Genomic DNA, 54,028 nt, shown 5'->3' on the forward strand with positions numbered 1-54,028 from the left:
AACCGGTCTCGCCTTCCTCGACAAGCTCGGAAAACGCGCCGACATCCGCGGCCACGACCGGCACCCCGCTTGCCATCGCCTCGAGCGGCGTCAGCCCGAATCCCTCCCAGCGCTGCGGCGCGACGAACAACGACAGCGCTCGATACCAGCGTTCGATGTCGCGATGCTCGCCGACGAACAGAATGCGGTCCGACAGGCCGGCGGCGGCAACGCGTGCACGTAACTCGTCCTCGAAGGCCTTGTGCTGCGCCGTCGCACGTCCGGCGACCACGGCTGCCCATTCGGGATGTTTCGGCAGCAGCGCAACCATCGCATCGACGAACAGGTCTGTGCCTTTCTGCCGCCGCACGCGCCCGAAGCAGCCAATATAGTGAAACGCGGGGTCGAGCCCGAGCGCGCGAACGGCCTCGGCCTTGTCCTCGGTCGGGTGGAACCGGCCGGTATCGATGCCGTGCATGATGACGCTATGCGGCACTTCGAGATAGGCAGCCGTCTTGCGGCTGGTGGCGACAACCTCGTCCATCCGGCGAATGAGGAAACGCGTCCAGCCGGTATGCGCGCGCTGTGAGGCGGACGTGAAGACAAGCTTCAGCGGCGCGCGGAACACGTCCCTGAGGAGCACGCCGCCGAGCATCTCGACATTGCGGCGCGCATGCCAGACCCGGAAGCGCCCACCCACCGGGCGCTTGAGCAGCGCCGGCACCTGCCACCATCGCATCTTCGGCAAATGGTCGGGCAGACCCGGGCCGAGCGTGGCAATGCCGAAGGATACGGCCTGTAGCGGCACGAGCTGGATGATGGTGCTCGTGACGCCTGAAAGTCGGCGCTTGAAGTTCGGCGCTATCGCAAGGACGCGAGACATGGCGACGCGCGCCGGCGTCCCGGCCTGCTCCGCCTGGCTCACGCCCAGCGCAGCTCGACGATCTCGTAACCGCGCGCGCCGCCCGGCGCATTGACCTCGACCTCGTCGCCGACGCCCTTGCCGATCAGCGCCCGCGCGATCGGCGAGGAAATGGAGATGCGGCCGGCCTTCACGTCGGCTTCCTGGTCGCCGACGATCTGGTAGGTCTTTTCTTCCTCAGTGTCCTCGTCAACCAGCACGACGGTCGCGCCGAATTTGACCTTGTCGCCGGACAGCTTCGACACGTCGATCACGTCGGCGCGCGCGATCAGGTCCTCGAGTTCGTTGACGCGGCCTTCGTTGAGGCTCTGCGACTCCTTGGCGGCGTGATATTCCGCGTTCTCCGAAAGGTCACCATGAGAACGCGCTTCCGATATCGCCTCGATGATCCGCGGACGCTCTTCCTGCTGGCGCCAGCGCAGCTCCTCCTTCAGCGTCTCGAACCCACCGACCGTCATCGGGACCTTGTTCATGTCAGTCGACCCTTTCCTTTGTCTTTTTCCCGTCCGCGCATCCATGGCGCGAGACACAAAAAGAAAACGGTCCGGCAGCCGCGGCCAACGAACCGTTTATTGCTTGTTCGACCAAATATAACGGTTCTGCCGCGTTTTTCACGAAGAATTTTGACTGGTCCAGACCAGCGTCACTTCGCCGCCCGCCCCTCACCCCTTGAATATCAGGGCTGCGCCGCCCGCGATCAGGGCGAAGCCGGCTAGGTGATTCCAGGTGATCGCCTCCTTGAGGTAAAGCACCGAAAACACCGCGAAGACCACCAAAGTGATGACTTCCTGCATGGTCTTGAGCTCGGCCGCCGAATAGACCGAATGACCGATCCGGTTCGCAGGCACCGCAAGCCAGTACTCCACGAACGCGATCATCCAGCTCGCGAAAACCGCGACGTAAAGCGGCGCGGTCTTGAATTTGAGATGGCCGTACCACGCCAGCGTCATGAAGACGTTGGACGCGACAAGCAGCAGCACCGGCAACACCTTGGGCGACAGCAGGAACGACATGCGGGACCGTTTTGCGCGAGAGGAAAGCGAAGATCAGCCATTGCACAACTCCGACATGAAAATCACCAGAAATCCGCTATGATGAACCGTTCTTCAAGGAGCGAGACGTTGCAGAAACGGATCCAGAAGGAATGGGAGCTGACCATCGGCCCCGATACGGTGCGGCTCTTCGTGCTGAAGGCGAAGGCCATCAGTGCCGCGCTCAACCACGACTACGAGGCAGGCGGCGAACATGAGGTCGAGCTGGACGACAGCTCGCACGATTCGCACCACCATGACGGGTTGGCCGAGGAGGAGGCGGAAGACCTGACCGAGCGCGAGTTGCGCGCCCTCATGAACGACTTGAATGTCGACGAGGCCGCCGAACTGATCGCGATCGCCTGGATCGGCCGCGGCGATTTCGACGCCTCCGAATGGGAGGCCGCCGTCGCGGAAGCCCGCCAGCGCGGTGCCGGACGGCGCGCGACGAAATATCTGCTTGGCATGCCGATGCTGGGCGATTGGCTCGAAGAGGGCCTGGAAGCGATCGGAGCCTGATGCCTGCAACGAACCGTTACGGTAAGTGAAGCCGACAACGGTTGCCGTGGCCTCCCCTGCCGCCCACTTCAAAAAGATGAACTTGGCGCGGAAGTCCCGACCGATCCTGTTTCTGCTGGCGAGCCTGACATTGCTCGCGCCGTCGTATTCGGCCGAAGTTGGCGAATTGCCGGCGACGATGGAAGCGCCTCAGCCGAAACAGGAACCAGCCGAACCGAAGCAGTCGGGTCCCGCCGTCAAGCCGCCTGCCAGGATGCCATCTGCCGAAGTGCAATGCCGCGAACGGCTGACGGAGCTGGACGTCACATTCGAGGAACATGAGCCTCTCAAGGACGAGATGGGCTGCTCGGCTTCATATCCCGTGACCGTCTCGCGCCTTTCGGAAACGGTCGAGTTGCGCCCGCCGGCCGTGCTGACCTGTGCGATGGCGGAAGCATCTGCCAGGTTCGTGCACGACCATGCCGGCCCGCTGACGCGAGGCGCATTCGGATCGGATCTCGCCGCCATCGAACAGGTATCGGCCTATGTGTGCCGGCCACGCAACGGCTCCAAAAAGCTATCCGAACACGCTTTCGCCAACGCGCTCGACTGGGGTGCGCTGGTGCTTGAAGATGGAACGCGCATCGAGGTCCAGGCGCATGGATCGGCGGCCCCGCGCCGTTCCAGGCTGGTCAAGGCCATCCAGAAGGCAGCATGCGGTCCTTTCAAGACCGTGCTCGGCCCCGGCAGTGACGCGGACCACGCCAACCACTTCCATTTCGACCTCGCCCGAAGGCGGAACGGTGGAACGTGGTGCGAATAGCTGCCCCATTGCCGCCACAGCGGTGAATCCGCCCGCACAGGTTTCCTTTACCCTTCCCGCCTAGACTACAAGCGTACGGGACAGGGAAGACGGGATGCCCGAAGTATTGCGTAACGGGGCAGCGACACTCTTTGGATCGATCCGCAAACGCGCGCGCACGCTTGTTAGGGCGGCGGCGATCGGTGCGGGTGCGCTCGCTTTCACCTCATGCTCGGTCAGCAGCGTGCTGACGCCGACATTCGATGTCGGCGCGCAGACCTCCTCCATCTCGCGGCCGCGCGGACTTGCAAGGCTCGCGCCACTGAGCGCGATGACGGCTGCCTACCCTCGCCTGTCGACGCCTCGCGCCTCGCCCGGCGCGGCAATGCCCGCGAGCGAAGTTGAGTGCCGCCGCCAGTTGCGCAGGATGGGCGCCACGTATCAGGATCTGGCGCCGATCAACCAGGGAGGGTCCTGCCGCATCGACCACCCGGTGCAGGTGAGCCGCCTGTCCGGCAATATCCAGATGAAGCCGGCCGCAACGCTGAGCTGCGACATGGCGCTGGCCTTTGCGAGCTGGACCAAGAAAGAACTCGCGCCCGCTGCGCGCTGGCGCTATCTGAGCGGTGTGAAGACCATCCATCAGGGTTCGAGCTATTCCTGCCGCAACATCGCCGGTTCGGGTGGCGTCGCCTCGGAACACTCCAAGGGCAACGCGCTCGACGTTATGCGCATCGAACTTAAGAACGGCAGCGACATCGACGTGCGCAAGCCGGGCTGGTTCAGTTTCCGCCAGCGCAGCCTGCTCAACAATGTCCGCACAGGCGGCTGCGACTATTTCAGCACCGTTCTCGGACCGGGCTACAACGCAGCTCACGCTGACCATTTCCACTTCGACATCAAGAACCGCCGCAACGGTTACGTCGCCTGCAAGTAGGCCTGTCGGGCGCAGGCACAGCAAGTTTCCGGTCGCGCGAAGGCATTGTCGGTGCTAAGCGGAAATCATGCTTACAGTCGAAATCGCCATCGTCGTTGTTCTCATCTGCGTCAACGGCCTGCTGGCCATGTCGGAACTGGCGGTCGTCTCGGCGCGGCCGGCGCGTCTCGCCGCGATGGCCGAGCGCGGCAACACGGGAGCCGCAAAGGCCGCGAAACTTGCCGCCGATCCGGGCAGGTTCCTTTCCACGGTTCAGATCGGCATCACGCTGGTGGGCGTGCTGTCGGGCGCCTTCTCGGGCGCGACGCTTGGCCTGAGGATGTCTTCCTGGCTTACCGAACTCGGGCTGTCCCCAAGCCTGGCCGGCACGCTCGGCGTGGGCACGGTCGTTGCCCTCATCACCTATGGATCGCTGATCATCGGCGAACTCGTGCCCAAGCAGATTGCCCTGCGCAACCCGGAGGGCGTGGCCTCGCGTGTCGCGCCTGCCATGCACATCCTGTCGGTGCTCGGCGCTCCGCTGGTCTGGCTGCTGGACATCTCGGGCAAGACGGTGCTGAGCCTGCTCGGCCAGTCGGACGAAGGCGCCTCCAAGGTGACCGACGAGGAGATCGTAAGCCTCATCGCGGAAGCTGAGAGCCACGGCGTCGTGGAAAGCGACGAACGCAAGATGATCGCAGGCGTGATGCGGCTCGCCGACCGCAGCGTCCGCGCGATCATGACGCCGCGAACGGAGATCGACTGGCTGGACGCCAAGGACAGCAAGGCCAACCTGCGCACCAAGCTGCTGGAAGCGCGGCATGCGCTGCTGCCGGTGGCCGATGGCAGTGTCGACCAGATGATCGGTGTGGTGCGCACGAGGGAGGCGCTGGCCGCACTTGTCGGAAAGCGAACGTTCGACCTGCGTACGCTCATCCATCCTGCGCCGATCGTTCACGACAACGCCGACGCGCTCGATGTGCTGACGACTTTGAAAGAAGCCGATATGCCAATGGCGCTCGTTCATGACGAGTATGGCGATTTTGAAGGCGTGGTCACACCCGCCGACATCCTCGAGACGATCACCGGGGTCTTCAAGTCGGATCTTGATGATGAGGAAGAAGCTGTCGCCGTGCAGCGCGACGACGGCTCATGGCTGCTTGCCGGCTATATGCCAATTGACGAGATGGCCGACCTGCTGGGCGTTACGCTGCCAGCAAAGCGTGACTACCAGACGCTTGCCGGCTTCGTGCTGTCGCACATGCATCACCTGCCGGCAACCGGCGAGTCCGTGCACGCGCTCGGCTGGCGTTTCGAGGTCGTGGACCTCGACGGCCGTCGCATCGACAAGGTGCTGGCGACGCGCGCGATCAAAACCCATCGCGGACGTATGCCATGAGGTCTTGGAACGGCGCGAACCGGGTTCGCGCCGTTCCGGAGAGATAATCGTCAGGCAGCCTTGGCGGCGGCCTTGTCGGCATCGCGGGCGGTCTTGAGCGCCCTCGTCCACCAACCGAACTGCTTCAGCATGCCGTCGGCCGCGTCGTTCAGGTGTGCGAAATCGGAGAGTTTCTTGTCGCCCGAGGCGATCTGCGCATAGTCGGCCCAGACGATGTGGACGCCGTTGCGGATCGGGTTCATCTGAAGCTCGACCGCATGAAGCCGAAGCTGCTCGATCGCGCGGGCACCGCCGACGCCGCCATAGCCCACAAAGGCCACCGGCTTGTTGTTCCACTCATTATAGGCGTAGTCGAGCGCGTTCTTCAGAACGGCTGTCGGGCCGCGGTTGTATTCGGCAGCGGTGACGATGTAACCGTCGAGGCTGGCGATCTTGTCCTGCCACGCCTTGGCGCCATCTGCGTTCGAGGGGGCGTATGCGGGCGACGCCTGCTCGTCGAAGAACGGAAGCGGATAGTCGCGCAGGTCGACGATCTCGACCTCGAACTCGCCGGTGGCCTTTGCGCGCTCGGCGATCCATTCGGCCGGCTTGTCGCCGAAGCGGCCCGGACGCGTTGAACCGATGATTACCCCAATCCTTGGCTTTGCCATTTTTGTGTCCTTTCACGGAAAGCATGGTATCCTTTGGATACTGGGGCTATATAGGAGACTGGTTTTGCAGCGCACAAGGAGGCACTTTGTTGACACTCAGTCACCGTGACCATACCGCCTGTCAGGCTGTCAGTGACGTGCTGTCCCGTGTCGGCGACAAGTGGACGGTGCTCGTGGTGGAACTGCTCAGCGACGGCCCCATGCGCTTCAACGAGCTACGCCGGCTGATCGGCAACATCTCGCAGAAGATGCTGACGTCGACCCTGCGCGGCCTCGAACGCGACGGGCTGGTGACGCGAACCGTCTATCCGACGATCCCGCCGCGCGTCGATTACGAGCTGACCGATCTTGGCCGCGACCTGCGCGTGCCGGTCAAGGGGCTGGCGCTGTGGGCGCGCGCGAATATCGGTAAGATCAATAACGCGCGCACCCGTTTCGATGCGGATCAGGTCTAGGATCGAAACGTTGCGCTATTTACGCGAACGCGGTGCGTCCTCGGTCTGGTAGACCGATATCTGGTGACCGTCGGGGTCCGCGAACTCGCTCGACCAGCCGCCCGGCGCGTGGCTTACGGGCGTGACGATCGTCGCGCCCTTCTGCGCGAGCCCCTCGACGACATCGTCAATGCCGCCCTCAGCCAGATCGAAGACGACAATCGGGGAGTTGCCCGGCCGGGACTCCATTCTGAAGAAGAGCAGGTCGATATTGTTGGCGATGCTGGCGATCAGCCACGCATTGCCGTCGCCATCGTCATCCATGCGCTGCACGTCGAGACCCACCACATCGCGGTAGAACGCCTCCGTGCGGTCGATATCACTGACGTAATAGCAGATATTGCCGATGCGGGATTTGGAAAGCATGGATTTGCTCCTTGATCTGTCATGCGCCCGTCAGTTGCCGCCGGTGGTGGTTTTGTGAGGTCTCCGGGCGAGAAATTCTGAAGGCGATCGGATGACCGTCTGGATCGTGGCTGGCGAAATCGACATAGCCGGCGCGCACGACGGGCAACAGGCCGCGGCGTATGGAGCCGAACGCAAGCGCACCGTGCAGCGCCGGCAGGCCGGGCGGCACTTCCCGGCCGAACCGGGCCAACGCGCGCCGGAGTGCTGCAATACGCTGGCGCAGCGCCTCGTCGGAGATGCGCAGGAGAGAGCGTATCTCGGCCTTGTTGTGTCCCGATAGCGCGAGCACCGCGACGATCCGCAGAGATGGCGCCAGCCAGTCGAATTCAGCGGGTATCGGGCCTAGCGGCGGCTCGTCCGCCACCGGCGCTGCCAAAACTGCCTGACTTTCGCGATTGCTCCTGCGCACTGCGCTGCGCGCGCTCATCCGCGCAAGATTGCGCATCACACCGCCAAGCCATGCGCGGTTTTCGATAGAAGGCGCGCGCCCGGACGATAGCGCCACCGCCAGCGTATCCTGCAGAAGATCGTCCGCCTCGACACCCCTGCACGCATGCCGCCGCGCCAACGCCAGCAGGTCGAGATAGGCGGCGCGCGTGAGCGGGGCAGACATTGTCGATGTCGCTACTTTTCGTCGGGAATCGGCGTCGGCTTACCCTGGCTGTCGAGCGCCACCATCACGAAATCGGCGTGGGTCACACGCTCCATAAGATCGCTGAGGTAGCGTTGCGCCCAGGCCTCGACGCGCAGCGTCAAGGAGGTGCGGCCGACCCTGGTGATGTCGATATAGATGCAGAGCGTATCGCCCACCTTCATCGGCTTGGCGAACGACATCTCCTTGACCGCAGCCGTCACGACGCGGCCTTTGGCGCGTTCAGCCGCCCGGATGCCACAGGCAAGATCCATCTGCGCCATCACCCAGCCGCCGAAGATGTCGCCCGCAGCATTGGCGTCGGCAGGCATGGCCAGCGTCCGCAAGGTCAGTTCGCCCACAGGATTGACGTCGTTGCGGTTCATTGCGGCTCCTCTCCTGCAGGCACTGTTCTTTCTCGCCTAGCGTCACCTCGCGCCGCGGTCAATGCGCGGCGATGGCGCAATTGCGGCGCGCGGCGTCGCCTTTTTCTCGCGCCCGCAAGGGGAGCTGTCCTAGGCTGCGGCCCGCAGCGAACCCGGAGTAGACCGTGACACGTATCAAGGCCGCTATTTGCCATCGTTTCGGAGAGCCGCTTTCGATCGAGGAGATCGACATCTCCGATCCCGGCCCCGGCGAGGTGATGGTCGACGTGAAGGCCTGCGCCATCTGCCATTCCGACATCTTCTACGCCGAAGGCGCATGGGGCGGCGGCCTGCCCGCCGTCTACGGACACGAGGCCGCCGGCATCGTTTCGGCGGTCGGCGAAGGGGTCGACGGCGTCGCTCTCGGCGACCGTGTCGTGGTCACGCTGATACGCTCATGCGGCGGCTGCCATTATTGCGGCCAGGGCAGCCTGGTGATGTGCGAGGAGGTGTTTCCGCTCGACGCCAAAAGCCCGCTGACCGGCGCGGATGGCACTTCCTATGTGCAATCCATGCGCACCGGAGCCTTTGCCGAGAAGGTGGTCGTGCATGAAAGCCAGCTTGCCAAGCTGCCCGACGACATGGCGTTCGAGCCGGCTTCGCTGCTCGCTTGTGGTGTCATCACCGGCTTTGGCGCGGTGGTCAACACCGCGAAAGTACGGCCGGGACAGGTGGTCGCCGTGGTCGGCTGCGGCGGCGTCGGCCTCAACAGTGTTCAGGGTGCGGCGCTGGCCGGCGCATCCATGGTGATCGCGCTCGATCTTTCCGAAGACAAGCTGACGGCGGCACGCGCTTTCGGAGCGACGCACGCATTTAACCCCGTCACCACCGATGCGGCCGCCGAGATCATGGCGCTGACAGGCGGCAGGGGCGTCGACTATGTTTTCGTGACGGTGGGCGCGAAAGCCGCCTTCGACGGCGCTTTCTCCTATCTGACCAGGAACGGCGCCGTGGTGATCGTCGGCATGCCGCCATCGGGCGTGATGGCCGCCTACGACCCCGGCACCATGGCCGCATGGAACCAGCGGATACTCGGCTCCAAGATGGGCGAGACCGACGTCTCGCGCGACATCCCAATGCTGGTCGAGCACTACCGCGCCGGCAGGCTGAAACTCGACGAATTGGTCAGCGCTCGCTACCCTCTGGACGAAATCAACGACGCGATCGCGGTGGTCAACGCCGGCAAGGCGTTGCGAAACGTGATCGTATTTTAGCTGGAGTCCTTCATGAAAATCACCGACGTCAAAACCTGGGTCGTGGGGAACCCGCCCCCGGGCATCGGTGGCAAATATTTCATCTTCGTTCGGCTGACGACCGATGGCGGCGTGACCGGCTATGGCGAGGCCTACAATGCCACCTTCGGCCCGCGCGTGACCGCCGCCATGATCGAGGACTGCGCGGCGCGATACCTCGTCGGCCGCGACCCGCACGACATCGAGACCTTCTTCCGCAGGGCCTATTCGTCCGGCTTCACGCAGCGCCCCGACGTCTCGATGATGGGCTGCGTCTCGGCGCTCGAAATGGCGTGCTGGGACATCATCGGCAAGGAAGCGGGCAAGCCGGTCTATGCGCTGCTCGGCGGCCGCGTGCATGAGACGCTGCGCTCCTACACCTATCTTTATCCGCACGAAGGCAGCGTGCACTCCGAGGATGCACGCGGCAGGAACGTCTACAACGACCCCGACCTCGCCGCAGAATGCGCTGCCGAATATGTGCGTCAGGGCTTCAACGCCGTGAAGCTGGACCCCGCCGGCCCTTACACCGCCTTTGACGGGCACCAGCCGCGCCTCGTCGACATCGACACCTCGGCCCGAATGGTCGCAGCGATCCGCGAGGCCGTCGGCATGAACGCGGACATTCTGTTCGGTACGCACGGCCAGTTCACCGCTTCCGGCGCGCTGCGCATGGCGCGCGCAATCGAGCCCTACGATCCGCTATGGTTCGAGGAGCCGGTACCGCCGGACATGCCTGAGGTGATGGCGCAGGTGGCGCGCGGGACCTCGATTCCCGTTGCGACCGGCGAGCGGCTGACGACGAAGTGGGAGTTCGCCCGTGTCATCGAGAATCGTGCGGCATCGATCATCCAGCCCGATCTCGGCCGCTCTGGCGGCATCCTCGAGACCAAGAAGATCGCCGCGATGGCGGAAGCGTTCCACATCCAGGTCGCCCCGCACTGTTATTGCGGGCCGCTGGTCGGCGCGGCCAACATCCAGCTCGCGGTGACGCTGCCGAACTTCCTGATCCTCGAATCGCTGAAGCAGTGGGACGGCTTCCACGCAAAACTGCTGAAAAAGAAGATCGAATGGCAGGACGGGCATGTCATCCCGTCCACGGAACCCGGCCTCGGCGTCGAACTCGACGAAGCCGTCTGCGAGGCGCATCCCTACGACGGCGAGCACCTGCACCTTCAGATGGCGCAGGAACCGCTGTTTCCGTAGCGCATTGATTTCAATCCCTTAACGCCGAAACGCGATTCAATTCCGCAAGTCGTTGAATCAGTTTCTCAGCGCACTGCTGCACCGGCCTGCAAGCGATCAACGAGATCGCGAACCGTTTCGCGCAGGCGTCTGGCGCCGCCCGGCTTCCAGCCGAGGCTCGTGACCTTCTCCGTCGTCATGACATTGAATCGCGAGGTATCGGACGCGGGCGGCAGCGGATTGGGACAGCCTGTCGCCTGCTGCACCATCACCAGCAGATCGCAACGGTCGACCATCAGGTCGGAAACGTTGAAGACCTGCCCGGATACGGCGTCAGGCGACGCGTCGAGCACGGTCGCAACAGCCAGGCCGACATCCTCGCCGTGGACCTCGCTACCTGCCCGTGGCTCGAGCGGCTTGCCGGCGAGCCAGTCACGCAGCAGCGGGGTCCATTTGTCCTCGGGGCTATCGCGTCCGGCCAGCCCATAGACGCCGGTCACACGCAGCGAACACGGGACGAAGCCCTCGCCCGCCATCGCGTGCAGCCGTCGCTCGACGGCAAGCTTGACCTCGCCATAGAGCGTGTCGGGATGCGGGCGTATCGCCTCGTTGAGCAACGTGCCGGGCGGCTGGGTGCCGTAGACCGCGCGTGAGGACAGGAACACGGCGCGCCGCACACCCGCGGCACGCGCCTGCTCGAAAAGCGCCATCGAGCCGTCGACGTTGCGCAGGCGGAAGCCCGCCGGGTCGTCGCCCTCGCCGCCACGGTAACGGCCCGGGAGATGATCGAAGGCGGCGTGCACGAAGCTGTCGACGCCGGCGAAAGCCGCCGATTGGTCGCGGTCTGGATCGAGCGAACCTTCCACGAATTTCACCGGCGCCACGAACAGGCCCGGCGGCGGCGCGCGCCGCCCCATCACGACCACGTCGTGGCCGCGCTCCAGCAACACATTGACAATAAAACGCCCCACATAGCCCGCACCGCCGGAAACCAGCGTTGTCGGCATCGCTACTCCTTACGCTCGGGATTGGGCAGCCGGTCGATGTCCGGCGGGGAACCTTCGAGATAGCTCAGCCAGAGGTCTATCAGGGGGCGCAGCAGGTCTGCCTTGGGGTGTTGCCGTTCCCAAGGCTTCTCATACTGGTAATGCACGACGTGTACCGACTTCCAGTCCCACAGTTCCGGCAGGTTGAACCAGACATACTGCAGCATGTTGTAGAACACGGGCAGGCCGTGCCAGTTCGGAAAGAACGACTGCAGGAACGTCTGGTCCGTGCGGGGCCAGTACGCGTCGGGCGCATCAAGGCGAGATAGCATCTTCTCGAAGGTCACGCGCGAAGGCTTGGCGACAAAGACGCCGGAATTGAGACGGTGGAAATCCGCCAGCCCCTCATAGACATTCGGGGCCGCGCTGAACTCGGGATAGAGGAATAGCCGGTCGATGTTGCGCACCACGACTGCGTCGGCGTCGATGAAGACGACGCTGTCATAGTCTTCCAACTCCCACAGCCGCAGCTTTGCGAAATTGTCGAGCGGCGTATGGAAGGCCGGCTTGCGCCCCTTTGTGAAGGGATTCTCCGCATGGATGCGCTCGCGCTGATGGCGAGCGTTGAACGCGTCGGTGGTCGGCAGCAGTTCGGCAAGGTGAAGCCGCACGCCCAGCGCTTCCAGCGGCGCGAGCGCAGCATGCTCGACGCCGCCGGTGTGCATGACGACGATCTCGGCCGTGGTTGCCGAGGCACGCAGAGACCGCACCAGCGCCGTCGCGCCGAGCACATAGTCGGCGTTGGTGACGAGTGTGACGTAGGCGTGAGACGTCATGGGAACGTCCGCAAGAACGAATTACCCCACGCTCTTCAGCCGCTTGCCTTCCGGGTCGCGTTCGATGACCGGCTCGATGTCCTTGGTCCACGCCGAGACGGCTGGGATGCGGCTGCGATCGACGCGGTAGGCGTATTTCTTCGCCACCTCGATCACCTCCTCAAGCAGGCCCTCGGCCAGCGTGGTCGGATTGAGACCGAGCTCGAGGAACTGCTCGTTGCGCACCACGAGATCGTTCTCGGCCGCTTCCTTGCGCGGATTTGGCAGCCACGCGATCCGCGCGCCGGTGATTTTCGCAACCAGCTCGGCAAGATCGCGCACGCGGTGCGTCTCGGTCATCTGGTTGAAGATCTTCACCCGGTCGCCCTTGGCCGGCGGGCTTTTCAGCGCAAGCTCGATGCAGCGCACCGAATCCTGGATGTGGATGAAGGCCCGGGTCTGGCCGCCCGTGCCGTGCACGGTCAGCGGATAACCGATGGCAGCCTGGATCAGGAAGCGGTTGAGCACGGTGCCATAGTCGCCGTCATAATCGAAGCGGTTGATGAGCTGCGCGTGCCGGCGCGTCTGCGCGGTGTGCGTGCCCCACACGATGCCCTGATGCAGATCGGTGATCCGCAGGCCGTCGTTCTTGGCGTAGAACTGGAATAGAAGCTGATCCAGGCACTTGGTCATGTGGTAGATCGAGCCGGGATTGGCGGGATAGAGGATTTCCTGCTTGGCCGTCTCCCCTGACATCGTGTCGATGCCGACCGGAAGGTAGCCCTCGGGGATCGCAGCACCAACCGTCGAATAGCCATAGACGCCCATCGTGCCGAGATGCACCAGATGCGCTTCGACGCCGGTCTCGACCATCGCGTTGAGCACGTTGTGGGTCGCGTTGACGTTGTTGTTGACGGTGTAGTTCTTGTGCCGGTCGCTCTTCATCGAATAGGGCGCGGCGCGCTGCTCGGCGAAATGCACGATCGCGTCTGGCCGCTCCTTGCGGAGCCAGCCCTTGAAGATCTCGTAATCGCTGGCAAGGTCGATGAGGTGGAAATGAACCCGCCGACCGGTCTCCTGATACCAGATGCGCGTGCGTTCCTGGATCGAATCCATCGGCGTCAGCGACTGTACGCCCAGCTCCGTGTCGATCCAGCGGCGCGACAGGTTGTCGATGATGTGGACGTCATGCCCGGCATCGGAAAGATGCAGGCAGGTTGGCCAGCCGATGAACCCGTCACCGCCAAGAACAGCAATCTTCATATCAGGCAATCCCCTTCGTCATGAAAACCAGCTTCTAGCAACGCATCGTGACGACAATGTATCCGCCGCAAACGAGTTTTTCACCCGCTTTATCCGAGCCTTAGCGCAACGCCCCCCCCGACGATCAGCAGCGCGGCGGCCGCGCGCCATCGCGTCATCGATTCGCCCAGCATCACCACCGACAGAACCATGGCGAACAGGATCGACGATTCGCGCAGCGCGGCCACGGTGGCGATCGGCGCCTTTGTCATGGCCCATATGACGATGCCATAGCCCGAGGCGCTGAGCAGCCCGCTGACGAGGCAGACCTTCCATTCGGGCACCATGACGCGGATGACCCGCGTGCCGCGCACCAGAATGCACGCCGCGATCGCCGTGATGCCTTCGATCACGAACAGCCAGACGATGTAGCTCGCCGCCGTCGCGGCCGAGCGCGCACCGGAACCGTCCGCAAGGGTGTAGCCGGCGATGAAGACTGATGTCGCCAGCGCGTAGATGACCGGCCGCCTGCCGAGCGCAGTCATGCCGCCGCCGCGCATCGACATAAGGAAGGTGCCTGCGCAAAGAAGCAATATGCCCAGCACCGCGATCTTGCCCGGCACTTCGCCGATGAGAACCAGACCGCCCAGCGTGGTGAACAGCGGAGCAGTGCCGCGCGCCAGCGGATAGGCCTGCCCCAGTTCGCCGGTCTCGTAGGCGCGGGCCAGAAAATAGTTGTAGCCGATGTGCAAGGCGGACGAGAGCCCGAGCCAGAACCAGGTGATGCCGGTGGGCATCGCGACGAAGGGCAGGAACGGCAGGGAAACGACACCCATGCCGAACCCCATCAGCGAGATCGCGGCGAAGCGGTCGAGCCGCACCTTGAGCAGCGCGTTCCACGTTGCATGCATCGCCGCTGCCAGCAGAACGGCAAAAAATACCGCCGCGCTCACGTCACACGGTCCGGTTGTACTGCCATCATCTCAGGCGAGGCGGTGGAAACGGCCATTGGGAGAAATTCGGGTGTTGAGGTGTGAAATCTGCCACGGCGCATAGCACAGCGGGACGCCTGCAAGCAAAGCCGGCAAAGAGATTTCGTCTGGTCCAGGATTGCGGCGGCGACGACCGTTTCACCTTCCCGGCAGGACCGGGACAGTGTTTCGGGTGCCGAATTCCAATCTTTCGAGCCGATTTCAGCATCAGATCGCCCGATTCACGCCTTGATAAGGTCCGAAATGCGCATAAACTTATAGGAGGCGGTGCCAGGGCAGACTGCGCGGCATGAACCGCGTGCGCGAGAGGAGCGAGGCCGATGTCTGCGGCGACGACAAGGTGGATGGATGGAAGCGAGGCCCACCTGGGCTTCGAACCGCATGAACTCGAAAGCATGCAACCCATCATTGAGGCGGTATGCCTCGAACTGGGCGTAACCGAACGCGAGAAGTCGCGACGCAAGGCCGTCGCCGACCGGGTAATGGCAGCCTACAGCCGTGGCACCCGCCTGCCGCTCAATATGGTGAGCGCCGGCCTGTCAGAGCACCGGGCCTGAGAGGCCCGCGCCGAAGCGTGACGCCGGCGCGGGAATGGAAAGCTGGAACACGCAGACGGCTCTAACCGGACGGATATTGTCCGGCTCCGCCGTCGCTCGACGTATTGCTTGCCAGCATCATGAGCCGCCGGAAGCCAGCGCAAAGAACCCCTCCGGATCATCCACCTCCACGAGCTTCCTTTGGTCGATCAACCAGAAACGGTTGGCCACGGCGCGAATGAACGACCGATCATGTGAAACCAGCAGCGACGTTGCCTCATGTGCAAGCAGCTCTGATTCCAGCGCTTCCTGCCCTTCGATGTCGAGGTGGTTCGTCGGTTCGTCCAGCAGGTAGAAGTTGGGATAGGCCAGTCTGAGCATCAACATCATCAGCCGCGCCTTCTGTCCCCCGGAAAGCACTTCTATCTTGCGTGCCTGTAGCTCTATCGGAAGCCCCGCGCCCGCAAGCAGCGAATGCGCCCGTTGGTCTCCGATATCGAAGCGCCAGGAGAGCAGCGCAAAAGGCGTTGTTTTAGGATCGACATCGGACAGCTCCTGATCGGCATAGCCCGGCACCACCGAAGGCTTGACCTTGACGCCTGCGACCGAGGCGGGTTCGCCAATGGCACGCCGCATCATGTCGACCAGCCGCGTCTTCCCGACACCATTGCGGCCCAGCAGCACGATACGGTCGCCCTGATTGATGCTGCGCTTGCCCGTGCGAAACAGCAGCGTGCCGTCCGGCGTTACCACCGGCACGTCGTCGAAGCTGACCAGTACCTTGGCATGGGTGCCGCGATTGGCAAGCCGGATCGTACCGGCGGAGCGCTCCCTGTGAGCCGGCTGCGCGGCGCGCTCCAGCCGCTCGGCACGTGCCTTAAGCTGCTTGGTCTTCACGGTTAGCAGGTCGCTGCCGGAGTTTATGCCGATATTGTTGAGTTTCGCCGCTTGCCGCCGCAACTGCGCCGCCGCCTTTACGTCGCGCTCGAATTTGCGTTCAGCCGCCGCGTCGATCTCGTCCAGCGCAGCGCGGGCGCCCGAATAGGGCAACGCGAAGGTGGGCGAGTTTTCGGGACGCAGAAATAGCGTACGGTTGGTGACGGCATCGAGAAAAGCGCGGTCGTGGCTGGCAATCACCACCGGCACCTCGCGCGGCAACGCGTTGAGCCAGGTTTCGAGAAGACCGATCTTTTCGAGGTCGAGATGATTGGTCGGCTCGTCAAGCAGCAGAACATCCGGCTCTGCAACCCAAACACGAGCGATCAACGCCAGGCGCTGCCAACCGCCCGAGAGTCTGCGAACCATCCTGTCGCGGAGCTCTTCCGGCACATCGAGCGAATCCAGCACCACGTCGACACGCCAGCTTTCGCTGGCACGCTGTTCTTGCGGCAACGCGTTGGCGACGGCCTCGTGGAAGCTGGCATCCATGAGACTGTCAGGCACGGCCTGTTCGACAAACCCGACAGCAACGCCGCGCGAACGGGTGATCTCTCCAGCCGTCGGCTCCATTTGTCCCGTCAGGCATTTGAGCAGGGTCGACTTGCCACGGCCGTTGGCGGCAACGAGGCCCAATCTGTCACCGCGGCCGATGACGAGGTCGAGATTGGAAAAAAGCGGCGCATTAAGGCTGACGCCAACGGATTTCAGGTTGATCAGGGACATGGGTCGTTCTCGGGTCCGACCGGTCGCCGAGCAATTCATGCAACGAGCGAATACCGGGATTGTGCACTTCGGCGCGGCTGGATCAGCCATGCGCCACGAAGGGCGGACCAAGAGAAACTGAAAGCGGGAAAAGAAACCCGGGACCGTTCCTGGTCAGCCCTGCAAGCAAGCCTGCAGGGCGTGGACGGGACCGCGCTGACGGTGTTGATTGAAGATCATCACGCAGCCCTCCTTTCCGAAACATGTGTGGCCACAGGAAAGCAGTTACATCAGAACCGTCGGATATTTCAAGCGTACTCAGCACCTGTGCTGGCCGGACGATGTGCCCAAACAAAATTCAAGCGTCTAGACACGCGGAACCCGCGCCGAGGCGTGACGCCGGCGCGGGACCGTTGTCTTTCGTTCGCCTAGCTGGCTGGCGCGTTCATCGCCCAGACCACGCCGAACGGATCGCGGAGCTGACCCCAGCGATCGCCCCAGAACATGACCTGAAGCGGAACGGTCACCTCGCAGCCGGCATCGACGGCGCGCTGCCACCAGGAGTCGATCTCATCCTGGCTCAGATGGAGCTGCAGGACGTAACCCTGCGCTGGCTCGTGCGGATGGCCATGCTCCGAATATGCATCGCCTAGCATCAGCGACGAACCGTTGACGTGAAGGTGGATATGCATCGTGCGGCCCTGCTCGTCTGCGGGCACCGCATAAACCTCGGTTGCATCGAAGGCGCGGCCATAGAATTCGGCGGCCTTGATGGCCCCATCCACCTGAAGGTAGGCGTTGAGCCCTCCGGTGGGGTTCGGCATGGCTTGCTGGTTCTCGTCGGACATCGGCTTCTCTCCTTTTTTGCGGCTGTCTCGCCTTCAAGACGTTCGGCGAAAAGCCATCCCGACATCCACCCGAAAAAAAACGACAGGCTCAGACCTGTCCGACGCCAAGCGCCGTTGTCACCGCCCCGGCCTACCGGTCTTGCGCGACCGGCGCGTCTCCTTGCGCGTATCGGCCGGGTCTTCGTAGGAGCCGATGCCGGCGCGTTCGCGCTTGACCGCCTTGGCGTCGTTGTCCGGTTTTGACGGGACCTTGCCCTGGACCGGCTTCTCGGTGCGCCCAACGGTCATCTCGTCCAGCGTGTTCTTGCGGAACATGCCACCGGCGGCGGGGGTCGCGTGGTCGCCGGAGGTGCCCATCTCGTCGAGGTCGGGCTTGCGGAACAGACTGCCATCGTCGCCGACCGTACGGTGCCGGGCCTTGCCCTTGTTGTGCTGGCCCTTGCGGCGACCAGAATCCGGGCTCTCCAGCTCGACTTCACGCGCCAGAGGATCGTCGGAGATCGCCAGTTCGGTATCGCGCAGGCGCTTGACCTCGTCGCGCAGCCGCGCAGCGCGCTCGAAGTCGAGATCCGCGGCCGCGTCCCGCATTTCCTTCTCGAGATGCTCCAGATGCGCCTTGAGGTTTGCGCCGACGAGCTGGCCGCCCTTGGCGACCTTCGAAATGTCCGGACGGACATGATCGCGCTCGTAGACCGAGTCGAGAATGTCGCCGATGTTCTTCTTGACCGATTCAGGCGTGATGCCGTTGGCCGTGTTGTATTCGAGCTGCTTCTCGCGACGGCGATTGGTTTCCGCCATGGCGCGGTCCATCGAGCCGGTGATCTGGTCGGCATAGAGAATGACCTTGCCGTCGACGTTACGCGCCGCGCGGCCGATGGTCTGGATCAGCGACGTCTCCGAGCGCAGGAAGCCTTCCTTGTCGGCGTCGAGGATCGCCACGAAACCGCATTCGGGAATGTCGAGGCCCTCGCGCAGCAGGTTGATGCCGACCAGAACATCGAAGGCGCCGAGGCGCAGATCGCGGAGGATCTCGATGCGTTCCAGCGTGTCGATGTCTGAGTGCATGTAGCGCACCCGCACGCCCTGTTCGTGCAGATATTCGGTCAGTTCCTCGGCCATGCGCTTGGTCAGCACCGTAACCAGCGTGCGATAGCCCTTGGCCGTCGTCTCGCGGATTTCGCCCAGCACGTCGTCGACCTGCGTGCGCGCAGGCCGCACCTCGACCGGCGGATCGATCAGACCGGTCGGACGGATGACCTGCTCGGCGAACACGCCGCCCGCCTGCTCCATCTCCCAGCCGCCGGGCGTCGCCGACACCGCGACCGTGAGCGGGCGCATCGCGTCCCACTCCTCGAAGCGCAGCGGCCGGTTATCCATGCAGGACGGCAGGCGAAAGCCATATTCGGCCAGCGTCGCCTTGCGGCGGAAGTCGCCCCGATACATGCCGCCGATCTGCGGCACGGTGACATGGCTCTCGTCGATGAAGACAAGCGCGTTGTCGGGCACGTATTCGAAGAGCGTGGGCGGCGGATCGCCCGGCGCGCGGCCGGTGAGATAGCGCGAATAGTTCTCGATGCCGGCGCACGAACCCGTTGCCTCCAGCATCTCCAGATCGAAGCGCGTGCGCTGCTCCAGCCTTTGCGCCTCCAGCAGGCGCCCTGCCCGCTCCAGCTCCACTAGCCGGTGCTGCAGTTCTTCCTTGATCGACCTGATTGCCTGGTTGAGCGTCGGCCGCGGCGTCACATAGTGCGAGTTGGCGTAAATCTTGACGCTCTTGAGGTCGCCGGTCTTCTGCCCGGTCAGCGGATCGAACTCTGTGATCGTCTCGATCTCGTCGCCGAACAGCGTGATCCGCCAGGCGCGGTCCTCAAGGTGGGCGGGGAACAGCTCGATGGTATCGCCGCGCACGCGGAAAGAGCCGCGCGTGAAATTGATGTCCTGCCGCTTGTATTGCTGAGCGACGAGGTCGGCGAGAAGCTGGCGCTGGTCGAGCCGGTCGCCAACCTCCATCTGGAAGGTCATCGCCGTGTAGGTCTCGACGGAGCCAATACCGTAGATGCACGATACGGAGGCAACGATGATGACGTCGTCACGCTCCAGCAGCGAGCGCGTGGCCGAATGGCGCATGCGGTCGATCTGCTCGTTGATGGAGGATTCCTTCTCGATATAGGTGTCCGTCCGGGGCACGTAGGCCTCCGGCTGGTAGTAGTCGTAGTAGGAGACAAAATACTCGACCGCGTTGTTTGGGAAGAAGCTCCTGAACTCGCCATAAAGCTGGGCGGCCAGCGTCTTGTTCGGCGCCAGGATGAGCGCCGGACGCTGCGTCTCCTCGATCACCTTTGCCATGGTGAAGGTCTTGCCAGAGCCGGTGACACCCAGCAGCACCTGCGTACGGTCCTGCTCCTTTACGCCCGCGACGAGGTCGGCGATGGCCGTCGGCTGGTCGCCGGAAGGCTTGAAGGCCGTCTCCATGCGAATCTCGATGCCACCTTCGGACTTAGCCGGACGGGCAGGCCGGTGAGGCACCCAGGCCTCGTTCTTCAGGTTGGGATCACCGCCCTCGATCAGCCGCGACAGCGCCGCGACCGTGGCGGTGACACCCGATGACGAAAGCTTCCCGACATCCTCCAGAGAAATGTCGAGTCCTGGCACCGGGTTGAGGCCGGCGGCCGCGCGCTCCTTGGGCGACGCCGCACCACCCATTGAGGTTCCGCGTGCCGACCGCGTCGGTGCGGACGATCGTACAGCCACCTTCTTCTTCGGCTTTGCCGGCGCCTTCCCGGCCTCGTCGGCGATCTGCCGCGCCCAATCAGAAATCGCCCCGCTCAGAGGCGCGCCCTCGAATTCGCTCTGCTGCGTCTCGCCGAAACCACCCGGTTCCAGCGGCTCTGAGGCGTCGAGATAATCGGTGAGCGGGCTCTTGCGCGAGCGCGCACCGAAAGCGGCATCCTTCGCGCGCGCGGCGTTCTTCTTGTCAGGGGTATCGGCCATGGCGAGAATATGGGCAGAGTCCGCCGCAATGGGAAGGGGGCTCTCGGCCAGGCTTGGAAACTCGTATCGGCTGCTGACAAGATGGTGTCAGCAACCTGCCTGCAAAAACAAAAAACGGCGCGATTGCTCGCGCCGTCCTTCAAAAAAACCGCCGTGCCGGCGAACCGGCACGATGCCATTAGGCTGCGGACAGGTTCACTGCCTTCGGACCCTTGCCCATACGGTCGGGCTCGACGTCGAAGGAAACCTTCTGACCGTCGACGAGGGTGCGCAGGCCGGAAGCCTCGACAGCGGAGATATGGACGAAAACGTCCTTCGCGCCGTCGTCAGGCGTAATGAAGCCGAAGCCTTTGGTTGCATTGAAGAACTTTACGGTGCCGGTCTGGGCCATGGGGGGAAAACTCCTGTTCCCTTTGGTAAGCTGCGTCTGCGCGACATGCGCAGGGTCGCCGTCGAGAGTTCACGATGTCGGGGAAAGGTCGTCCTAAACGGTCCAGTCTCCGGGTCAGCAAATGCCCGAACGTCACCGTTATTCGCACGAAATCAACGAAAATACAAGCGGCTCAACGTTTGTGTGGCGGCACATTTCCATCCAGCAGCGGAACGAAAGGTTCCTCGGAAACAGGCGGCGGCGAGGCTTCAGCTCCGCGCGCCTGCCCGGCCGGGCTGTTATCGCTTGCCGCAGCGGGCACCGGCTTGCACTGCACCTCGGCGACGATGGCAAGCAGCGTCGCGAAATCGCGTACCATGGGCTCCAGATGAGCACGGTAGTCGACGGGTCTTTCCAGCGGCGGCAGCTCGAAGAAATCCTTGTCGCTGGGTAGCAGCAGGAAGAATTCGCTGTGGCGCACCGCAAGGCGCGGACTGCCTCGCTGCCAGCGCGCGTTGACCAGGCCCAGAACGTCGCCCAGCCCGCCTTCAAAGAGTGCGCGCGCCTCCTCACGCCTGTCGCTGCGAAATTCGTAGGCGCGATCGAGCGGCGTGCGGCTGAAGACCGTTTCCAACCGTTCGCCGCCCAAGAGCCCCGATAGCGCCTGCATCAGGTCGTTGAACGGCTGCATCAGGCTCGGCTCCGGCTTGCGCACCGCGACCAGCGTTCCCGGAAAACTGTCCCTCACGCTGCAGCAAAGCGCGACGCCCTTGAAAAGAACGACCGTCGACGACTTGCTTCTGCGCGACAGGGTCATCTCGCAGATTTCGAAATGCTTGCCGTCGAGGCGGCCGGTGATGATGTCGCCGAATTCGGTGTGGTTGTAATCGCCCTTGAGCACGGCCGGAAGGCGTCGGAAACTTCCCGGTTCGTATCCATGCGAATACCGCAACCCGTGCACGAAACCGAACATCACCGGCAGGATGTGATCGCGAAAGCCCTGCTGCGTATCGACACCGACCCGGTGCGCGAAGCGGTGCACCCCCACCCCGCCGACGATGGCGGCAATACCGCCGCCGATCAGGAGGATCAACGCGACTTTCTCCGGCATGGAGTTGAAATTGGCGATGATGAAATAGAAGACCACAGCACAGGCGAGCGCGTAGCTCGCGAACAGCATCGGCACCCGACGACCGATCTCGCTTTGGGCATGGCGTCGCCGCTCATTGTAGTTGGCGACGTCCTTCTCTATCGCGGCGATCGTTTCGGCGTTAGGCAGATACTCGTCGGCATTCATGGTGACGCCCCGCGCAATGCTTGTTGATCATATCATCCGGACAGCGGCGTGAGTAGCGGTGACGCCCAGAGCGGACGCGACGTGCAACGGGAACTATGCTATCGTCAAAACAGAACGGGTTGTGGGTCGCGTGCGGCCATCCTCCCGGGCGGGGTTCGCGAAGCTGGCCGCAGACCACAACCGCAAACAAGCGGTTGGAGGAATGGTCATGACGAACTTTCATGTCTACGCCGGAGCAGAGGGCGCCCCGGCCTATCCGGATGTGCGTTCAATCGAGATCGGCGATCTCTACGACTGTCTGCAGGCCGGCTACCGGGACTTCATGGCCAAGCCCTCGCACATCATCTTCATCATCGTCATGTACCCGCTGATCGGCGTGGTGCTGACTGCCTGGACCTCGGGGGCCAATGCGTTGCCGCTGCTGTTTCCGCTGGCCTCCGGCTTTGCCCTGCTCGGTCCGTTCGCGGCCATCGGCCTCTACGAGATCAGCCGCCGCCGGGAAGCGGGCATGGACACATCATGGCGGCACGCACTCGAACTGCGTCACTCGCCAGCGCTACCGTCGATCGCAGCGGTGGGCGCCATGCTGTTTGCCGTGTTCATCGTCTGGCTGCTGACCGCACAGGCACTCTACACCGCGATATTCGGCCCCGAGCCGCCTGCTTCGTTCGGCAACTTCCTGTCCCAGCTCTTCTCGACATCCGAAGGCTGGACCCTGATCCTGGCGGGCAATGCCATCGGTTTCATCTTCGCCGTGGTCGTGCTGTCGACGACGGCCGTGGCATTCCCGCTGCTCATCGATCGCGACGTGGGGGCGTGGGCGGCGATCCACACCTCGGCCAGGGCCGTCATGGCAAATCCCCTGCAGATGCTCGCCTGGGGATTCATCGTCGCGCTCTTGCTCGCGCTCGGCAGCCTGCCGCTCTTTGCCGGCCTCATCGTCGTCATCCCGGTTCTCGGCCATGCCACCTGGCATCTCTATCGCAAGGTGGTGGTCGAGGAACGCGGCTAACGCAGCAGGGAACGCGCGGTCGGGGCGAGCCTCAGCCGCGTGACCGGCGTGCGGCGCGCAAGCTCTGCCAGCGCCCCTGCGCCTGCCGGCGTATCCGGCAAGCGCTCGAACTCGTCCTCGCCGGCCATGCGTGTCAGCGTCACAAACACCGATACGTCTTCCCGCATCGGCAGTTTGGGAAACGTATTTTCGGACGATTCCGTGACCAGGCTTGCCACGGTCTCGCAGCCGACGGGCTTAAGCGCTGGCACGAACGCGTCCCGGTACCAAGCCACGAACCCATCGAGATCACCGGGATCCACGGGGCATATGAGCGCCTCGAAATTGCAAGCCGGCGACATCGACACCGCCTGCTGTGGCCGGTTCCTCGGATCGAGTGCCCCGAAAGTGTCTCCGCCGCAGGGACGGAGCAGAAGCACATTGTCGAAATCGATCATCGTTGCATTGGCAGCGGCGCTGTGCGCGGCCCAGACTGGCCCATCATAAAACAAGGCAAGTGCTGCGGCCCGGCTTTCCATGCCGGAAAACCCGCGCAGCCAGACGAACCGGTCTGACCGGTCCAGGTCGCGGAACTGGCCCAGCACAGACATGCCGCAAACCTCCTGCGTTTCGACAAATTCGCGATCGAACAGATCGATCAACGTGTCGCGCGTGCCCGGATGCAACGTGTATTGACGCAGCTCGACGACGGCGGTTTGAACCGTGTGGCTGGCTGGTTCTGTAGCGGAAAGGTGCATGAGTTTCCTAGTTTACGTGCTTATCGGAGCCACGCCGATACCACCCCGAGCGGCACAACTCCTGTCAGGAGCTTTCGGGCGGCACAGCCGTCAGCGTTCGATTAAGGTTAAGAATAACCTAAAGTTGCGGTGCCGCGCGGCGCTGCGCTATGGGATGGCTACACTCTCACCGCGGAATGCAGGCAGAAGCGATGGCCCAGAGCTACAACATTTCCGCCGGCTTCATTCAGTCGACGCAAGACCACCCCGACAGGCCGTTCTATTGCGATGCGGCCAATACCCTGACCTATAGCGAGATGGGCGCCATTGTCCGGCGCTTGGCCTCCTGGTTTTCGAGTGGCGGTCGCCCGCGACGTGTCGGCATCCTCGCGACGCGCAGCCTCGAAGCCTATGCGGGCATGCTGGCGGCTGGCCTTTCAGGCGCCGCCTACGTGCCGCTCAACCTGAAATGGCCCGAAGAGCGCATCATCGCGCTACTGAACGCGCTGTCGCTGGACGCGCTGGTGGTCGACGCGAAGGCGGCCGCCCTGCTGACCCCGGCAGTCCTTGCGGCGGCACCCGGCAAGATCGTCATTGCAGACGCCGCGCCTGCCATCGAGCCCCGCCCCGGACAGGACATCGTCCGGCTGAGCGCCGTGGATGCCCCGCCGCTGCCCGCTCCTGCTCACGTCGATCCGGACGATCTCGCCTACATCATCTTCACCTCCGGCACGACCGGCATGCCCAAGGGCGTGATGATCTCGGCCGCCTCCCTGAGCAGCTACCTCGAGCAGAGCCGTGGCTGGACGAAGCTCACGCCGGATGACCGGCTGGCCGAAACCTGCGACGTCACCTTCGACCTGACGGTGCACAACCTGTTTCTGTGCGTCGAGGCGGGTGCCTCGTTGCATGTGATGTCCGCGCTGGAAATGCTCGCACCGGGGCGTTTCGTGCGGGCCCGTGAAATCACGGTTTGGCTGTCAGTGCCGACGCTCGTGGCGATGATGCGCCGCAACGGTTCGCTCAAGCCCGGCATTTTCCCGAGCATGAGGCTCTCGCTGTTCTGTGGCGAGCCGCTGCCGGCTGCGGCCGCGCAGGCCTGGGCAGAAGCGACCCCCAACGGCGTGGTAGAGAATATTTACGGACCGACGGAGGCAACCGTGGTCTGCATGCGCCAGCCCCTGACGGAGCCGGCGGTCGTCACCCCGAGCCGCGGCATAATCGCCATCGGCACGCCTTTCGAGACCATGGAGGTGGCGATCCTGGGTGACGACATGCGCCCCCTGCCCGATGGCGAACCGGGCGAAATCGCGCTTTCCGGCCCACAGCTTGCCGTCGGCTACTTCAATGCGCCGGAACAGACGGCCGACCGCTTTCGCGAGATCGACGGCAAGCGCTGGTATCTGACCGGGGATCTCGGCGTGCGCGACGGCGACGGTGTATTCCACCATCTCGGCCGCACCGACAACCAGATCAAGCTCAAGGGCAACCGGATCGAGCTGGAAGAGGTAGAGATGCACCTGCGCCGCGCCGCCGGCAGCGACATGGTTGCCGTCGTGGCCTGGCCGGTCGTGGACGGTTCGGCGCAGGGGCTGGTCGGCTTCTGCAGCAGCGCGCTCGACGCCGAGACCATCGCGGGTGCGATGGTTAAGACGCTGCCGCGCTATATGATGCCGGATCCGATCCATATCGTCGATTCGCTGCCGGTCAACGTGAACGGCAAGGTGGACCGGCGCGCACTGGTGGCGAGGCTGGACGAAATGGAAAAGGCGGGTGAGCCGGCGCAGCCGCGCCCCCAAATGGCAACGGCGGGAGGCATGTCGTGACAGAACTGGCGAGCGCGCGCATACGCGAAACGATTTTTTCCGTGCTGGCACAGCGTGGCCAGCCCGCTGTGGCCGAGGACGAGGCCCTGTTCTCCACGGGACGGCTCGATTCCCTAGCCGCGACGGAGGTTCTGACGATGCTCGAGGCTGACTTCGGCATCGACCTCGCGGACGAGGATTTCGACATCCTGCAGATCGATACGCTGCGCGATATCGAGGCTCTTCTCTCGACGCGCCAAGCGGCGTAGGCCTCCGTCAACCTTTTTCTGCTGACAATGGATATTCGGGCGGCGGGCGTATTGCCGCCGCGGTTTGTTTAAATGATCCCGTCGAGGATGTTTTGAAACTGCGGCCGATAGAAATTGGCGACGCCGGCAAGGCTGCCGCGCTGCTGGCCGAAGGCTTTCCCAGCCATTCGCACGAAGCATGGGCCGGAACCGTCGAACGCCTGTTCGCCCATGTGCAGGCCATCGGCGAGACCTCCATCGGCCAGTTCGTCATGGCCAGAGGCGACGAGATCGGCCTGTGCCTGGCGATCCCGTCAGATCGCACCGCCTATGCGGAACCGCCGACCAGGATCGTCAATCTCGCTTCGTTTTTCCTGCGGCCAGGCCACGAATGGATGGCGCCCCTGCTGATGCGCCGCCTGACCGCCGACCGCAGCGTCGAATACACCGACCTCACGGCATCGCCATCCATGCGCAAGATCAACCGGCAGACCGGTTTTGTCGATCATTCGGAAGGGTCCGTCTTCATACCGGTACCAGTTGCCGCCTTGCGCGCGGGGCGTGGGGCAAGGGTCCTTCCGCTCGGCACAATCCGTCCGGGCGCATTGCCCGACGCACATATCCGGCTGCTGGAGCAACATGCCGCGCTTGGCAGCATTGCGGTTGCGCTTGAAGTCCACGGGACGTGCCACCCGCTGATCCTCACATCCTCGCCGCGCCGCCGCATGCCGAGCGCCCGCGTTATTCTGGTGCGCGATCGCCAGCTGATCCGCAAAGGCCTGGGTCCCATTGCCAGGCACCTGATGAAACGGGGTTTCGCTTTCCTCGAATTCGACGCCCGCGCCAAAGTCGGCTTTCCGGAGGCGATGTTCCGAACGGAAGTCGCGCCTGTCCAGTCGACGAGAGAGACCGCGGACGAAGCGATCGACCATACCTTCTCTGAGATGGTATTCCTGCGACCCGGCTGAAACACTGCTGCGGGCCAAGTACTTCAAATCCAAGGCATTATGAAAATGGCGCACCGCAGGTGAACCGGCGCGGTCATAAATCTTTTGCTTGCCCGATGCTCCAAAATGAAGGAAGGTTTCTTCCGTTCGGGCGTTTGCCGGCCCGGAGACTGGAATAGGATACCCCGGTGCAAGTGCAGTATATCGAGCTTATCACCTGCCATGTCGCCCGGGACGACCGCGGAACAAGAGGGTTCCGGCAAGGCCCCGACGCGAGGAAAGCTGTTTCTTCTCCCCCAGTAAAGGCGCGAGATTGAGCGGGATTGACACCCCCGCAAGAGACAACAAGTGGGAGATAAGGAGCTTCCCATGCCCCAGAGCGGAACCGTGAAATTCTTCAACCATGCCAAGGGCTTCGGCTTCATCACGCCGGATGACGGCCAGAAGGATGTGTTCGTGCACATCTCTGCCGTCCAGGCATCGGGCCTGCCCGGGCTCGAGGACGGCCAGAAAGTGTCGTTCGAGACCGAGCCCGACAAGCGCGGCAAAGGCCCCAAGGCCGTCAATCTGACGGTCATCTAGAAGGGGCATAGCTGCAACCTGGATCAATTGGATGCGCCGGGTCTCCGGCGCATCTGTTTCAGCCTGTCAGCGAGAGTGATCGCTCGTTCAGGTGCCGTTCAGCCGGCGAAGCCTAAATTTCTCCTCAAGCACGCGCTAAACAACGCGCATTGGCTTTTGGAGATGAACGGCGTGACAAGTCTCTTGAAGAAATCGGCTATTGCCGGCCTCATTGCGGCAACGGCAATGACTGCAGCTATGACCGCCGCGCAGGCGGGCGAACGGTGGCGCCACCGGGATCGCGGCGGCGACATGCTGGCCGCGGGTGTGCTCGGCCTCGCCGCTGGCGCCCTGATCGCGGGCGCGTCGCGACCTGCCCCGATCTACCGCGAACGCTACTACGACGACGGCTATTACGCCCCTCCCCCGGTGGTTTACGAGCGTCCGGTCCGGGTCTACGAGCAGCCGCGCCGGGTGTATGTCGAACGTTACGCGACATACGAGCCGTGGACGGATGAGTGGTACCGCTACTGCTCGGACCGCTATCGTTCGTTCGATCCGTCCAGCGGGACGTTCGTCGGATATGACGGGGTTCGCCGGTTCTGCGAAGCCAACTGACTGAAAAAGGCCCGGCGTTGCCGGGCCCTTCTTCAAACCAGGAACGGATTTCCGCGCCGCTCATCGCCGAAGCGGCCGCCGGGTCCGTGACCGCAGATGAAGCCGACATCGTCACCCAGCGGCAGCAATTTTTCCTTGATCGAGCGAATGAGGGTATCGTGGTCGCCGCCCGGCAGATCGGTGCGACCGATCGAGCCGTGAAACAGAACGTCGCCCACATGGGCAAATTTCGCCGCGCGATTGTAGAACACGACATGCCCCGGCGCATGGCCTGGACAGTGCAGCACCTCGAAATCATGCCCGGCAAACGAGACGGTCTCGCCTTCCTGCAGATAGCGGTCGGGCGTGCAGTTGCGAACGGGATCGGGCAGGCCGAACATCTGCGCCTGGCTTTCCAGGTTCGAGAGCAGTGAAGCATCCGCCTCGTGCGGCCCGACGATGTCGACGTCGAGCGCTTCCTTGAGCGCCATCGCACCGCCGGCATGGTCGATATGGCCGTGCGTGATCCAGATCGCCTCGATCGTCAGCCCGTTATCGTTGATCGCGGCAAGAATCCGGTCGACCTCCCCGCCCGGGTCGATCACCACCCCGCGCTTCTCACTCTCGTCGAAAAGGATCGTGCAGTTCTGCTGAAACGGCGTCACGGTAATGATGCCGGCTCTCAATTCGCCCATGGTTGTCTCCTCTGTTACGCCACACATGGAGAGGGCGCGGGTCAACGAAAAGGGCGGCCGCGAGGCCGCCCTCGATTTCAGCCAGAGCGGGCCGGATCAGCGATTGCCCATCTGCTTCATGACCATGCCGACTATACCGGTCAGCACGGCACCGCCCGCGCCGCCACCGATCACATCGCCCAGAATGCCGCCGAGCGCGCCGGCGTCGCCGCCCATTCCGCCGAGCAGCAACCCGCCGCCGAGACCGCCCACCCCGCCGGAGATGATCTTGATGACCTGGCTCAAGTCGACCTGCTTGAGCGCAGCGCCGACCGCCTGGCCACCGATGATCCCCGTCACGACCTGAATGATGATAGGAAGAAGCGCTTCCATATGAAGTTTCCCTCTATAACACCGGCGCGAGTCTCGCCGGCGTCGGAAGTGGAAACCCGAATTCGACTAAAGTCAAACGGAGCGACGACCTGTGGTTGCGGAGAAATGACGGCCTATTCGGCCGCCACCGCCTGCTTCGGCTGCACCTCTGCCATGTAATCTTCCATCAGGGTCTTGGCGATCTCGCCGACCTCGAAATTATAGGGGCCGATCTCCGAGACCGGCGTGACCTCTGCCGCCGTTCCGGTCAGGAACGCCTGCTCGAAACCCTCGAGTTCTTCCGGCATGATAGCCCGCTCGATCACTTCGAGGCCGCGTGCCTTGGCAAGGCCGATGACCGTGCGACGGGTAATGCCGTCGAGGAAGCAGTCCGGCGTCGACGTGTGGATCTTGCCGTCCTTGACGAAAAAGACGTTGGCGCCGGTGGCTTCGGCAACCTGCCCGCGCCAGTCGAGCATCAGTGCGTCGGCATAACCCTTTGCTTCGGCTGCATGTTTCGACAGCGTGCAGATCATGTAGAGGCCGGCAGCCTTGGAACGCGACGGAGCCGTGCGCGGGTCGGGACGGCGGTATTCCGCCATGTCGAGCCGGATGCCCTTCAGCTTCTGCGCGGGATCGAAATAGCTCGGCCACTGCCAGATGGCGATCGCGCAATTGATGCGATTGTTCTGGGCCGAGACGCCCATCATCTCCGAGCCGCGCCACGCGATCGGGCGGACATAGGCGTCTGCGAAACCCTGCATGCGCAGGAGAGTGCGGCAGGCATCGTCGATCTCGGCAACCGAGTAGGGAATGGTGAAACCGAGGATGCGGGCGGACTCGTGCAGACGCTCGGTATGCTCGGTCAGCTTGAAGATCTCGCCGCCATAGGCGCGCTCGCCCTCGAACACGGCGCTGGCATAGTGCAGCCCGTGGGTCATTACGTGAATCTTGGCCTCCGCCCATTTGACGAATTCGCCATTCATCCAGATGTGACCGTCAAGCTGGTCGAAAGGAACGGATGCCATAGATGTCTCCCTAGAGGCCCAAGGCCCTGTTTTCATTGGACGTGCGGTGCGGGATCGCCTAACCGGATACGCCGGACCGCAACTTTATGCCGAAAGCGAGGCGAGTTGAAGGAAGTTCCGGGCAAACAGCCCATGGCTTTTCTTTTCGTTCGCATTCCGGCCGAAAGATTGGCAAAAATTACCATCGGCCCGAATTTATGTCAATAAGGCTGACATAAATTCGGCGTACAGGAACGACGAGCAGGATATGACGCAGCATCCGGAGCGAAACGAGGACCCGATAAAATCGGCGTTGACGGGCGAAGACGGCATCGACTTCGCCATCATCGAGCTGTTCTTTTTCGCCTATCGTGACTTCACCTCCGACCCCGACCAGATCCTTGGCGAATACGCTTTCGGCCGTGCCCACCATCGCGTCCTGCACTTCGTCAACCGCAGGCCGGGACTCACCGTTGCCGAGCTTCTCGACGTGCTCAGGATCACCAAGCAGAGCCTCGCGCGGGTGTTAAAGCAGCTGATCGACACCGGCCACATCGTGCAGGTGCAGGGTCCGCGCGACAGGCGCCAGCGCGAGCTTTACCCCACCGCCAAGGGCCGCGGGCTTGCACTTGCGCTGGCAGCGCCCCAATCCCGCCGCATCGCCGCTGCATTGGCGGAAGCGGCACCTGGCGACCGCGCCGTAATCGAGCGGTTTCTCCTGGGCATGGTCAATCCCGAGCAGCGCGCGCAGATCGACGATCAGACAGCGACCGGGGATGACCGGCGCAGGGAGGCAGGCTAGGATCGCCGCAGGGTGGGGCATTGCACTTGAAGGACTTGCCTATGACGCAGGATTCGCATGTACCGGGCGACGATGCCCCCCATCTGCTCGTGGTCGACGACGACACCCGCATCCGCACCCTGCTGAAGCAGTTCCTGAGCGAAAACGGCTATCGCATCACCGTGGCCGGCAATGCGGACGAAGCACGGCGCAAGCTGGCCGGGCTGGATTTCGACCTGATCGTGCTCGATGTGATGATGCCGGGCGAGAGCGGCGTGCAGCTTACGAAGTCGCTGCGCGAGCAGAAGAACGTGCCGATCCTGATGCTGACCGCGCTGTCGGAAACCGACAGCCGGGTGGCCGGTCTCGAGGCCGGGGCGGACGACTACCTGCCCAAGCCGTTCGACCCGCGCGAGCTGCTGCTGCGGCTCAACAACATCCTGCGTCGCGGCGGCCCCCAGCAGACGCCGAAGGTGGAGCAGATCGTCTTCGGGCCCTACACGTTCCAGATCGCACGGCGCGAACTCAAGCGCGGCGGTGAAATCCTGAAGCTGACCGACCGCGAACAGGAGATACTGGTCATCTTCGCGGAGCGGGCCGGAGACACGATCCCGAGGCACGAGCTGGTCGGCTCGGACGCGGAGGTCGGCGAGCGCACCATCGACGTGCAGATCAACCGCCTGCGCCGCAAGATCGAGCGCGACCCGTCCAACCCGGTTTGGCTTCAGACGGTGCGCGGTGTTGGATACAGGCTCAGTGTCGAATAGACTGATGCCCCAGATGTGCCCTTGAGACGGGGCGCGGGAAAGGACTGATGGCGAGTTCCGACACACCGGCGCGCGACGAGTCAGAACGGGCCGGCGGATACCTGCGCCCGTTTGCCGGGCTGTGGAACGGGTTCGGCCGCGTCTGGCGGGTCGTCGCGCGCTATCTGCCCAAGCGCCTCTATGCGCGTTCGCTCATCATCGTGATCGCGCCGATGATCCTGCTGCAATCCGTGATCGCCTTCGCCTTCATGGAGCGGCACTGGCAGACGGTGACCCAACGCCTTTCGGCGGCGGTCACGCGCGACATCGCGGCCGTAATAGACATGATCGAGACCTACCCGCCCGGCGACAACTATGCCGAGGTCATCCGCATCGCTCAGGAGCGGCTGCAGCTCAAGATCGACATCCTGCCGCCCGATCCCCTGCCCGCCCCCGGCCCCAAGCCGTTCTTCTCGATCCTCGACTACTTCCTGAGCCAGCAGATCAACCAGCAGATCAACCGGCCCTTCTGGATCGATACGGTCGGCGCCTCCAACATCGTGGAAATCCGCGTCCGGCTGGAAGACAAGGTGCTGCGCGTCTTCGCCCGCCGCAGCCAGACCTACGCCTCGAACACGCACATCTTCCTGCTGTGGATGGTCGGCAGCTCGCTGGTGCTGATCGGCATCGCCGTGGCCTTCCTGCGCAACCAGATCAGGCCGATCCTGCGCCTTGCAGAAGCCGCGGAGAGTTTCGGCAAGGGGCGGCCGACGCCGAGCGACTTCCGGCCGCGCGGTGCGGAAGAGGTCCGGCGCGCCGGTGCCGCCTTCATACAGATGCGCGAGCGCATCGAGCGACAGATCGAGCAGCGCACCGCGATGCTGACGGGCGTCAGTCACGACCTGCGCACCATCCTCACCCGCTTCAAGCTGCAGCTTGCTCTGGGCGGCTCGAAGATGGACCGCGAAGCGCTCGACCAGGATATCGACGACATGCAGTCGATGCTGGAGGGGTATCTCGCCTTCGCTCGCGGCGAGGCCGGCGAGGATACCGGCCAGTTCGACATTGCCGCGTTCATGGAAAAGCTGTCGGAGGAAGCGAAGCTGCGCAAGCGCACGCTGACGACGTACCTGACCGGCAATCCGGAAGTCTATGTGCGGCCCAACGCCTTCTCGCGCCTGTTGTCGAACGTCGTGGGCAATGCGTTCCGTTACGCACAGACCGTGAGCATCAAGGCGACCCACGCACGCGGCTCGCTGCTGGTGATCGTCGACGATGACGGCCCCGGCATACCGGCTGAGAAGCGCGAGGAGGTGTTCAAGCCCTTTTACCGGCTGGACGACGCCCGCAACCAGGATTCCGGCGGCACGGGCCTCGGCCTGTCCATCGCGCGTGACATCGCCCGCAGCCATGGCGGCGACATCACGCTCGATGAAAGTCCGCTCGGCGGCCTGCGCGCCGTTATCCGTATTCCGGCCTGAAGCCGATCAGGCGGGGCGCTCGCCGATCTTCACCGTCAGCGGCTCGAGCCCATCGATGGTGCCGATTAGTTCGTCGCCCGGCTGCACGGGGCCGACGCCATGCGGCGTGCCGGTGAGGATGATGTCGCCGGCCTTGAGCTCGAACAGCGTCGACAGGTTCGCGATGATCTCCGGCACGCGCCAGATCAGTAGCTCGATGTCGGATTCCTGCTTGGTCTCGCCGTTGACGGTCAGCTTGATCGCCCCCTTGGAGATGTGGCCGACCTTGTCCACCGGCGATAGCGGCCCGCACGGGCAGGACTGGTCGAAGGACTTGGCGATCTCCCACGGCTTGCCGTTGCCCTGGATGTCGCGGCGGGTCATGTCTAGACCCGTGCCATAGCCCCAGATGTGGTTCAGCGCATCGCTCTCGGCAATGTTGTAGCCGCCCGACTTGAGCGCGATGACCATTTCCATCTCATGATGGAAATTCTCGGTGATCGTCGGATAGGCGATCGTTGAACCGCTCTCCACCACCGAATCCGTCGGCTTCTGGAAGAAGATCGGGGGATCACGATCCTCGTCGCCGCCCATCTCGCGAACGTGCGCGACGTAGTTTCGACCGACGCAATAGATGCGTCGTACCGGGAAGCGCTCCTTGCTGCCCGCTACAGCCAGGCTGGCCTGTTCGGGCGCGTCGATCACATATCCGTTGCTGGCCATCGTCTCCTCCTTGGTGAAGCCATGTCGGCTGGCATAATGCACATTAAGAAAGGCCGCGCATCAAAAAATAGGTTTTTGACAGCCGGAGTAAGAAATGTAGATTATGTGAGCCGTGGCGTCGGGAGGACGCCGCAGGCAAACAGGGAGGAATGACCATGAAAACTGGTTCGGATCTACGCCGCGCCGCGACGGCGGCGCTCGCGCTTTCCATCGCATCTCTGACGGGCGTCACGGGCGCTGCCTATGCGCAGGACAAGAACATAACCATCGTCGTGCCGAATCCCTCGGCCATCAACAATTTCCCGCTGCACGTCGCGATCGGCGAAGGCTATTTCGAGGAAGCAGGCATCAACGTCACTGTCGAGGCGGTCAACGGCTCGGCATCCGTGCTGCAGTCGATGGCGGCAGGCCAGGCGCAGATCGGCAACCCCGGCCCTGGGCCCCTTCTCGGTGCCAGGGCGCGCGGTGAGGATGTCGTCTTCATCTACAATCAGTTCCCGAAATCGATCTTCGGGCTGGTGGTACGCGAGGAATCCGAAGTCCAGGGTCCGGCCGACCTGAAGGGCACGGTCGTCGGCGTCGGCACGGCCGATGGCGCGGAAGTCGGCTTCAGCCGCGCGATCCTGACCGATGTCGGCCTGGCGGAAGGCACCGACTACGAGTTCCTGGCAATCGGCGACGGCGGCACAGCGGCAGCGGCGTTCCTCAACGACGAGGTCTCATCCTACGCCGCAGCGGTCAGCGACGCGGCCATCATCGAATCGCGCGGCATCCCGCTTCGCGAGATCACGCCGGAGGCATATCTTTCCTACTTCGGCAATGGCTGGGCGGTGACCCGCAGCTATCTGGATGAAAATCCGGACGTTATCGAGGCCTTTGGCAAGGCGCTCGTGAAGGGCACCAAATTCGGCATGGACCCGGCCAACAAGGACAAGGTGCTGGAGCACACCACGGCCGGTAACCCGCAGGAAGGCGAGGACCGCGAATTCGCCGAAGCGCTGCTGACAGCGATCCAGGACCGCATCACGCCGCTCGACATGTCCAACGGCTATGGCTACCAGCCGCCGGAGCATTGGCAGATGTGGCACGACAGCTCGGTCGAATCCAGCGCGCTGTCGGCTCCGCTGGAAGACCTCGAAGCGGCCTACACAAACCAGTTCGTGGAAGCATGGAACGCGGAATGACCGTCCTTCCACGGACAGATGCCATGACGGCCGGCTCGACGAGCCGGCCGGTCTACGAACTCTTCGGCGTTGCCAAGAGCTATGCCCGGGGCAATCTGCGCGCACTCGATCATGTCGACCTGACATTGCGCGAAGGCAGCTTCTCCTCGGTTATCGGCCCGTCGGGCTGCGGCAAGTCCACGCTCCTGAAGGTGATGGCGGGGCTGATCCCGCCTTCGGAGGGTGGCGTCTATCTGGAAGGCACGCCCGTCACCGGCACACGCGAGGACATCGGCATGATGTTCCAGCAGGCGACGCTTTTTCCGTGGCGCACGGTGCTGGAGAATATCGTCCTGCCGATCGAGATCCGCGACGGCAAGGCGGCAGCCCGCGCCAAGCATCGCGATGCGCTTGCCTTGCTTGAACTGGTCGGGCTTAAAGGCTTCGAAGGTCGCTGGCCGCATGAGCTGTCGGGCGGCATGGCTCAGCGCGCCGCCATCTGCAGGATGCTGGTGACGGAACCGGCGGTGTTGCTGCTTGACGAGCCCTTCAGTGCGCTCGACGAGCTCTCGCGCGACTTCATGAACATGGAGCTGCAGCGCATCTGCATGGAGCGCAACGCCACCGCCTTCCTCATTACCCATTCGATTCCCGAGGCCGTGATCCTGTCGGACACGGTCTACGTCATGTCGCCGCGCCCGGGGACGTTCGTCGAGACGGTCGAGATCGACCTGCCTCGCCCGCGCACCCTCGACATGATGACCGACGCCAAGTTCGGCGACTACGTACGCCGCATCCGTGCGCGACTCGACAAGGGAGCTTTCCTGTGACCATCGCGACCGACCCGCAGGCTCGACGTCCCGACACGGTCTGGACCGAGCATGTAACCTTCATCGACCGCATACCGCGCTCCATCGCGATGGCCGGCATCATGATTGCCTTTCTGGCGGTATGGCAGCTTGTCCACATTTCCGGGCTGGTTTCGCCGATCATCCTGCCGGGGCCGTGGGAGACCGGCGAGGACATCGTCTTCGTTGCGAAAAACCTCGCCAGCGGCGGCTACATGCTGGGCGCGCTGTGGATCACGGTCAAGGAAGTCATCTACGGCTTCGCCATCGCGCTTGCGATCGGCTTCACCCTGGGCGTGCTGGTCGGCGAGTTCACCTTCGGCGAGCGCGCCGTGCTGCCCTATCTCGTGGCGATCGACACCATGCCGAAAGTGGCTTTCGCGCCGATCTTCCTCGCCTGGCTGGGTTTCGGCATCTCGTCCAAGGTCGCGCTCGCGGCCTTCATCGCCACCTTCCCGATCGTGGTCGGTACGGCAGCCGGCCTGCACGCAGCCGACGAGAACGCGCGCGCCCTCTTCCGGACCATGGGCGCGAGCCGCTGGCAGACGCTGTTCAAGATGAAGCTGCCGCTCGGCATGCCGCAGATGTTCACCGGGCTGAAGATCGCCGCAGTCGGTGTCATGGCTGGTGCGATTACCGGGGAGTTCCTTGGCGGCGGCAAGGGTTTCGGCGAGCTGATCCGCGTTGCCGCCTCGCAGCTCAACACGCCGCGTGTCTTCTCTCTCATCATCTTCCTGAGCCTGCTCGGCCTCGCTCTCTTCTGGACGGTGGTCTGGCTGGAGCGCCGTCTCGTATTCTGGCAAAGGTCCGGTGCTGGAAAATTCGGCTGACGCGTGGCACGGGAGCACGAAAACTGCGGAACGCTGCATGGCATTGAATGAAACAGAGATTGATGCCGCCGGGCGCGGGGAAAAGACGACGGCAGCGACCGCCGTCTACCGTCAGCTTCGCCAGGACATTCTCAAGGGCAACTTCAAGCCTGGCCAGAAGCTGCAGATCGACCAGGTGGCGACGCGCTACGGCAGCGGCACCAATCCGGTGCGCGAGGCGCTCAACCGCCTGTCGTCGGAACACCTCGTCGACCGGCACGACCAGCGCGGCTTCTTCGTGCCGCCGCTGTCGATGGAGCGCCTGCGCGAACTGGTAAAGACACGCTGCTGGCTGGAATCGATTGCGCTGGAGGAGTCCATCGCCAACCGCACTCCCGGCTGGGAGGATGGCATCGTCCTGACTTTCCACCACCTGTCACGCACACCGATCCGCACGCCGGAGGAAGGCGGCGACAACTCCGAATGGGAAGTCAGGCACCGGGCGTTCCATAACGCGCTGATTTCAGGCTGCGGATCGACATGGCTGATCGGCTTCTGCAACGAGATGATGGATCACGCAGAGCGCTACCGCTACATTTCCATGAGCACCTATCCGCGCCGCGATTCCGTCGTCGAGCACCGGCTGATCATGGAGGCTGCGCTCGATGGCGACGTGGAGCTGGCGACGACGCGGCTGACCGATCAGTGCCGGCTCACCCTGCGCCATCTCGAGGAACAGGTGGCCGCCGCCGGCGGCTGACCGCCCTGTCAGGCCGGCAGATTGGCGATCACGAAATCCGCCCGCTCGGCGACCGACGCTTTCGGAACCTCCACCAACTCGTAACCCGCGGCCATGTAGCCTTCGACAAGCGCATCATATTCGCGGCATGCATCCGTGAACGATTTCGAGCGCTCTGCCTCGTCGACATAGATTTCCCGCCAGGGCGGCGTGACGAAGACTGAAGGCGCGTAGCGATAGGTCTCGACCGCGCGGCGCAGGTGTCCCGGAACATCGAGCCCCTTCATTTCGAGAAACGACGCCAGGTCGACAAGCGAGCGGTCGAAGAAGATGGCGCGTTCGCCGGGGGCTGTGGTGTTGAACAGGTGCATCGTGCGCGATGCGGCAAGGGCGACGAACTGCGTTGCATCGGTCCATGGCAGCGCTTCGCCGCCCAGATGCATCTGCTCGCGTACGATCTGACGGCCGGCCTCGGGGCAAACCGTGTAGCCTCGATCAGCCAGCGCGCCGAGCAGCGTCGACTTGCCGCCGCCGGAACATCCGGTAAGCACCACAGCCAGGCGGCTGGCGACCAGCGCCGGATTGCCGGGCAGATAGGCATCTTCGTCAAGCATAGGGTTTGAGGCTTTCGCCTAGAAAAGCTTGCCGCCGTTCGGCACCGGCTTGTCGATCGCGGCGAGCACAACCTCGCCGTCCTGGTCCGGGAAACCGACCGTCAGCACTTCCGACATGAACTTGCCGATCTGGCGCGGCGGGAAGTTCACCACCGCCATCACCTGCCGCCCCACGAGCGTTTCCGGCGTGTAGTGTTTGGTGATCTGCGCGGAGGTCTTCTTCTCGCCGATATCCGGCCCGAAATCGATCCATAGCTTGATCGCCGGCTTGCGCGCTTCCGGGTACGGCTCCGCGGCGACGATGGTGCCGGCACGGATGTCGACCCGGTCGAAATCGTAATAAGTGATCTCGGGCCTCGGCCCGGCATCCTTGCTCATGGCGATGCCCTCAGCAGGAGCCCTGCGTCTCGAACAGCACGTTCGAGAGCGCGTCGCGGGCGCTCGAACCCGACCAGATGACGAACTGGAATGCCTGGAAATAGCATTCGCAGGCTTCGAGCGCCGACGACAGCAGCACCTCGACCTGCTGGCTGGTGGGCTCTGCGCCGCCGGCCAGCAGCAGCGCCTGGCGGAACATGATCGCGCCCTCCTGCTCCCACAGGTCGAAATGGCCGAACAGCATCTGCTCGTTGATCAGCGACAGCAGGCGCATCACCTCCAGCGCGCGGTTCTCGGGCACCTTGATGTCGAAGGCGCAGGCCAGATGCAGCGCCTCGAAATCCTCCATCCAGGAGAAGGAAACGTGATAGTCGGTCCATGTACCGGCGACCGATATGGCGATCTCGTCGTCGCCGGTTCGCTCGAACGACCAGTCGTTCATGTTCGCGACGTGCTCGATGACATCCACCGGGTGGAGGTCGCGCGCTACGTCAAGTTCAAGCAGGTCCATCAAAAGTCTCTTCCCGTCGGTCATGAGGCGGCATTCACGCACACCTGATTACGGAGCACGCGGCACGAGAAATCGGCTACTGAGGAAGGAAGGGAGGCAAGCAACGCATACAAGGCTCTGCCGGTCCCCACCGCCCGGCACATGCGGGCCGCCAAATCGCGTCCCGAATCATGCAACAAATTCAGTCTATTGATGCAGAGTCGCCTGAACACCCCTTTTTTAGCGGAGTGGCATTCTGCGATGTGGATAGAGATTCAGGGGCTGATTCAAAGCCGGAGTCTAAGCGACTCTCGCCAAAGCGTTTTTCGCAGTGGCCGAATGTGGAAAACTTGACGCGGATTTTACGAAGTTTTTTTGGCGCGGGGCTTCGCAGCGGGCTTTTCAGCCGCCTTGGACGCGCCTCCGCCGAGCCTGGCTTCAAGCTCCGCCACGCGCGCCGCCAGCTTTTCGTTTTCAGCGCGCGCTTTCAGCGCCATCTCGCGCACGGCCTCGAACTCTTCCCGCTGGACGATTTCCATCGAGTTGAGGATACGCTCGGCCTGTCCGCGAAACGCCGTCTCGACCTCCTTGCGCACGCCCTGGGCAGCGCCGGCAGCGTCGGTCATCAGCTTGGCGAACTCGTCGAGAATGCGGTTGGGTCCGGTCGACATGGTCAGGGGCCTCGCTGTTTCTTCACATGAGGAAGTAGTGGGCGACGCGGGCGAATGCAAGACACATGGCGTCGCGCCCGCGCCTTGACCTCGCCATGGCCTCGGCTCATATGGGTCGCCAACGCAACCGGCAACCGGGGTGCCAGACTTGACCGAACTTCTCCTGCCTCTGGCCGCCCTGCCATTTCCCGAAATCGACCCTGTCATCGTCCAGATCGGCCCGCTGGCCATACACTGGTATGGGCTGGGCTATGTGGTCGGCATCCTGTTCGCGTGGTGGTACGCGCGCCGGCTGGTCGCCAATGACAGGCTCTGGGCCGGCGGCAAGTCGCCGCTGACCGCCGAGGACATAGACGACTTCCTGATCTGGGCGGCTGCCGGCGTCGTGCTCGGCGGCCGCATCGGCTACATCCTGTTCTACGACCTCGCCCGTTACATTGAGCGACCGGCCGACATACTGGCCGTCTGGCAGGGGGGCATGTCGTTTCATGGCGGGTTGGCAGGCGTCACCGTTGCCATGATCGCCTTCGCCTTCCGGCGCGGCTTCAGCCCCTGGAGCCTGTTCGACACGATCGCTGCAGGCGTGCCCGTCGGCTTCGGTCTGGTGCGCGTCACTAACTTCATCAATTCCGAGCTTTGGGGTCGCCCGAGCGACGTTCCCTGGGCGATGGTGTTCCCCAATGGCGGGCCGGAGCCGCGCCACCCGAGCCAGCTTTACGAGGCGCTGTTTGAAGGGCTTGTACTCTTCATCGTGCTGCGCCTGCTGACCCACTCGGCGCTGAAGCTCAAGCAACCGGGTTTCGTCGCAGGCGCGATGGTGGCCTGCTACGGCGCCGCGCGCATCTTCGTGGAGTTCTTCCGCGAACCCGACGCCCATATCGGCTACCTCGTCGGGGGTTGGCTGACCATGGGCATGGTGCTGTCCGTGCCGCTGCTCATTATCGGCGGTTGGGCGATGCTGCGGGCGAACCGGGCCGCCGCCGCCGCACAATGACGGCACTGAGGCAAAAGCTGATCCGGCTGATTGAGGCCAGCGGCCCGATTTCCGTCTCCGAATACATGGCGGCCTGTTTGTTCGACCCGCAGGACGGCTATTACACGTCGCGCGAACCATTCGGCGCCGGCGGCGATTTCATCACCGCGCCGGAGATCAGTCAGATGTTCGGCGAACTGCTCGCGGTCTGGGCCTGGTCGGCCTGGTCGGCCAACGGCAAGCCGGTGCCGTCCATCCTCGCCGAAATCGGACCGGGCCGCGGCACGCTGATGGCGGACATGCTGCGCACGCTCGGTCATCTCGACTCGTCCTTCGTAACGCTGACCCGCGTGGCAATGATAGAGGCGAGCGCGCGCCTGACCGAAATCCAGCGCGGCAAGCTCGAAGCCGGACGGGCGCGGCCGACATGGTATCAGGACATATCCGCCCTGCCCGATCTGCCGCTCGTCATCGTCGGCAACGAGCTGTTCGACGCCTTGCCCGTGCGCCAGTTCGTCAAGACGCCGCGCGGCTGGCGCGAGCGCATGGTCGCGCTCGACGATGAAGGTCAACTCTCATTCGCAGCCGGCATGAGCGGGCTCGACGAGGCCCTGTTGCCTGCGGATGCAGCCGACGCGCCGGATGGCGCGATCGTGGAGCTGGCGCCAGCGCGCGAAGCCCTGATGGATACGGTCGCCACGCGGATTGCAAAGCGAGGCGGCGCCGGCATCTTCATCGACTATGGTCATATGCAGCCCGGCATCGGCGACACGCTGCAGGCAATGCGCGCGCACCGGTTCGATGACGTGCTGGCCAATCCCGGCGAAGCAGACCTGACCTCGCATGTGGATTTCGCTGCCCTTGCGACCGTCGCACGCGCCCGCGGCCTGGAAACCCGCCTGATGACCCAGGGCGATTTCCTGGTCACCATGGGCCTGCTGGAACGCGCCGGGGCGCTGGGGGCAAACTGCGACGCCGCGACGCGGGACCGCCTGGAAGGCGAGGTGCAGCGGCTTGCGGGGCCTGATGCAATGGGCACGCTGTTCAAGGTTCTGCTGGTCGCGCCGAAGGGCATCGCACTGCCGCCGGACATCGCGACGGATTGACTTTTCCCCCTCGCCTGCCCCACGATCCGCGCTCAAACGGTCACCGTGAGAACGACAGGCAATGTTGCGAGACGGTGGCACGAAGGGACAAAGGCGGCGCATGCTGGAAACTGTTCGACCGGACCCGATCCGGTCTCCGGTGCTTGAGAGATTCGCGCAAAGCGGCGTCAGGCACGGGTTCTTCACCCGTGCCGGCGGTGTCTCGGATGGCATCTACAAGGGCCTGAATGCCGGTGTCGGCTCGCAGGATTCGACCGAAAGCGTCATCGAGAATCGCCGCCGCGTCGCGGCATGGATGGGCGTCGGAGCCGACCGGCTGCTGACCCTCTATCAGGTTCATTCACCCGATGCGCTCGTCGTGAGCGAGCCCTTCGACGCCCCGCGCCCGAAAGCGGACGCCATGGTCACCGACCGGCCCGGCCTTGCGCTCGGCGTACTGGCCGCCGATTGCGGCCCGATACTCTACGCCGATGGCGAGGCAGGCGTGATCGGCGCCGCCCATGCCGGCTGGAAGGGTGCACTGACGGGCGTGCTGGAATCCACGATCGAGGCGATGGAAGGGCTGGGCGCAAAGCGCGAGCGTATCGCGGCCGTGCTTGGCCCATCGATCGGCCCGGAAAACTACGAGGTCGGCCCGGAATTTGTTCAGCGTTTCGTCGACGCCGATCCGGCGAACCAAGATTACTTCGCTCCCTCAAAGCAGGCCGGCCACGCGATGTTCGATCTCAGCCGCTACACGGTCGACCGCCTGCTACGGGCCGGCGTGGCGGCGAGCGCGATCGGCCGTTGCACCTATGCCGACGAGGCCAGTTTCTTCTCCTACCGGCGCGCGACGCACCGCAAGGAGCCCGACTATGGACGCCAGATTTCGGCGATCGTTCTGGAGGACCGCTGATGGCGCTGCATTTCGAAAAGACCGAGTTCGACGCGCGACGCGATCGTCTCATCATCGAGATGGCCGACCGCAAGCTCGATGCCATGCTGCTCTTCGCACAGGAGAGTATGTACTGGCTGACGGGCTACGACACATTCGGCTTCTGCTTCTTCCAGTGCCTTGTGGTGAAGGCGGACGGCTCGATGGTGCTGATGACGCGTTCGGCCGACCTGCGTCAGGCGCGCCACACCTCCATCCTCGACAACATCGTGGTGTGGACGGACCGTGACGGGGCCAATCCGGCCGCCGAACTGCGCAACCTGCTCAACGACATGGATCTGCTGGGCTGCCGCATCGGCGTTGAATATGACACGCACGGCCTGACGGCGAAGAACGGCCGGCTGCTGGACGAGCAGCTCAAGACGTTCGCAAGCGCCGAGGACGCATCCGACATCATGCAGCGGCTGCGCCTGCTCAAGAGCGCGGCCGAGATAGCCAAGGCGCAGAAGGCCGCGGCACTCGCCGATGATGCGCTCGATGCGGCGCTGCCTCTCATCAAGCAGGGCGGCGACGAGGGCGCGATCCTGGCTGCCATGCAAGGCGCGGTCTTCGCAGGCGGCGGCGACTACCCCGCCAACGAGTTCATCATCGGCTCCGGCGCCGATGCGCTGCTCTGCCGCTACAAGGCAGGACGTCGCAAGCTCAACAAGAACGACCAGCTCACGCTCGAATGGGCCGGCGTCTTCCACCATTATCACGCGCCGATGATGCGCACGATCCTGACCGGCAAGGCATCCAAACGGCATCAGGAGCTGTTCGAGGCCGCGCGGGAAGCGCTGCTTGCCGTGGAAAAGGCCATGGTGCCGGGCAAGTCCTTCGGCGATGTGTTCGATGCACATGCCCGGGTGATGGAAGCGCACGGCCTGACCCGGCATCGGCTCAACGCGTGCGGCTATTCGGTTGGCGCACGCTTCACGCCGTCATGGATGGACATGCCGATGTTCTACGGAGGCAATCCCGAGCCGATCGCGCCCGACATGACCCTGTTCGCCCACATGATCATCATGGATTCCGACAGCGAAACCGCGATGACCCTCGGCCGGACATATCTGACGACGGATGGGGACCCAAAACCGCTGTCCCGCCATGATCTCGACTTGATCGTACAGTGATTCCATTATGAGGGACGAAAACCGGTGCGCCCGCATCCCGGCGCACAGGAGGACTATCGGCATGTCACGCCCGGCCCTTTACGCAATATTTTTCGGCACCGCCCTGGTGCTTTCCGCCTGCACCAGCACCCAGGACGTGCTGGAGCCGTCCGCGCTCGTCAGTGCCGACACGCCGACCTTGCCGCCGCAGCCGGATTCGCCTTCGGTTGAACCGGCAACACCCGCACCTGCCGCGCAGCCTGCGGCCGGCCCGCAAACCGACGTGGCGGCGATCAGCACCAACGCCCGCGTCCAGTTCGCGCCGGTTGTGGGTGCAGCCAGCGAGGCGTCGACGCCTTTAGCTGCGCGGCTCTCAGCACGGGCCACCCAGCGCGGCATCACGCTGGTGCAGTCGGGCGACAGTTCGGCCACGCTGGTGATGAAAGGCTACTTCTCAACGATCGCCGACGACGGACGCACGACGGTCATCTATGTGTGGGACGTGGTCGATCCCGCGGGTACGCGCATTCACCGTATTCAGGGGCAGGCAACGTCGGCCGCGCGCGGTGAAGGCTGGTCGTCGGTGGACCCGGCAACGATGGAATCGATAGCCGACCGCACCGTCGACGAGCTGGCCAACTGGCTCGTGGCGCGGCCCGGCTGATGCGGCAAAAGCCATTTGCCGAGCGAGATAGAGGGGAAATCGTCCCCTTCGCGCTTGCAATACCGGCTCACACCGGTAAAAGCCCGCTCATATCCTTCGCCGGGGAAATTTCATGAAGCTTTTTGCGGGCAACTCCAACCGGGTGCTGGCCGAAGCCGTCGCCCGCTACCTCAATATCTCGCTGGGCAAGGCCAGCGTCAGGCGCTTCGCCGACCAGGAGATATTCGTCGAGATCCAGGAGAACGTGCGCGGCGAGGATGTTTTCGTTCTCCAGTCGACGTCGTACCCGGCCAACGACCACCTGATGGAACTGCTGATCATGATCGACGCCTTCCGTCGGTCCTCGGCGCGCCGCATCACGGCGGTCATTCCCTATTTCGGCTATGCTCGGCAGGACCGCCGCGCATCGGGCCGCACGCCGATCTCGGCCAAGTTGGTCGCCAACCTGATCACCCAGGCCGGCGCCGACCGCGTGCTCACGCTCGATCTTCACGCCGGCCAGATCCAGGGCTTCTTCGACATCCCGACCGACAACCTCTTTGCGGTGCCGGTGCTCGCCCGCGACGTGAAGCGCAACTACGAACTGCCGAACGTGATGGTGGTATCGCCCGACGTCGGCGGCGTCGTGCGCGCCCGCGCGCTCGCCAAGCGGCTCGATGCGCTTCTGGCCATCGTCGACAAGCGCCGCGAGAAGCCGGGCGAATCGGAAGTCATGAACATCATCGGCGACGTGCGCGGCAAGGACTGCCTGCTGATCGACGACATCGTCGATTCCGGCGGCACGCTCTGCAATGCCGCCGATGCGCTTCTCGCGAACGGCGCCACCAGCGTGACGGCCTATATCACCCACGGCGTTCTGTCGGGCGGCGCGGTCGCGCGCATCGCCTCCTCTCAACTCAAGGAACTGGTGACCACCGATTCCATCCAGCCGACATCAGGGGTCGAGGCCGCGCACAACATACGCGTCGTCTCGATTGCCGACCTGATCGGCGAGGCGATCTCGCGGACAGCCACCGAGGAATCGGTTTCGAGCCTCTTCGACTAGGCTCAGGCGAGCAGCCAGACCATCCCGGCCAGCGCCGACGCGGCCAGCACCGGGATCATCCCGATTTTCAGGCGCAAGAGTGCGATGGCCGCAGCCAGCCCGATGACGGCCGCTGCCGGATCGAAGCTGGCGGGGTCGGGCACGGCGACGCTGAACGGGCCGAAGCCGCGCTCGTCCACCGTCGCGAAAAGCACGTGGATTGCGAACCACAGGGCCAGATTGGCGATCACGCCCACAACGGCAGCCGTAACCCCCGCAAGCGCGGCGGCCAGCCAGCGCACGTTGCGCACCGTCTCGACATAGGGCGCGCCGGCGAAAATCCACAGGAAGCACGGCGCGAAGGTGAACCACAGCGCCACCAACGCACCCAGCACCCCGCCGGTGACCGGCTCTAGTGCCGCAAGGCGCGCGCCGCCGAGATAACCCACGAACAGCAGAACCAGGATCAGCGGCCCGGGCGTCGTCTCGGCCAGCCCCAGCCCGGTCAGCATCTCGTCTGGCCGAAGCCATCCGTAGACCTCGACCGCCTGCTGGGCGACATAGGCCAGAACGGCATATGCGCCGCCGAAGGTCACCGTCGCCATGATGGAGAAGAAGCGCGCTTCCTGCGAAAAGACGTGCTCCACGCCAAGCGCAGCCTGCACCAGGAAGAGCGGCAGCAGCCAGATTGCCAGCCAGACGGCACTGGTGCGAATGAAACGCGACCACGATGGCCTTGCCCATTCCGGCATGGCCTGTCCAGCATCGGCTAAATCCGCCGTGTCGCTGTCCGAACGCCCGGAGAGCAGATGCGCAGCGGCACCCACAAGTGCGGCGCCGAGCACGATCAGCGGGAATGGCACCTGCAGGAACGCGATGGCGACGAACGCAACAACGGCGAGCACGGCCAGCCATCGGCTCTTCAGCGCGCGTCGGGATACCTTGATCAGCGCTTCCAGCACCACGGCCAGCACGGCTGCCTTCAGGCCGAAGAGCATGCCCTGGACCAGCGTCACCTCGCCGGCCAGCAGGTAGATCGTCGACAGCGCGATGAGCACGGCGGCACCCGGCAGCACGAAAAGCAGACCAGCCACGAGCCCACCGCGCACGCCCTGCACGAGCCAGCCGGCATAGGTGGCAAGCTGCATCGCCTCCGGCCCCGGCAGGAGCATGCAGTAGTTGAGCGCGTGCAGGAAACGCGGCTCGTCCAGCCAGCGCTTTTCCTCGACGAGCACGCGGTGCATCAGCGCGATCTGGCCGGCCGGGCCGCCGAACGACAGCAGGCCGATCTTGGCGAATACGGCGAAGAGCTCTCCGATGCCGGGTTCCGAAACGGGTCTCACCCGGTCTTTCTGATCCATCGTATCCAAGGCTCCAGTGACAACGCCCTGCGTCCTTCGAGACTCGCTGTGCTCGCACCTCAGGACGAGGAGCGCTGTGCGGCGTTCTGGTATACTCGTGGGCTCGACCGCCATCGAGCCCCCTGTGAGCTGGTTCGATCAGCCCACCTCCCCTCATCCTGAGGTGCGAGCGCAGCGAGCCTCGAAGGACGCACAACTCCTTTGAGCAAACTGCCTATCCGCGTATCTGCGACAGCTTGATAACGTTGCCGTCTTGTTCAAGGAAAATTCGCCGCTCGATACCGATCGCCTCCAGAAACGCCTCGTCGTGGCTGACCACCAGCAGCGCGCCGCCGAAGGTGTTGAGGCCGTCTTCCACCTCGGCGACGGAATCGAGATCGAGGTGGTTGGTCGGCTCGTCGAGGATCAGCAGTTCCGGCGGCGTCTGGCCGGCGGCCACGCACGCCAGCCCCGCCCGCAACCTTTCGCCGCCCGATAGCGTACCGACGACCTGCAAGGCGGCATCGGCGCGAAATGCGTAGCGCGCCAGCGCCGAACGACATTCGAACTCGCTGGCGCCCGGGTTGATGCGCCGGTAGTTTTCGAGGATCGAAGCACCGGCTTCCAGCAGGCTGACATGCTGGTCGAAGAAGGCAAGGCTCGCCTCGACGCGGAGTTCGCCTCCGAGCGGCGGAATGATGCTCGCCAGCGTTTTCAGCAGGGTGGATTTTCCGGCGCCGTTCGGCCCGACGATTGCGATGCGTTCCGGCCCGGTGACGTTCAGCGTGATCGTGGCCAGCGGCCGACCATCGAATCCGACCGCAAGGTCGCGGGCGTCGACAAGCAGCTTGCCCGCCGGCACGTCACGGGAAGCGACGCCCGCCGTGAACGGCGTCACCCGCTCGAGCGCTTCACGGCTGCGGCTGAGCCGTTCCTGTGCCTCCGCCTCCAGCCGTCCGGCGATCCCGCTGTTGCGCGCGGCAGTCGCTTCGGCTCGCTGCTGGCGTGCATCGAGCAGAATTTTCGGGTCGGAACTGGTCGCCCGCGCCTTGCGCCCCGCGGAATCGCGCTTCACCTGGCGTTCACGTGCAGCCTGGGCGGCACGGGCCACCTGCCGTGCGTTGCGGTCGGCGGCCTCGGCCTCCCTTTCCGCCAATGCCTTCTGGGCATCGCGCTGCTCGCGGTAGGCATCATACCCGCCGCCATAGCTGCGCGCCCCGTGCGACGAAAGCTCCACGATCCGGTCCATCCGGTTGAGCAGCGTCCTGTCATGGCTGACGACGACGGCGCCGCCTTTCCAGCTTTCAAGGAAGCCGTGCAACATCTTCCGCCCGTCGCGGTCGAGGTTGTTTGTGGGCTCATCCAGCAGGATCATGTCTGGCCGGTCAAAGGAGAGGGCTCCCAGCGCCGCGCGTGTTCTCTGGCCACCACTGAGGCTTACGAGCTGCCGCCCGGGCGCGATGCCTGCAAGCCCGACATCAGCAAGCGCCTTGTCCACTCGTGCCTCCAACGTCCAGTCGGCCTCGGCGATCTCCTCGACACTCGCGCGACCGGCTTCGATTTTGCCCAGCAATGTCAGCCGATCGACGACACCGAACAGGCTCGCCACTGTTTCGTCGTCACCGACATCGGCCATCTGCCGCAGCAGCGCGACACGCCCGCTCCCCCGGACGGCGCCCGAAGTCGGCCGCAGGCCGCCGGCCAGGATCGCGATCAGCGACGACTTGCCGATGCCGTTGCGCCCGACGAGGCCGGCGCGTTCGGAGCCGAAGGCGAGATTGAGATTTTCGAAAAGCGGCCGGCCGTCAGGAAGCCGGAAGGAAAGGTCGTGAACGGAAAGAACAGGCATGCGACACCGGAATAATGGATGCGAAACGGGCGGAGACAGCGCGCTTTGCATCGTTCATCGGTGTCACTCCTTCAAAATCGGTCGCTGCCGATATAGGGCCTTTCAGCGCTGGTTTGAACCCCTGTCCTGTCAGGCTGCCGCAATTCCGTGCTGCATACGGAACGCATCGCGGATCGCATCCGCCATGCCGTTGACGGCCGCGCCGCGCGCGGTCGGGCGCTGGTAGAGCACGACGTTGGACGCGTCGATCCCGCCAAAGCCGTCCTCCGTCGTCAACTCACGACAGCCTGAAGGAATGTTGCTGCGCGACAGGGGCGCGATCGCAAGGCCCGATGCCACGGCAAGCTTGAGCCCGCTGCTCATGTCGCTGCGATACGCGACGCGATAGTCCAGCCCGAGATTTTCCAGCGACCGTATGGCGAACTCGGTACACCAGCCGGAATTCTCGTAGAGCGCTATCGGCACCGGCGACTGTTCGTGGACATGATGGGTCTCGGAGGTCGCCCACACCGTCGGGTCCACCATGAGCACCTCGCCGCGCGGCGAATCCTGCCATTCGAAGACAACCGCAAGGTCGAGGTCGCCCCGCTCCAGCGCCGCCATCTGCGCCGACGAGCTGGCATAGCGCACCATGATCTCGACATTGGAATGCATGTTGTTGAACGTCGCCAGCGCGCGCGGCAGCACGGTCGTCCCGTATTCCTCCGGGATGCCGATGCTCACCCTTCCTTCGAGTGCAGGCGCCGTCAGCGAGGCCGCCGTCTCGTCGAGCAGCGACACGATCCGCCTGGCATTGACCAGCAGTTCCTCGCCGCGCCGGGTGAGCGCAACACCGCGCGGGCCGCGCTCGAACAGCGGATCTCCGACCATGTCCTCCAGCCGCTTGATCTGCAGGCTGACCGCCGACTGGGTACGTCCCACCACGCCGGCGGCCTTGGTGAAATTCTCCATGTCGGCCACCGCGACGAACGTGCGCAGCAGGTCGCTGTCGAGGTGCATGGTCACGACAAGGCATTCCCATTTCTCATACCAGCCATGATGGATATTCGTTTGTCAAATGTCAAAGCGACACCTACTTCGAGCGTAATCAACCGAAGGAGTTTGTCGTCATGGCTATGGCGATCGGCCTGTCCGGCATCGAGGACACCCGCACTGAACGCGAAGAAGCACGTGCCGCGCGTAGAGATCGCATCGGCGACGCATTACGTGCCGTACTGAACCGTCGCGACGACCGCCTGCTGCGCGACGCGGGGCTGACCCGCGAGGACGTGCTCGGCGCCGAAGGCATGTTCTGGCACGAGCGGTCCCGCGACAGGACGCTCTGGTCGCTTTAGACGCCGCGCGAACCACCGCGCCGCGCAACAGACCTCGCTCGCCCGCCGACGGAAATGTCGGCGGGTTCTTTTTGCATGGCCGGGCAGAACGTCAGTCGTTCGGCTGTCCGCGCATGTAGCGGCGAGGCGACGCACCGAGCATGCGCCGGAACATGGTGGTGAACGCCGGTACGCTGTCATAGCCAAGATCGAGCGCGACGGTGGTCACAGGCACGCCGTCGGCCAGACGCGGCAGCGCCGCAAACAGCGTCGCCTGCCGCCGCCAGACGGACAGGCTCAATCCCGTCTCGCGCAGGAAGGCGCGCGTGAAGCTGCGCCTGCTCATTCCGCTCGCCACGGCCCAGTCGTCGATGGTTGCATGCGGTGACGGCGTGGTGACGAACCGCCGGCAGAGCGCAGCCAGCCGAGGGTCGGCGGGAAACGGCAAGGCAAACGGGCGCTCCTCGAGATTGGGAATTTCCAGCAGGATGAGGCTCATGATCGCCGCCGCACGCCCTTCGGTGCCCTCGGCGGTCCCGATTTGCACGGCCTCCACGATCAGGCTGCGCATCAGGTCGGTCATGGCCAGCACCCGCAACGTATCGGGAAGGTCGGGTGCTGCACCCGGCAGCACATAGGCCGAGCGCATCCGCACCAGACCGAGCATGTCGACGGCATGCTCGACGCCTGCCGGAATCCACATCGCATGATCCGCCGGCACCATCCATCGCCCCTGCCCGGTCGAGATCATCACGACGCCGGAAAGCGCATGGAGGAGTTGCGCGCGGCCGTGCCGGTGCGGCGTCACCCGGTGCTCATCTGGAAAGTCGGACGCCGAGGCCACGACGGCACCCGACGCCGTCTCGATCCAGTCGAGACGATGCTGCAGATCTTCGGGCGTAGCCACCGCACTTCGATCCATGCCGGTTCGCTTCATCAAGCCGCCTCCAACGTGGCCCACTTGCGAAAGAAATCGACCAAACCACGAAGGACGACCGCCTGCAACAGCGGTAAGGAGCAGACGAACCATCATCAGGGTGAGCATCTTGTCCGACATCGCAGCAGGCACACGCCGACCGACGGCCGAAAACACCGTCTTTCCCGTCATTCTGGCGGTGAGCCTGTGCCACCTGCTCAACGATGTCCTGCAATCGCTGCTGGCCGCCATCTATCCGATGCTCAAGGCGGACTATGCGCTCGACTTCTGGCAGATCGGCCTGCTCACGCTCACCTTCCAGGTGACCGCCTCCCTGCTGCAGCCGGCAATCGGCCTCTACACCGACCGCAAGCCGATGCCGCAATCACTGCCCGTCGGCATGGCGTCGAGCATGTGCGGCCTGTTGCTGCTGGCTTTCGCATCGAACTATCCTTTGCTGCTCGCCGGCGCGGCGATGATCGGCATCGGCTCTGCGATCTTCCACCCGGAGGCCTCGCGCGTCGCCCGGCTCGCATCCGGCGGCCGCTACGGGCTGGCGCAGTCGCTGTTCCAGGTCGGCGGCAATTTCGGCACCGCCATCGGGCCGCTGCTCGCCGCCTTCATCGTCGTTCCGCGAGGGCAGACGAGCGTGGCCTGGTTCTCGCTAATCGCCCTTTTGGGCATGTTGATCCTGCGTCAGGTCGGCAACTGGTATGGGCGCTACCGCGCCGCCAATGCCGGGCGCGGACCGGTCAGCACCACCCTGCCGCTGCCGCGCAAGCGTATCGTGATCGCGCTCGTCGTTCTCGCGTTGCTGGTCTTCACCAAGAACATCTACACCGCCAGCGTGACGAGCTACTACACCTTCTTCCTGATCGAGAAGTTCGACGTGACCGTGCAGCAGTCGCAGATGATGCTGTTCCTATTCCTGGGCGCAATGGCGCTGGGCACCGTGATGGGCGGCCCCATCGGCGACCGGTTCGGCTCCAAGACGGTGATCTGGTTCTCGATCCTCGGCGTGTTGCCGTTCACGCTCGCCCTGCCCTATGCGGACCTCTTCTGGAGCGGTGTGCTTTCCTTCGTGATCGGCGTCATCATGGCATCGGCATTCCCCGCCATCGTCGTCTTCGCCCAGGAGCTCGTGCCGGGCCGTGTCGGCATGATCGCCGGCATCTTCTTCGGCTTCGCCTTCGGCATGGGCGGCATCGCGGCCGCCGTGCTCGGCGTCCTGGCCGACACAAGCGGTATCGAATGGGTCTATCAGGTCTGCTCGTACCTGCCCTTCCTCGGCCTGCTGACGATTTTCCTGCCCGGAACGCGGGAATTGCGCGTCGGGAGCAGCAGCGGCTGACGCGATGGTTCGTTAAGGTTCAAGGTCGACCGCAGCCCGAAAACTGCCATCCATGTGGAATGGCACTGACGTGTGTTCGTGGACGATCTTCCATTCTCCATCGGTTCGGGCGAGACACACGGTCAGCCGCTGCCACCATTCGGCACTCTCGCCCTCCCCCGTGATGGCAGCCACCTTCTGCAGGCCATAGCAGACAGCAAGATCGCCGCTGACGACGACCTTCAGGTCGCGCTCTTCGATCTCCACAGGCCCCTCCCACTTGTCGAGCCACGCCGCCATGCCCGGAACATCGAACCCGTGAGCCAGCGGCGGCGCCAGGTCGAAAAGGACTGCTTCAGTCGCAAACTGCGCGCCAATGGCAGCGGCATCCTTTCGGCGGTGGCCTTCACGAATTGCACCGAGCAGTGCCGCGATGCTTGCCTTGTCTTTGTCGAATGTCATGGTCGCCTCCATCGATTGCATTATTTTCCTTCCAAGGACGCAGACGCCTTGTGGATCCCGACACCGGAGGCCACTTTTTTTTCGGATCGACCGGAAATGTTGCGTCGGGGCCCCTCTTCCGCTATAGGACCGCCACCCGCGTAGACACCCTTGGAGGCAACGCGGATGGGAGCGGCTGCAGAGCCGCTTTCGACGTTTGAGGGCTCAGGCCCGCGAACGCTCCAGCTATGAAACGAAAGGAAATGCCATGAGCCAGTCTTACGAGCTCAAGGCCGAGGCGCGCGAACGGGTCGGTAAGGGGTCCGCCCGGGAACTTCGTCGCAACGGTATGGTGCCAGCAGTCATTTACGGCGACAAGCAGACCCCGCTGTCTATCGCCCTGAACTACAAAGACGTCTACTACAAGATCCATGGCGGCGGTTTCATGACCACCATCGCCACGATCAACGTCGACGGCAAGAAGATCCAGGTCCTGCCCAAGGACTACCAGCTCGATCCCGTGCGCGATTTTCCGATGCACGTGGACTTCCTGCGGGTCAGCAAGAACACGGTCGTCACCGTCAACATCCCGGTTCACTTCATCAATGAAGAGAAGTCCGTGGGTATCAAGCGCGGCGGCGTGCTGAACGTCGTGCGTCACGATATCGAGGCGCATGTCCCGGCCAACGAGATCCCCGACTTCATCGAGGTCGATCTGGCAGGCACCGACCTGGGCGATTCGATCCACATCTCCTCGGTCAACCTGCCGAAGGACGTGAAGCCGACGATCACCGACCGCGACTTCACCATCGCGACCATCGCCGCGCCGGCAAGCCTCAAGTCCGAGGCCGACGAAGAGGCGGCTGAGGTCGAGGACGAAAACGAAGAAGAGGGCGACGAGGAATAGTCGCCGCGCCGGGAGTACCCGCCATGCTGCTCATCGCTGGTTTGGGCAACCCCGGCCCGAAATACGAAGACAACCGGCACAATGTCGGCTTCATGGCGGCGGACGAAATCGCCCGCCGCCATTCCTTCGCCCCTTGGTCGAAGAAATTCCAGGGGTTGATCGCCGAAGGCCGCATTGCCGGCCATAAGGTGCTTCTCATCAAGCCGCAGACCTTCATGAACCTATCCGGCCAGTCGGTCGGCGAGGCCATGCGCTTTCATAAGCTTTCGCCAGCCGATCTGCTGGTCATGTATGACGAACTCGACCTTGCGCCCGGCAAGGTGCGCATCAAGACCGGCGGCGGCGCCGGCGGACACAATGGCATTCGCTCCATCGACGCCCATTGCGGCAAGGAGTATCGCCGCATGCGCATCGGCATCGGCCATCCAGGCGTCAAGGAGATGGTGACCCACCACGTACTCGGCGACTTCGCAAAGTCGGATCGGGAGT

Annotated in this window: 61 protein-coding genes (2 of these 61 cut by a window edge); 31 read left to right on the forward strand and 30 right to left on the reverse strand. The window is 63.9% G+C overall.

Annotation, left to right across the window (positions count from 1 at the left end; translation table 11 throughout):
• The 3 genes from ACVJNE_RS01030 to ACVJNE_RS01040 form a co-directional block, all read right to left on the reverse strand.
• Positions 1 to 862: the 5' portion of a glycosyltransferase family 4 protein gene (locus ACVJNE_RS01030; RefSeq protein WP_499562204.1), read on the reverse strand. 194 nt of this gene lie to the left of the window's left edge; only the first 862 of its 1,056 coding nucleotides appear in the window; the start codon lies at positions 860 to 862; its stop codon lies beyond the left edge, outside the window.
• A gap of 38 nt (positions 863 to 900) precedes the next feature.
• On the reverse strand, positions 901 to 1,374 hold the full coding sequence (greA, locus tag ACVJNE_RS01035) for a transcription elongation factor GreA (RefSeq protein WP_173192615.1): 474 nt from the start codon (positions 1,372 to 1,374) through the stop codon (positions 901 to 903).
• A gap of 189 nt (positions 1,375 to 1,563) precedes the next feature.
• Positions 1,564 to 1,914, reverse strand: a complete 351-nt coding sequence (locus ACVJNE_RS01040) for a DMT family protein (RefSeq protein ID WP_499562206.1) — start codon at positions 1,912 to 1,914, stop codon at positions 1,564 to 1,566.
• A 108-nt stretch (positions 1,915 to 2,022) separates the two neighbouring features.
• Here ACVJNE_RS01040 and ACVJNE_RS01045 point away from each other — a divergent pair, with 108 nt between their 5' ends.
• The 4 genes from ACVJNE_RS01045 (at position 2,023) to ACVJNE_RS01060 (ending at position 5,547) form a co-directional block, all read left to right on the forward strand.
• The gene (locus tag ACVJNE_RS01045) at positions 2,023 to 2,451 is read left to right on the forward strand and encodes a DUF3775 domain-containing protein (RefSeq protein WP_499562208.1); all 429 of its coding nucleotides are present in this window, start codon (positions 2,023 to 2,025) and stop codon (positions 2,449 to 2,451) included.
• An 82-nt stretch (positions 2,452 to 2,533) separates the two neighbouring features.
• The gene (locus ACVJNE_RS01050) at positions 2,534 to 3,253 is read left to right on the forward strand and encodes an extensin-like domain-containing protein (RefSeq protein ID WP_499562210.1); all 720 of its coding nucleotides are present in this window, start codon (positions 2,534 to 2,536) and stop codon (positions 3,251 to 3,253) included.
• A 94-nt stretch (positions 3,254 to 3,347) separates the two neighbouring features.
• Positions 3,348 to 4,169, forward strand: coding sequence for an extensin-like domain-containing protein (locus ACVJNE_RS01055; protein WP_499562212.1), 822 nt, complete (start codon positions 3,348 to 3,350; stop codon positions 4,167 to 4,169).
• A 67-nt stretch (positions 4,170 to 4,236) separates the two neighbouring features.
• The gene (locus ACVJNE_RS01060; protein ID WP_499562214.1) at positions 4,237 to 5,547 is read left to right on the forward strand and encodes a hemolysin family protein; all 1,311 of its coding nucleotides are present in this window, start codon (positions 4,237 to 4,239) and stop codon (positions 5,545 to 5,547) included.
• 50 nt (positions 5,548 to 5,597) lie between these two features.
• Here the strand turns inward: ACVJNE_RS01060 and ACVJNE_RS01065 are convergent, their stop codons facing one another.
• On the reverse strand, positions 5,598 to 6,197 hold the full coding sequence (locus ACVJNE_RS01065) for an NADPH-dependent FMN reductase (protein WP_173192625.1): 600 nt from the start codon (positions 6,195 to 6,197) through the stop codon (positions 5,598 to 5,600).
• A gap of 89 nt (positions 6,198 to 6,286) precedes the next feature.
• Between ACVJNE_RS01065 and ACVJNE_RS01070 the strand changes: the two genes are divergently transcribed.
• Entirely contained in the window at positions 6,287 to 6,652 is a 366-nt protein-coding gene (locus ACVJNE_RS01070; protein WP_368804157.1) for a winged helix-turn-helix transcriptional regulator, read from the forward strand.
• A gap of 15 nt (positions 6,653 to 6,667) precedes the next feature.
• Here ACVJNE_RS01070 and ACVJNE_RS01075 read toward each other — a convergent pair whose 3' ends face one another.
• Genes ACVJNE_RS01075 through ACVJNE_RS01085 form a run of 3 tightly spaced genes read right to left on the reverse strand, consistent with a single transcriptional unit; the run spans position 6,668 to position 8,116 of the window.
• The gene (locus ACVJNE_RS01075; protein ID WP_173192629.1) at positions 6,668 to 7,057 is read right to left on the reverse strand and encodes a VOC family protein; all 390 of its coding nucleotides are present in this window, start codon (positions 7,055 to 7,057) and stop codon (positions 6,668 to 6,670) included.
• A gap of 19 nt (positions 7,058 to 7,076) precedes the next feature.
• A complete protein-coding gene (locus ACVJNE_RS01080) occupies positions 7,077 to 7,712 on the reverse strand; it encodes an RNA polymerase sigma factor (protein ID WP_499562217.1) in 636 nt (211 codons plus the stop codon).
• 11 nt (positions 7,713 to 7,723) lie between these two features.
• A complete protein-coding gene (locus ACVJNE_RS01085; protein ID WP_499562218.1) occupies positions 7,724 to 8,116 on the reverse strand; it encodes an acyl-CoA thioesterase in 393 nt (130 codons plus the stop codon).
• Positions 8,117 to 8,280: 164 nt separating this feature from the next.
• On the opposite strand from ACVJNE_RS01085, the gene ACVJNE_RS01090 reads away from it, so the two are divergent.
• Positions 8,281 to 9,369 (forward strand): Zn-dependent alcohol dehydrogenase, encoded by a 1,089-nt coding sequence (locus tag ACVJNE_RS01090; protein ID WP_499562220.1) that lies wholly within the window; start codon positions 8,281 to 8,283, stop codon positions 9,367 to 9,369.
• A gap of 12 nt (positions 9,370 to 9,381) precedes the next feature.
• Entirely contained in the window at positions 9,382 to 10,593 is a 1,212-nt protein-coding gene (locus tag ACVJNE_RS01095) for a mandelate racemase/muconate lactonizing enzyme family protein (RefSeq protein WP_499562222.1), read from the forward strand.
• Positions 10,594 to 10,658: 65 nt separating this feature from the next.
• On the opposite strand, the gene ACVJNE_RS01100 is transcribed toward ACVJNE_RS01095, so the two are convergent.
• The 4 genes from ACVJNE_RS01100 to ACVJNE_RS01115 all read right to left on the reverse strand — a co-directional run bounded on the left by ACVJNE_RS01100 (position 10,659) and on the right by ACVJNE_RS01115 (position 14,568).
• Positions 10,659 to 11,579 carry an NAD-dependent epimerase/dehydratase family protein gene (locus ACVJNE_RS01100; protein WP_499562224.1) on the reverse strand — a complete coding sequence of 307 codons (921 nt, stop codon included), beginning with the start codon at positions 11,577 to 11,579 and terminating at the stop codon, positions 10,659 to 10,661.
• A 2-nt stretch (positions 11,580 to 11,581) separates the two neighbouring features.
• Positions 11,582 to 12,394: a glycosyltransferase gene (locus ACVJNE_RS01105; protein WP_499562226.1), complete on the reverse strand. Its 813-nt coding sequence runs from the start codon at positions 12,392 to 12,394 to the stop codon at positions 11,582 to 11,584.
• 21 nt (positions 12,395 to 12,415) lie between these two features.
• A complete protein-coding gene (locus ACVJNE_RS01110) occupies positions 12,416 to 13,636 on the reverse strand; it encodes an NAD-dependent epimerase/dehydratase family protein (RefSeq protein ID WP_499562228.1) in 1,221 nt (406 codons plus the stop codon).
• 89 nt (positions 13,637 to 13,725) lie between these two features.
• Positions 13,726 to 14,568: an EamA family transporter gene (locus ACVJNE_RS01115; RefSeq protein ID WP_499562230.1), complete on the reverse strand. Its 843-nt coding sequence runs from the start codon at positions 14,566 to 14,568 to the stop codon at positions 13,726 to 13,728.
• Positions 14,569 to 14,927: 359 nt separating this feature from the next.
• Here ACVJNE_RS01115 and ACVJNE_RS01120 point away from each other — a divergent pair, with 359 nt between their 5' ends.
• On the forward strand, positions 14,928 to 15,164 hold the full coding sequence (locus ACVJNE_RS01120) for a hypothetical protein (protein WP_499562232.1): 237 nt from the start codon (positions 14,928 to 14,930) through the stop codon (positions 15,162 to 15,164).
• Between the two features lie 117 nt (positions 15,165 to 15,281).
• Here ACVJNE_RS01120 and ACVJNE_RS01125 read toward each other — a convergent pair whose 3' ends face one another.
• The 5 genes from ACVJNE_RS01125 to ACVJNE_RS01145 all read right to left on the reverse strand — a co-directional run bounded on the left by ACVJNE_RS01125 (position 15,282) and on the right by ACVJNE_RS01145 (position 22,290).
• Positions 15,282 to 16,805 carry an ABC-F family ATP-binding cassette domain-containing protein gene (locus tag ACVJNE_RS01125; protein ID WP_499562234.1) on the reverse strand — a complete coding sequence of 508 codons (1,524 nt, stop codon included), beginning with the start codon at positions 16,803 to 16,805 and terminating at the stop codon, positions 15,282 to 15,284.
• A gap of 407 nt (positions 16,806 to 17,212) precedes the next feature.
• Positions 17,213 to 17,632, reverse strand: coding sequence for a VOC family protein (locus ACVJNE_RS01130; RefSeq protein ID WP_499562236.1), 420 nt, complete (start codon positions 17,630 to 17,632; stop codon positions 17,213 to 17,215).
• Positions 17,633 to 17,749: 117 nt separating this feature from the next.
• Positions 17,750 to 20,623, reverse strand: coding sequence for an excinuclease ABC subunit UvrB (gene uvrB, locus ACVJNE_RS01135; RefSeq protein ID WP_499562238.1), 2,874 nt, complete (start codon positions 20,621 to 20,623; stop codon positions 17,750 to 17,752).
• 178 nt (positions 20,624 to 20,801) lie between these two features.
• Positions 20,802 to 21,014, reverse strand: a complete 213-nt coding sequence (locus tag ACVJNE_RS01140; RefSeq protein ID WP_148916006.1) for a cold-shock protein — start codon at positions 21,012 to 21,014, stop codon at positions 20,802 to 20,804.
• Between the two features lie 172 nt (positions 21,015 to 21,186).
• Entirely contained in the window at positions 21,187 to 22,290 is a 1,104-nt protein-coding gene (locus ACVJNE_RS01145; RefSeq protein WP_499562240.1) for a hypothetical protein, read from the reverse strand.
• Between the two features lie 208 nt (positions 22,291 to 22,498).
• Between ACVJNE_RS01145 and ACVJNE_RS01150 the strand changes: the two genes are divergently transcribed.
• Positions 22,499 to 23,302 (forward strand): DUF2189 domain-containing protein, encoded by an 804-nt coding sequence (locus tag ACVJNE_RS01150; protein ID WP_499562242.1) that lies wholly within the window; start codon positions 22,499 to 22,501, stop codon positions 23,300 to 23,302.
• On the opposite strand, the gene ACVJNE_RS01155 is transcribed toward ACVJNE_RS01150, so the two are convergent.
• A complete protein-coding gene (locus ACVJNE_RS01155) occupies positions 23,299 to 24,039 on the reverse strand; it encodes an NIPSNAP family protein (RefSeq protein WP_499562244.1) in 741 nt (246 codons plus the stop codon). The two genes, ACVJNE_RS01150 and ACVJNE_RS01155, sit on opposite strands and share 4 nt — an antisense overlap.
• A gap of 191 nt (positions 24,040 to 24,230) precedes the next feature.
• Between ACVJNE_RS01155 and ACVJNE_RS01160 the strand changes: the two genes are divergently transcribed.
• The 5 genes from ACVJNE_RS01160 (at position 24,231) to ACVJNE_RS01180 (ending at position 28,197) form a co-directional block, all read left to right on the forward strand.
• Positions 24,231 to 25,844, forward strand: a complete 1,614-nt coding sequence (locus ACVJNE_RS01160) for an AMP-binding protein (RefSeq protein WP_499562246.1) — start codon at positions 24,231 to 24,233, stop codon at positions 25,842 to 25,844.
• Entirely contained in the window at positions 25,841 to 26,092 is a 252-nt protein-coding gene (locus ACVJNE_RS01165) for a phosphopantetheine-binding protein (RefSeq protein ID WP_499562248.1), read from the forward strand. The genes ACVJNE_RS01160 and ACVJNE_RS01165 overlap by 4 nt, the downstream gene beginning before the upstream one ends.
• A gap of 92 nt (positions 26,093 to 26,184) precedes the next feature.
• On the forward strand, positions 26,185 to 27,039 hold the full coding sequence (locus ACVJNE_RS01170) for a hypothetical protein (RefSeq protein WP_499562250.1): 855 nt from the start codon (positions 26,185 to 26,187) through the stop codon (positions 27,037 to 27,039).
• A gap of 348 nt (positions 27,040 to 27,387) precedes the next feature.
• A complete protein-coding gene (locus ACVJNE_RS01175) occupies positions 27,388 to 27,600 on the forward strand; it encodes a cold-shock protein (protein WP_499562252.1) in 213 nt (70 codons plus the stop codon).
• Between the two features lie 162 nt (positions 27,601 to 27,762).
• On the forward strand, positions 27,763 to 28,197 hold the full coding sequence (locus tag ACVJNE_RS01180; protein WP_499562254.1) for a BA14K family protein: 435 nt from the start codon (positions 27,763 to 27,765) through the stop codon (positions 28,195 to 28,197).
• Between the two features lie 32 nt (positions 28,198 to 28,229).
• Here ACVJNE_RS01180 and ACVJNE_RS01185 read toward each other — a convergent pair whose 3' ends face one another.
• The 3 genes from ACVJNE_RS01185 to ACVJNE_RS01195 form a co-directional block, all read right to left on the reverse strand.
• Positions 28,230 to 28,871 (reverse strand): MBL fold metallo-hydrolase, encoded by a 642-nt coding sequence (locus ACVJNE_RS01185; RefSeq protein WP_173192668.1) that lies wholly within the window; start codon positions 28,869 to 28,871, stop codon positions 28,230 to 28,232.
• A gap of 96 nt (positions 28,872 to 28,967) precedes the next feature.
• Positions 28,968 to 29,243 carry a hypothetical protein gene (locus ACVJNE_RS01190; RefSeq protein WP_421926225.1) on the reverse strand — a complete coding sequence of 92 codons (276 nt, stop codon included), beginning with the start codon at positions 29,241 to 29,243 and terminating at the stop codon, positions 28,968 to 28,970.
• A 113-nt stretch (positions 29,244 to 29,356) separates the two neighbouring features.
• Positions 29,357 to 30,250, reverse strand: coding sequence for a branched-chain amino acid aminotransferase (locus ACVJNE_RS01195; RefSeq protein ID WP_499562257.1), 894 nt, complete (start codon positions 30,248 to 30,250; stop codon positions 29,357 to 29,359).
• Positions 30,251 to 30,497: 247 nt separating this feature from the next.
• On the opposite strand from ACVJNE_RS01195, the gene ACVJNE_RS01200 reads away from it, so the two are divergent.
• Genes ACVJNE_RS01200 through ACVJNE_RS01210 form a run of 3 tightly spaced genes read left to right on the forward strand, consistent with a single transcriptional unit; the run spans position 30,498 to position 33,237 of the window.
• Complete coding sequence (locus ACVJNE_RS01200) at positions 30,498 to 31,031, forward strand: MarR family winged helix-turn-helix transcriptional regulator (protein WP_444727506.1); 534 nt, start codon at positions 30,498 to 30,500, stop codon at positions 31,029 to 31,031.
• A gap of 41 nt (positions 31,032 to 31,072) precedes the next feature.
• Entirely contained in the window at positions 31,073 to 31,777 is a 705-nt protein-coding gene (locus ACVJNE_RS01205) for a response regulator (protein WP_368804138.1), read from the forward strand.
• Between the two features lie 47 nt (positions 31,778 to 31,824).
• The gene (locus ACVJNE_RS01210; protein ID WP_499562259.1) at positions 31,825 to 33,237 is read left to right on the forward strand and encodes an ATP-binding protein; all 1,413 of its coding nucleotides are present in this window, start codon (positions 31,825 to 31,827) and stop codon (positions 33,235 to 33,237) included.
• A gap of 6 nt (positions 33,238 to 33,243) precedes the next feature.
• Here ACVJNE_RS01210 and ACVJNE_RS01215 read toward each other — a convergent pair whose 3' ends face one another.
• Positions 33,244 to 33,939 carry a fumarylacetoacetate hydrolase family protein gene (locus ACVJNE_RS01215; protein WP_499562261.1) on the reverse strand — a complete coding sequence of 232 codons (696 nt, stop codon included), beginning with the start codon at positions 33,937 to 33,939 and terminating at the stop codon, positions 33,244 to 33,246.
• A gap of 155 nt (positions 33,940 to 34,094) precedes the next feature.
• Between ACVJNE_RS01215 and ACVJNE_RS01220 the strand changes: the two genes are divergently transcribed.
• The 4 genes from ACVJNE_RS01220 to ACVJNE_RS01235 are packed head-to-tail and all read left to right on the forward strand — an operon-like array spanning position 34,095 to position 37,519.
• Positions 34,095 to 35,123, forward strand: a complete 1,029-nt coding sequence (locus ACVJNE_RS01220) for an ABC transporter substrate-binding protein (RefSeq protein ID WP_499562263.1) — start codon at positions 34,095 to 34,097, stop codon at positions 35,121 to 35,123.
• A complete protein-coding gene (locus tag ACVJNE_RS01225) occupies positions 35,120 to 35,932 on the forward strand; it encodes an ABC transporter ATP-binding protein (RefSeq protein WP_499562265.1) in 813 nt (270 codons plus the stop codon). The genes ACVJNE_RS01220 and ACVJNE_RS01225 overlap by 4 nt, the downstream gene beginning before the upstream one ends.
• Positions 35,929 to 36,780 carry an ABC transporter permease gene (locus ACVJNE_RS01230; RefSeq protein ID WP_312860647.1) on the forward strand — a complete coding sequence of 284 codons (852 nt, stop codon included), beginning with the start codon at positions 35,929 to 35,931 and terminating at the stop codon, positions 36,778 to 36,780. Before ACVJNE_RS01225 ends, ACVJNE_RS01230 begins: the two co-directional genes overlap by 4 nt.
• A gap of 37 nt (positions 36,781 to 36,817) precedes the next feature.
• On the forward strand, positions 36,818 to 37,519 hold the full coding sequence (locus ACVJNE_RS01235; protein ID WP_499562267.1) for a GntR family transcriptional regulator: 702 nt from the start codon (positions 36,818 to 36,820) through the stop codon (positions 37,517 to 37,519).
• A gap of 8 nt (positions 37,520 to 37,527) precedes the next feature.
• Here ACVJNE_RS01235 and ACVJNE_RS01240 read toward each other — a convergent pair whose 3' ends face one another.
• The 4 genes from ACVJNE_RS01240 to ACVJNE_RS01255 form a co-directional block, all read right to left on the reverse strand.
• On the reverse strand, positions 37,528 to 38,112 hold the full coding sequence (locus ACVJNE_RS01240) for an AAA family ATPase (RefSeq protein ID WP_499562269.1): 585 nt from the start codon (positions 38,110 to 38,112) through the stop codon (positions 37,528 to 37,530).
• Between the two features lie 18 nt (positions 38,113 to 38,130).
• The gene (locus ACVJNE_RS01245) at positions 38,131 to 38,490 is read right to left on the reverse strand and encodes a tRNA-binding protein (RefSeq protein ID WP_499562271.1); all 360 of its coding nucleotides are present in this window, start codon (positions 38,488 to 38,490) and stop codon (positions 38,131 to 38,133) included.
• A gap of 10 nt (positions 38,491 to 38,500) precedes the next feature.
• Positions 38,501 to 39,001, reverse strand: a complete 501-nt coding sequence (locus ACVJNE_RS01250; RefSeq protein ID WP_173192689.1) for a type III secretion system chaperone family protein — start codon at positions 38,999 to 39,001, stop codon at positions 38,501 to 38,503.
• A 341-nt stretch (positions 39,002 to 39,342) separates the two neighbouring features.
• Positions 39,343 to 39,651, reverse strand: coding sequence for an accessory factor UbiK family protein (locus ACVJNE_RS01255; RefSeq protein WP_499562273.1), 309 nt, complete (start codon positions 39,649 to 39,651; stop codon positions 39,343 to 39,345).
• A 148-nt stretch (positions 39,652 to 39,799) separates the two neighbouring features.
• On the opposite strand from ACVJNE_RS01255, the gene lgt reads away from it, so the two are divergent.
• The 6 genes from lgt to ACVJNE_RS01285 all read left to right on the forward strand — a co-directional run bounded on the left by lgt (position 39,800) and on the right by ACVJNE_RS01285 (position 45,464).
• Positions 39,800 to 40,645, forward strand: a complete 846-nt coding sequence (gene lgt, locus ACVJNE_RS01260; RefSeq protein WP_499562275.1) for a prolipoprotein diacylglyceryl transferase — start codon at positions 39,800 to 39,802, stop codon at positions 40,643 to 40,645.
• Positions 40,642 to 41,730, forward strand: coding sequence for a class I SAM-dependent methyltransferase (locus tag ACVJNE_RS01265; RefSeq protein WP_499562276.1), 1,089 nt, complete (start codon positions 40,642 to 40,644; stop codon positions 41,728 to 41,730). Before lgt ends, ACVJNE_RS01265 begins: the two co-directional genes overlap by 4 nt.
• A 100-nt stretch (positions 41,731 to 41,830) precedes the next feature.
• Positions 41,831 to 42,625 (forward strand): peptidoglycan editing factor PgeF, encoded by a 795-nt coding sequence (gene pgeF, locus ACVJNE_RS01270; RefSeq protein WP_499562278.1) that lies wholly within the window; start codon positions 41,831 to 41,833, stop codon positions 42,623 to 42,625.
• Positions 42,625 to 43,776 (forward strand): M24 family metallopeptidase, encoded by a 1,152-nt coding sequence (locus ACVJNE_RS01275; protein WP_499562280.1) that lies wholly within the window; start codon positions 42,625 to 42,627, stop codon positions 43,774 to 43,776. The genes pgeF and ACVJNE_RS01275 overlap by 1 nt, the downstream gene beginning before the upstream one ends.
• 61 nt (positions 43,777 to 43,837) lie before the next feature.
• Positions 43,838 to 44,419, forward strand: coding sequence for a hypothetical protein (locus ACVJNE_RS01280; RefSeq protein WP_499562282.1), 582 nt, complete (start codon positions 43,838 to 43,840; stop codon positions 44,417 to 44,419).
• A 112-nt stretch (positions 44,420 to 44,531) separates the two neighbouring features.
• Positions 44,532 to 45,464 carry a ribose-phosphate pyrophosphokinase gene (locus ACVJNE_RS01285; RefSeq protein WP_368804124.1) on the forward strand — a complete coding sequence of 311 codons (933 nt, stop codon included), beginning with the start codon at positions 44,532 to 44,534 and terminating at the stop codon, positions 45,462 to 45,464.
• Between the two features lie 2 nt (positions 45,465 to 45,466).
• Here ACVJNE_RS01285 and chrA read toward each other — a convergent pair whose 3' ends face one another.
• From chrA to ACVJNE_RS01300, 3 genes are all read right to left on the reverse strand, one after another.
• Positions 45,467 to 46,804: a chromate efflux transporter gene (gene chrA, locus ACVJNE_RS01290; protein WP_499562284.1), complete on the reverse strand. Its 1,338-nt coding sequence runs from the start codon at positions 46,802 to 46,804 to the stop codon at positions 45,467 to 45,469.
• A gap of 214 nt (positions 46,805 to 47,018) precedes the next feature.
• Positions 47,019 to 48,632, reverse strand: coding sequence for an ABC-F family ATP-binding cassette domain-containing protein (locus ACVJNE_RS01295; RefSeq protein WP_499562285.1), 1,614 nt, complete (start codon positions 48,630 to 48,632; stop codon positions 47,019 to 47,021).
• Between the two features lie 129 nt (positions 48,633 to 48,761).
• The gene (locus tag ACVJNE_RS01300) at positions 48,762 to 49,631 is read right to left on the reverse strand and encodes a LysR family transcriptional regulator (protein ID WP_499563164.1); all 870 of its coding nucleotides are present in this window, start codon (positions 49,629 to 49,631) and stop codon (positions 48,762 to 48,764) included.
• 110 nt (positions 49,632 to 49,741) lie between these two features.
• On the opposite strand from ACVJNE_RS01300, the gene ACVJNE_RS01305 reads away from it, so the two are divergent.
• Positions 49,742 to 49,966, forward strand: a complete 225-nt coding sequence (locus ACVJNE_RS01305; protein WP_499562287.1) for a hypothetical protein — start codon at positions 49,742 to 49,744, stop codon at positions 49,964 to 49,966.
• Between the two features lie 91 nt (positions 49,967 to 50,057).
• On the opposite strand, the gene ACVJNE_RS01310 is transcribed toward ACVJNE_RS01305, so the two are convergent.
• Positions 50,058 to 50,882 (reverse strand): AraC family transcriptional regulator, encoded by an 825-nt coding sequence (locus ACVJNE_RS01310; RefSeq protein WP_499562289.1) that lies wholly within the window; start codon positions 50,880 to 50,882, stop codon positions 50,058 to 50,060.
• A gap of 109 nt (positions 50,883 to 50,991) precedes the next feature.
• Between ACVJNE_RS01310 and ACVJNE_RS01315 the strand changes: the two genes are divergently transcribed.
• The gene (locus ACVJNE_RS01315) at positions 50,992 to 52,212 is read left to right on the forward strand and encodes an MFS transporter (protein ID WP_499562291.1); all 1,221 of its coding nucleotides are present in this window, start codon (positions 50,992 to 50,994) and stop codon (positions 52,210 to 52,212) included.
• A 12-nt stretch (positions 52,213 to 52,224) separates the two neighbouring features.
• On the opposite strand, the gene ACVJNE_RS01320 is transcribed toward ACVJNE_RS01315, so the two are convergent.
• Positions 52,225 to 52,653 carry a YybH family protein gene (locus ACVJNE_RS01320; protein WP_499562292.1) on the reverse strand — a complete coding sequence of 143 codons (429 nt, stop codon included), beginning with the start codon at positions 52,651 to 52,653 and terminating at the stop codon, positions 52,225 to 52,227.
• Between the two features lie 247 nt (positions 52,654 to 52,900).
• On the opposite strand from ACVJNE_RS01320, the gene ACVJNE_RS01325 reads away from it, so the two are divergent.
• Positions 52,901 to 53,539, forward strand: a complete 639-nt coding sequence (locus tag ACVJNE_RS01325) for a 50S ribosomal protein L25/general stress protein Ctc (protein WP_368804117.1) — start codon at positions 52,901 to 52,903, stop codon at positions 53,537 to 53,539.
• 23 nt (positions 53,540 to 53,562) lie between these two features.
• Positions 53,563 to 54,028 carry the 5' portion of an aminoacyl-tRNA hydrolase gene (gene pth, locus ACVJNE_RS01330; protein ID WP_499562293.1) on the forward strand. It continues 251 nt past the right edge of the window, so only the first 466 of its 717 coding nucleotides appear in the window; it begins with the start codon at positions 53,563 to 53,565; its stop codon lies off the right edge, out of view.

Source organism: Mesorhizobium sp. DxT (assembly GCF_058448885.1).

Bases quoted from the DNA above. Each gene is read 5' to 3' on its own strand.
- greA (WP_173192615.1), bottom strand. From the start codon at position 1,374: ATGAACAAGGTCCCGATGACGGTCGGTGGGTTCGAGACGCTGAAGGAG.
- ACVJNE_RS01040 (WP_499562206.1), bottom strand. From the start codon at position 1,914: ATGTCGTTCCTGCTGTCGCCCAAGGTGTTGCCGGTGCTGCTGCTTGTC.
- ACVJNE_RS01055 (WP_499562212.1), top strand. From the start codon at position 3,348: ATGCCCGAAGTATTGCGTAACGGGGCAGCGACACTCTTTGGATCGATC.
- ACVJNE_RS01060 (WP_499562214.1), top strand. From the start codon at position 4,237: ATGCTTACAGTCGAAATCGCCATCGTCGTTGTTCTCATCTGCGTCAAC.
- ACVJNE_RS01065 (WP_173192625.1), bottom strand. From the start codon at position 6,197: ATGGCAAAGCCAAGGATTGGGGTAATCATCGGTTCAACGCGTCCGGGC.
- ACVJNE_RS01075 (WP_173192629.1), bottom strand. From the start codon at position 7,057: ATGCTTTCCAAATCCCGCATCGGCAATATCTGCTATTACGTCAGTGAT.
- ACVJNE_RS01080 (WP_499562217.1), bottom strand. From the start codon at position 7,712: ATGTCTGCCCCGCTCACGCGCGCCGCCTATCTCGACCTGCTGGCGTTG.
- ACVJNE_RS01085 (WP_499562218.1), bottom strand. From the start codon at position 8,116: ATGAACCGCAACGACGTCAATCCTGTGGGCGAACTGACCTTGCGGACG.
- ACVJNE_RS01095 (WP_499562222.1), top strand. From the start codon at position 9,382: ATGAAAATCACCGACGTCAAAACCTGGGTCGTGGGGAACCCGCCCCCG.
- ACVJNE_RS01100 (WP_499562224.1), bottom strand. From the start codon at position 11,579: ATGCCGACAACGCTGGTTTCCGGCGGTGCGGGCTATGTGGGGCGTTTT.
- ACVJNE_RS01105 (WP_499562226.1), bottom strand. From the start codon at position 12,394: ATGACGTCTCACGCCTACGTCACACTCGTCACCAACGCCGACTATGTG.
- ACVJNE_RS01110 (WP_499562228.1), bottom strand. From the start codon at position 13,636: ATGAAGATTGCTGTTCTTGGCGGTGACGGGTTCATCGGCTGGCCAACC.
- ACVJNE_RS01120 (WP_499562232.1), top strand. From the start codon at position 14,928: ATGTCTGCGGCGACGACAAGGTGGATGGATGGAAGCGAGGCCCACCTG.
- ACVJNE_RS01125 (WP_499562234.1), bottom strand. From the start codon at position 16,805: ATGTCCCTGATCAACCTGAAATCCGTTGGCGTCAGCCTTAATGCGCCG.
- ACVJNE_RS01130 (WP_499562236.1), bottom strand. From the start codon at position 17,632: ATGTCCGACGAGAACCAGCAAGCCATGCCGAACCCCACCGGAGGGCTC.
- uvrB (WP_499562238.1), bottom strand. From the start codon at position 20,623: ATGGCCGATACCCCTGACAAGAAGAACGCCGCGCGCGCGAAGGATGCC.
- ACVJNE_RS01140 (WP_148916006.1), bottom strand. From the start codon at position 21,014: ATGGCCCAGACCGGCACCGTAAAGTTCTTCAATGCAACCAAAGGCTTC.
- ACVJNE_RS01145 (WP_499562240.1), bottom strand. From the start codon at position 22,290: ATGAATGCCGACGAGTATCTGCCTAACGCCGAAACGATCGCCGCGATA.
- ACVJNE_RS01150 (WP_499562242.1), top strand. From the start codon at position 22,499: ATGACGAACTTTCATGTCTACGCCGGAGCAGAGGGCGCCCCGGCCTAT.
- ACVJNE_RS01155 (WP_499562244.1), bottom strand. From the start codon at position 24,039: ATGCACCTTTCCGCTACAGAACCAGCCAGCCACACGGTTCAAACCGCC.
- ACVJNE_RS01160 (WP_499562246.1), top strand. From the start codon at position 24,231: ATGGCCCAGAGCTACAACATTTCCGCCGGCTTCATTCAGTCGACGCAA.
- ACVJNE_RS01175 (WP_499562252.1), top strand. From the start codon at position 27,388: ATGCCCCAGAGCGGAACCGTGAAATTCTTCAACCATGCCAAGGGCTTC.
- ACVJNE_RS01180 (WP_499562254.1), top strand. From the start codon at position 27,763: ATGAACGGCGTGACAAGTCTCTTGAAGAAATCGGCTATTGCCGGCCTC.
- ACVJNE_RS01185 (WP_173192668.1), bottom strand. From the start codon at position 28,871: ATGGGCGAATTGAGAGCCGGCATCATTACCGTGACGCCGTTTCAGCAG.
- ACVJNE_RS01190 (WP_421926225.1), bottom strand. From the start codon at position 29,243: ATGGAAGCGCTTCTTCCTATCATCATTCAGGTCGTGACGGGGATCATC.
- ACVJNE_RS01195 (WP_499562257.1), bottom strand. From the start codon at position 30,250: ATGGCATCCGTTCCTTTCGACCAGCTTGACGGTCACATCTGGATGAAT.
- ACVJNE_RS01200 (WP_444727506.1), top strand. From the start codon at position 30,498: ATGACGCAGCATCCGGAGCGAAACGAGGACCCGATAAAATCGGCGTTG.
- ACVJNE_RS01205 (WP_368804138.1), top strand. From the start codon at position 31,073: ATGACGCAGGATTCGCATGTACCGGGCGACGATGCCCCCCATCTGCTC.
- ACVJNE_RS01210 (WP_499562259.1), top strand. From the start codon at position 31,825: ATGGCGAGTTCCGACACACCGGCGCGCGACGAGTCAGAACGGGCCGGC.
- ACVJNE_RS01215 (WP_499562261.1), bottom strand. From the start codon at position 33,939: ATGGCCAGCAACGGATATGTGATCGACGCGCCCGAACAGGCCAGCCTG.
- ACVJNE_RS01220 (WP_499562263.1), top strand. From the start codon at position 34,095: ATGAAAACTGGTTCGGATCTACGCCGCGCCGCGACGGCGGCGCTCGCG.
- ACVJNE_RS01225 (WP_499562265.1), top strand. From the start codon at position 35,120: ATGACCGTCCTTCCACGGACAGATGCCATGACGGCCGGCTCGACGAGC.
- ACVJNE_RS01235 (WP_499562267.1), top strand. From the start codon at position 36,818: ATGGCATTGAATGAAACAGAGATTGATGCCGCCGGGCGCGGGGAAAAG.
- ACVJNE_RS01240 (WP_499562269.1), bottom strand. From the start codon at position 38,112: ATGCTTGACGAAGATGCCTATCTGCCCGGCAATCCGGCGCTGGTCGCC.
- ACVJNE_RS01245 (WP_499562271.1), bottom strand. From the start codon at position 38,490: ATGAGCAAGGATGCCGGGCCGAGGCCCGAGATCACTTATTACGATTTC.
- ACVJNE_RS01250 (WP_173192689.1), bottom strand. From the start codon at position 39,001: ATGGACCTGCTTGAACTTGACGTAGCGCGCGACCTCCACCCGGTGGAT.
- ACVJNE_RS01255 (WP_499562273.1), bottom strand. From the start codon at position 39,651: ATGTCGACCGGACCCAACCGCATTCTCGACGAGTTCGCCAAGCTGATG.
- ACVJNE_RS01265 (WP_499562276.1), top strand. From the start codon at position 40,642: ATGACGGCACTGAGGCAAAAGCTGATCCGGCTGATTGAGGCCAGCGGC.
- pgeF (WP_499562278.1), top strand. From the start codon at position 41,831: ATGCTGGAAACTGTTCGACCGGACCCGATCCGGTCTCCGGTGCTTGAG.
- ACVJNE_RS01275 (WP_499562280.1), top strand. From the start codon at position 42,625: ATGGCGCTGCATTTCGAAAAGACCGAGTTCGACGCGCGACGCGATCGT.
- ACVJNE_RS01280 (WP_499562282.1), top strand. From the start codon at position 43,838: ATGTCACGCCCGGCCCTTTACGCAATATTTTTCGGCACCGCCCTGGTG.
- ACVJNE_RS01285 (WP_368804124.1), top strand. From the start codon at position 44,532: ATGAAGCTTTTTGCGGGCAACTCCAACCGGGTGCTGGCCGAAGCCGTC.
- chrA (WP_499562284.1), bottom strand. From the start codon at position 46,804: ATGGATCAGAAAGACCGGGTGAGACCCGTTTCGGAACCCGGCATCGGA.
- ACVJNE_RS01295 (WP_499562285.1), bottom strand. From the start codon at position 48,632: ATGCCTGTTCTTTCCGTTCACGACCTTTCCTTCCGGCTTCCTGACGGC.
- ACVJNE_RS01300 (WP_499563164.1), bottom strand. From the start codon at position 49,631: ATGCACCTCGACAGCGACCTGCTGCGCACGTTCGTCGCGGTGGCCGAC.
- ACVJNE_RS01305 (WP_499562287.1), top strand. From the start codon at position 49,742: ATGGCTATGGCGATCGGCCTGTCCGGCATCGAGGACACCCGCACTGAA.
- ACVJNE_RS01310 (WP_499562289.1), bottom strand. From the start codon at position 50,882: ATGAAGCGAACCGGCATGGATCGAAGTGCGGTGGCTACGCCCGAAGAT.
- ACVJNE_RS01320 (WP_499562292.1), bottom strand. From the start codon at position 52,653: ATGACATTCGACAAAGACAAGGCAAGCATCGCGGCACTGCTCGGTGCA.
- ACVJNE_RS01325 (WP_368804117.1), top strand. From the start codon at position 52,901: ATGAGCCAGTCTTACGAGCTCAAGGCCGAGGCGCGCGAACGGGTCGGT.